The 57,671-nt window shown below is 64.2% G+C and carries 47 protein-coding genes and 3 pseudogenes (2 of these 50 only partly in view); 25 read left to right on the top strand and 25 right to left on the bottom strand.

Annotation, left to right across the window (positions count from 1 at the left end):
* Together PVA39_RS03345 and PVA39_RS03340 are read left to right on the top strand one after the other, a co-directional pair.
* Positions 1-384, top strand: partial view of a two-component system sensor histidine kinase NtrB gene (locus PVA39_RS03345; RefSeq protein ID WP_274122830.1) — the final stretch only. Its footprint begins 861 nt before the window's first position; the window shows 384 of its 1,245 coding nt (coding positions 862-1,245); its start codon lies beyond the left edge, outside the window; the stop codon is at positions 382-384.
* Between the two features lie 56 nt (positions 385-440).
* On the top strand, positions 441-677 hold the full coding sequence (locus PVA39_RS03340) for a DUF1654 domain-containing protein (protein ID WP_147175640.1): 237 nt from the start codon (positions 441-443) through the stop codon (positions 675-677).
* Between the two features lie 41 nt (positions 678-718).
* Here the strand turns inward: PVA39_RS03340 and PVA39_RS23350 are convergent.
* Both PVA39_RS23350 and PVA39_RS23345 read right to left on the bottom strand, forming a co-directional pair.
* Positions 719-1,072: pseudogene (locus PVA39_RS23350) on the bottom strand (methyl-accepting chemotaxis protein); the annotation flags it as partial.
* 186 nt (positions 1,073-1,258) lie between these two features.
* Positions 1,259-1,945: pseudogene (locus PVA39_RS23345) on the bottom strand (PAS domain-containing protein); the annotation flags it as partial.
* A gap of 557 nt (positions 1,946-2,502) precedes the next feature.
* On the opposite strand from PVA39_RS23345, the gene PVA39_RS03330 reads away from it, so the two are divergent.
* From PVA39_RS03330 to PVA39_RS03315, 4 genes are all read left to right on the top strand, one after another.
* On the top strand, positions 2,503-3,240 hold the full coding sequence (locus PVA39_RS03330; RefSeq protein WP_274122828.1) for a gluconate 2-dehydrogenase subunit 3 family protein: 738 nt from the start codon (positions 2,503-2,505) through the stop codon (positions 3,238-3,240).
* A 5-nt stretch (positions 3,241-3,245) separates the two neighbouring features.
* Positions 3,246-5,009 (top strand): GMC family oxidoreductase, encoded by a 1,764-nt coding sequence (locus PVA39_RS03325; protein WP_274122827.1) that lies wholly within the window; start codon positions 3,246-3,248, stop codon positions 5,007-5,009.
* The gene (locus PVA39_RS03320) at positions 5,006-6,232 is read left to right on the top strand and encodes a c-type cytochrome (RefSeq protein WP_274122826.1); all 1,227 of its coding nucleotides are present in this window, start codon (positions 5,006-5,008) and stop codon (positions 6,230-6,232) included. Before PVA39_RS03325 ends, PVA39_RS03320 begins: the two co-directional genes overlap by 4 nt.
* A gap of 125 nt (positions 6,233-6,357) precedes the next feature.
* The gene (locus PVA39_RS03315; RefSeq protein ID WP_274122825.1) at positions 6,358-6,843 is read left to right on the top strand and encodes a hypothetical protein; all 486 of its coding nucleotides are present in this window, start codon (positions 6,358-6,360) and stop codon (positions 6,841-6,843) included.
* 9 nt (positions 6,844-6,852) lie between these two features.
* Here PVA39_RS03315 and PVA39_RS03310 read toward each other — a convergent pair whose 3' ends face one another.
* The 4 genes from PVA39_RS03310 to PVA39_RS03295 form a co-directional block, all read right to left on the bottom strand.
* Positions 6,853-7,035 (bottom strand): hypothetical protein, encoded by a 183-nt coding sequence (locus PVA39_RS03310; RefSeq protein ID WP_147175636.1) that lies wholly within the window; start codon positions 7,033-7,035, stop codon positions 6,853-6,855.
* A gap of 101 nt (positions 7,036-7,136) precedes the next feature.
* Complete coding sequence (locus tag PVA39_RS03305) at positions 7,137-9,590, bottom strand: PAS domain-containing protein (RefSeq protein ID WP_274122824.1); 2,454 nt, start codon at positions 9,588-9,590, stop codon at positions 7,137-7,139.
* Between the two features lie 154 nt (positions 9,591-9,744).
* A complete protein-coding gene (locus tag PVA39_RS03300; RefSeq protein WP_274122823.1) occupies positions 9,745-10,503 on the bottom strand; it encodes a substrate-binding periplasmic protein in 759 nt (252 codons plus the stop codon).
* A 69-nt stretch (positions 10,504-10,572) separates the two neighbouring features.
* Entirely contained in the window at positions 10,573-11,475 is a 903-nt protein-coding gene (locus PVA39_RS03295; protein WP_274122822.1) for a LysR family transcriptional regulator, read from the bottom strand.
* A 111-nt stretch (positions 11,476-11,586) separates the two neighbouring features.
* Here PVA39_RS03295 and PVA39_RS03290 point away from each other — a divergent pair, with 111 nt between their 5' ends.
* Positions 11,587-12,465 (top strand): alpha/beta fold hydrolase, encoded by an 879-nt coding sequence (locus tag PVA39_RS03290; protein ID WP_274122821.1) that lies wholly within the window; start codon positions 11,587-11,589, stop codon positions 12,463-12,465.
* Between the two features lie 172 nt (positions 12,466-12,637).
* On the top strand, positions 12,638-14,899 hold the full coding sequence (locus PVA39_RS03285; protein ID WP_274122820.1) for a TonB-dependent receptor: 2,262 nt from the start codon (positions 12,638-12,640) through the stop codon (positions 14,897-14,899).
* Positions 14,900-15,027: 128 nt separating this feature from the next.
* Here the strand turns inward: PVA39_RS03285 and PVA39_RS03280 are convergent, their stop codons facing one another.
* Entirely contained in the window at positions 15,028-15,453 is a 426-nt protein-coding gene (locus PVA39_RS03280; protein ID WP_274122818.1) for a GNAT family N-acetyltransferase, read from the bottom strand.
* A gap of 241 nt (positions 15,454-15,694) precedes the next feature.
* Between PVA39_RS03280 and PVA39_RS03275 the strand changes: the two genes are divergently transcribed.
* Positions 15,695-16,747: a DUF1176 domain-containing protein gene (locus tag PVA39_RS03275; RefSeq protein ID WP_274122816.1), complete on the top strand. Its 1,053-nt coding sequence runs from the start codon at positions 15,695-15,697 to the stop codon at positions 16,745-16,747.
* Here the strand turns inward: PVA39_RS03275 and PVA39_RS03270 are convergent.
* From PVA39_RS03270 to PVA39_RS03260, 3 genes are all read right to left on the bottom strand, one after another.
* Positions 16,708-17,376 carry a hypothetical protein gene (locus PVA39_RS03270; protein WP_274122814.1) on the bottom strand — a complete coding sequence of 223 codons (669 nt, stop codon included), beginning with the start codon at positions 17,374-17,376 and terminating at the stop codon, positions 16,708-16,710. The two genes, PVA39_RS03275 and PVA39_RS03270, sit on opposite strands and share 40 nt — an antisense overlap.
* The gene (locus PVA39_RS03265; RefSeq protein ID WP_274122813.1) at positions 17,369-18,010 is read right to left on the bottom strand and encodes a hypothetical protein; all 642 of its coding nucleotides are present in this window, start codon (positions 18,008-18,010) and stop codon (positions 17,369-17,371) included. Before PVA39_RS03265 ends, PVA39_RS03270 begins: the two co-directional genes overlap by 8 nt.
* 126 nt (positions 18,011-18,136) lie before the next feature.
* A complete protein-coding gene (locus PVA39_RS03260; RefSeq protein WP_093500140.1) occupies positions 18,137-18,565 on the bottom strand; it encodes a hypothetical protein in 429 nt (142 codons plus the stop codon).
* Positions 18,566-18,738: 173 nt separating this feature from the next.
* On the opposite strand from PVA39_RS03260, the gene PVA39_RS03255 reads away from it, so the two are divergent.
* Positions 18,739-19,686, top strand: a complete 948-nt coding sequence (locus PVA39_RS03255) for a helix-turn-helix transcriptional regulator (protein ID WP_274122812.1) — start codon at positions 18,739-18,741, stop codon at positions 19,684-19,686.
* 93 nt (positions 19,687-19,779) lie between these two features.
* Here PVA39_RS03255 and PVA39_RS03250 read toward each other — a convergent pair whose 3' ends face one another.
* The 5 genes from PVA39_RS03250 to PVA39_RS03230 form a co-directional block, all read right to left on the bottom strand.
* Entirely contained in the window at positions 19,780-20,553 is a 774-nt protein-coding gene (locus PVA39_RS03250; RefSeq protein WP_093500144.1) for a type IV pili methyl-accepting chemotaxis transducer N-terminal domain-containing protein, read from the bottom strand.
* 362 nt (positions 20,554-20,915) lie between these two features.
* Complete coding sequence (locus PVA39_RS03245) at positions 20,916-21,674, bottom strand: TerC family protein (protein WP_274122811.1); 759 nt, start codon at positions 21,672-21,674, stop codon at positions 20,916-20,918.
* Positions 21,675-21,937: 263 nt separating this feature from the next.
* The gene (nirD, locus tag PVA39_RS03240; protein ID WP_147175627.1) at positions 21,938-22,318 is read right to left on the bottom strand and encodes a nitrite reductase small subunit NirD; all 381 of its coding nucleotides are present in this window, start codon (positions 22,316-22,318) and stop codon (positions 21,938-21,940) included.
* Positions 22,318-24,876 (bottom strand): nitrite reductase large subunit NirB, encoded by a 2,559-nt coding sequence (gene nirB / locus PVA39_RS03235; protein WP_274122810.1) that lies wholly within the window; start codon positions 24,874-24,876, stop codon positions 22,318-22,320. Before nirB ends, nirD begins: the two co-directional genes overlap by 1 nt.
* A 593-nt stretch (positions 24,877-25,469) precedes the next feature.
* On the bottom strand, positions 25,470-26,357 hold the full coding sequence (locus PVA39_RS03230) for a PA4780 family RIO1-like protein kinase (protein WP_093500150.1): 888 nt from the start codon (positions 26,355-26,357) through the stop codon (positions 25,470-25,472).
* Positions 26,358-26,529: 172 nt separating this feature from the next.
* Here PVA39_RS03230 and ada point away from each other — a divergent pair, with 172 nt between their 5' ends.
* Positions 26,530-27,570 (top strand): bifunctional DNA-binding transcriptional regulator/O6-methylguanine-DNA methyltransferase Ada, encoded by a 1,041-nt coding sequence (ada, locus tag PVA39_RS03225; protein WP_274122809.1) that lies wholly within the window; start codon positions 26,530-26,532, stop codon positions 27,568-27,570.
* Positions 27,571-27,591: 21 nt separating this feature from the next.
* On the opposite strand, the gene PVA39_RS03220 is transcribed toward ada, so the two are convergent.
* The gene (locus PVA39_RS03220) at positions 27,592-28,869 is read right to left on the bottom strand and encodes an acetyl-CoA C-acetyltransferase (protein ID WP_274122808.1); all 1,278 of its coding nucleotides are present in this window, start codon (positions 28,867-28,869) and stop codon (positions 27,592-27,594) included.
* A 148-nt stretch (positions 28,870-29,017) separates the two neighbouring features.
* Between PVA39_RS03220 and PVA39_RS03215 the strand changes: the two genes are divergently transcribed.
* Positions 29,018-30,373, top strand: a complete 1,356-nt coding sequence (locus tag PVA39_RS03215; RefSeq protein ID WP_274122807.1) for a 3-oxoacyl-ACP reductase — start codon at positions 29,018-29,020, stop codon at positions 30,371-30,373.
* Here PVA39_RS03215 and PVA39_RS03210 read toward each other — a convergent pair.
* Positions 30,374-30,703: pseudogene (locus tag PVA39_RS03210) on the bottom strand (helix-turn-helix transcriptional regulator); the annotation flags it as partial.
* A gap of 277 nt (positions 30,704-30,980) precedes the next feature.
* On the opposite strand from PVA39_RS03210, the gene PVA39_RS03205 reads away from it, so the two are divergent.
* From PVA39_RS03205 to PVA39_RS03185, 5 genes are all read left to right on the top strand, one after another.
* On the top strand, positions 30,981-31,832 hold the full coding sequence (locus PVA39_RS03205; protein WP_274122805.1) for a MaoC/PaaZ C-terminal domain-containing protein: 852 nt from the start codon (positions 30,981-30,983) through the stop codon (positions 31,830-31,832).
* A 229-nt stretch (positions 31,833-32,061) separates the two neighbouring features.
* A complete protein-coding gene (locus PVA39_RS03200) occupies positions 32,062-32,364 on the top strand; it encodes a MazG-like family protein (RefSeq protein ID WP_274122804.1) in 303 nt (100 codons plus the stop codon).
* Positions 32,364-33,113 carry a methyltransferase domain-containing protein gene (locus tag PVA39_RS03195; RefSeq protein ID WP_274122803.1) on the top strand — a complete coding sequence of 250 codons (750 nt, stop codon included), beginning with the start codon at positions 32,364-32,366 and terminating at the stop codon, positions 33,111-33,113. Before PVA39_RS03200 ends, PVA39_RS03195 begins: the two co-directional genes overlap by 1 nt.
* Before the next feature lie 25 nt (positions 33,114-33,138).
* The gene (locus PVA39_RS03190; RefSeq protein WP_274122802.1) at positions 33,139-33,747 is read left to right on the top strand and encodes a DUF4136 domain-containing protein; all 609 of its coding nucleotides are present in this window, start codon (positions 33,139-33,141) and stop codon (positions 33,745-33,747) included.
* Between the two features lie 32 nt (positions 33,748-33,779).
* The gene (locus PVA39_RS03185; RefSeq protein WP_274122801.1) at positions 33,780-34,343 is read left to right on the top strand and encodes a DUF4136 domain-containing protein; all 564 of its coding nucleotides are present in this window, start codon (positions 33,780-33,782) and stop codon (positions 34,341-34,343) included.
* Positions 34,344-34,355: 12 nt separating this feature from the next.
* Here PVA39_RS03185 and PVA39_RS03180 read toward each other — a convergent pair whose 3' ends face one another.
* Positions 34,356-35,291: an SdiA-regulated domain-containing protein gene (locus tag PVA39_RS03180; RefSeq protein WP_274122799.1), complete on the bottom strand. Its 936-nt coding sequence runs from the start codon at positions 35,289-35,291 to the stop codon at positions 34,356-34,358.
* A 269-nt stretch (positions 35,292-35,560) separates the two neighbouring features.
* Here PVA39_RS03180 and PVA39_RS03175 point away from each other — a divergent pair, with 269 nt between their 5' ends.
* The 6 genes from PVA39_RS03175 to PVA39_RS03150 all read left to right on the top strand — a co-directional run bounded on the left by PVA39_RS03175 (position 35,561) and on the right by PVA39_RS03150 (position 44,928).
* On the top strand, positions 35,561-37,819 hold the full coding sequence (locus PVA39_RS03175) for an ATP-binding protein (RefSeq protein WP_274122797.1): 2,259 nt from the start codon (positions 35,561-35,563) through the stop codon (positions 37,817-37,819).
* Positions 37,820-37,835: 16 nt separating this feature from the next.
* A complete protein-coding gene (locus tag PVA39_RS03170; protein WP_274122796.1) occupies positions 37,836-38,318 on the top strand; it encodes a response regulator in 483 nt (160 codons plus the stop codon).
* Positions 38,319-38,378: 60 nt separating this feature from the next.
* The gene (locus PVA39_RS03165) at positions 38,379-40,766 is read left to right on the top strand and encodes a hybrid sensor histidine kinase/response regulator (protein WP_274122795.1); all 2,388 of its coding nucleotides are present in this window, start codon (positions 38,379-38,381) and stop codon (positions 40,764-40,766) included.
* Between the two features lie 71 nt (positions 40,767-40,837).
* The gene (locus PVA39_RS03160) at positions 40,838-42,967 is read left to right on the top strand and encodes a response regulator (protein ID WP_274122794.1); all 2,130 of its coding nucleotides are present in this window, start codon (positions 40,838-40,840) and stop codon (positions 42,965-42,967) included.
* A 100-nt stretch (positions 42,968-43,067) separates the two neighbouring features.
* A complete protein-coding gene (locus tag PVA39_RS03155; protein ID WP_093500177.1) occupies positions 43,068-43,361 on the top strand; it encodes a hypothetical protein in 294 nt (97 codons plus the stop codon).
* 325 nt (positions 43,362-43,686) lie between these two features.
* Positions 43,687-44,928 (top strand): MFS transporter, encoded by a 1,242-nt coding sequence (locus PVA39_RS03150; RefSeq protein ID WP_274122793.1) that lies wholly within the window; start codon positions 43,687-43,689, stop codon positions 44,926-44,928.
* A 34-nt stretch (positions 44,929-44,962) separates the two neighbouring features.
* On the opposite strand, the gene PVA39_RS03145 is transcribed toward PVA39_RS03150, so the two are convergent.
* The 3 genes from PVA39_RS03145 to PVA39_RS03135 are packed head-to-tail and all read right to left on the bottom strand — an operon-like array spanning position 44,963 to position 49,899.
* Positions 44,963-46,684, bottom strand: coding sequence for a J domain-containing protein (locus PVA39_RS03145; RefSeq protein ID WP_274122792.1), 1,722 nt, complete (start codon positions 46,682-46,684; stop codon positions 44,963-44,965).
* Positions 46,678-48,201, bottom strand: coding sequence for a J domain-containing protein (locus tag PVA39_RS03140; RefSeq protein ID WP_274122790.1), 1,524 nt, complete (start codon positions 48,199-48,201; stop codon positions 46,678-46,680). Before PVA39_RS03140 ends, PVA39_RS03145 begins: the two co-directional genes overlap by 7 nt.
* 6 nt (positions 48,202-48,207) lie before the next feature.
* Positions 48,208-49,899 (bottom strand): molecular chaperone HscC, encoded by a 1,692-nt coding sequence (locus PVA39_RS03135; RefSeq protein WP_274122789.1) that lies wholly within the window; start codon positions 49,897-49,899, stop codon positions 48,208-48,210.
* Positions 49,900-50,157: 258 nt separating this feature from the next.
* On the opposite strand from PVA39_RS03135, the gene PVA39_RS03130 reads away from it, so the two are divergent.
* Positions 50,158-51,447, top strand: a complete 1,290-nt coding sequence (locus PVA39_RS03130) for an NCS2 family permease (protein WP_274122788.1) — start codon at positions 50,158-50,160, stop codon at positions 51,445-51,447.
* 224 nt (positions 51,448-51,671) lie between these two features.
* Positions 51,672-52,766, top strand: coding sequence for a tRNA (uridine(54)-C5)-methyltransferase TrmA (trmA, locus tag PVA39_RS03125; RefSeq protein ID WP_274122787.1), 1,095 nt, complete (start codon positions 51,672-51,674; stop codon positions 52,764-52,766).
* Between the two features lie 45 nt (positions 52,767-52,811).
* On the opposite strand, the gene PVA39_RS03120 is transcribed toward trmA, so the two are convergent.
* The 4 genes from PVA39_RS03120 to PVA39_RS03105 form a co-directional block, all read right to left on the bottom strand.
* Positions 52,812-54,047: a M20/M25/M40 family metallo-hydrolase gene (locus PVA39_RS03120; protein ID WP_274122786.1), complete on the bottom strand. Its 1,236-nt coding sequence runs from the start codon at positions 54,045-54,047 to the stop codon at positions 52,812-52,814.
* A 165-nt stretch (positions 54,048-54,212) separates the two neighbouring features.
* The gene (argA, locus tag PVA39_RS03115; RefSeq protein ID WP_274122784.1) at positions 54,213-55,511 is read right to left on the bottom strand and encodes an amino-acid N-acetyltransferase; all 1,299 of its coding nucleotides are present in this window, start codon (positions 55,509-55,511) and stop codon (positions 54,213-54,215) included.
* Positions 55,512-55,628: 117 nt separating this feature from the next.
* The gene (gene argE, locus PVA39_RS03110) at positions 55,629-56,777 is read right to left on the bottom strand and encodes an acetylornithine deacetylase (protein ID WP_274122783.1); all 1,149 of its coding nucleotides are present in this window, start codon (positions 56,775-56,777) and stop codon (positions 55,629-55,631) included.
* A 246-nt stretch (positions 56,778-57,023) separates the two neighbouring features.
* Positions 57,024-57,671: the 3' portion of an inorganic phosphate transporter gene (locus tag PVA39_RS03105; RefSeq protein WP_274122782.1), read on the bottom strand. The gene runs 618 nt beyond the window's last position; 648 of the gene's 1,266 nt are visible here — the last part of the coding sequence; the start codon falls outside the window, past its right edge; its stop codon occupies positions 57,024-57,026.

Genomic DNA, 57,671 nt, shown 5'->3' with positions numbered 1-57,671 from the left:
AATGCACGCGATGCCATGCCCAATGGCGGCCAGCTGACGCTGAGCACCTTTAATACCCATCTGGACCGCAGCAACTTCCCCGAGCACAACGCCAACTTCAAGGCCGGGCGATACGTGGCGATCCGTATCGCCGATACCGGAAGCGGCATCGCCCCGGAGGCGCTGGAGCATATCTTCGCGCCCTTCTATACCACCCGCTCGGCCGACAAGAGCACCGGACTGGGCCTGACCATGGTCAAGAGTTTCGTGACCGACATGAACGCCCAACTGACCGTGACCAGTCGGCTGGGCGAAGGCACCAGCGTGAGCCTGTATTTCCCTTGCTACGGCACCGAGCATTCATTGGCCATCATCGGCAGTGACAGAACCTCGAACGGGGAGTGACAGCTGGCCACTGGCCGGATTACTGTATGCACATACAGCAACCCGAGAGCCCATCCATGACTCAACAAGCTGCCTCCGCCACCTCCTATGAACAGCTCGGTGCCCGGGTTTCCCGGGCCATCAACGCGCCGGCCGCCCAGCGCTCGCGCTCGGCGGTGCTGCTGCGCGCCGAAGGCGACAGCCCCGAAGACTGGACGCGTTTGCTCGACGAGATCGCCGAGAATGACAACGTCACCATCGCCTGGCGCGACGATGGAGTGCAGCTGTTCTGGACGGTACCAGCGGAGGATTGAGGCTTGCCTGACGAGCCTAGCAAGGCTCGTCAGGCAGCCGGTCAGGTAGCCACCTGGCTGGAGAACTGGCTGACCGCTGCGACCACGCACTCGGCGTCATTCTGGATGTTCTGGATCACCGCGTCGGAGTCATTGGCCATGGTCAGCGCCTGAGTCGCCAGTTCGCGACTGCGGGTGATCACGTCAACCGCGCCGGAGGCCAGCGTCTGGTTATGCTGCACCACGGCGACGATCTCCTGAGTCGCCTTGGAGGTGCGCGAGGCGAGCTGACGAACCTCGTCGGCTACCACGGCAAAACCACGGCCCTGCTCGCCGGCGCGGGCCGCTTCGATGGCGGCATTGAGCGCCAGCAGGTTGGTCTGGTCGGCGATGCCGCTGATCGCTGCGACGATGGTCTCCACCGCCTTGCCCTGCTCGTCCAGTGCCTGGATGCTCTGGGTGGCACTCTCCATGGCGCTGGCCAGGCGATGCAGCACCTCGACGGTCTCGCGGATCACCTCACGCCCCTTGCTGGCGCTGGCGTCGGTTTGCAGCGAAGTGCTGTAGGCCAGGTTGGCGGCCTTGGCGACGGCCTGCTCCATGTTCACCTGCTCGGTGATCACGGTGGCGAGCTTGACCACCTTGTAGAGCTTGCCGTGCAGATCGATGATGGGGTTGTAGGAGGCCTCCAGCCACACGTCACGACCAGCGCTGTCGATGCGCCGGAAGCGGTCGACCACGAATTCGCCGCGGCGCAGGCGCTCCCAGAACTGTCGATAAGCCTCCGAGGCGCTCTCCTCGGGTGTGCAGAACATATGGTGATGCTTGCCGACCACTTGGGCCAGGTTGTAACCCATGCCGCGCAAGAACAGATCATTCGCGGTGATCACCGTGCCGTCGAGGTTGAACTCGATCACCGCCGTGGAGCGCATCAGTGCCTTGACCAGGCTTTCGTTTTCCAGCGAGGCCTCGATGGTTCGCGTCAGGTTGCTGGAGTGGATCACCAACTGCTGCTTGCCAGTCTGTACATCGTTCATGGGCACTACCACCGAACGCAGCCACACGTGGCGACCATCCTTGCCCAGCAGACGCAGCGCGCCGCTGAAATGTCGACGCTCCCTGATGGCCGACAGCGCCCGCGACTGGTGCGGGTCACGGGCCAGCTCCGGCGGCGACAGCTGAGCCAAGGCCTGGCCTTCGACATCGCCGGGGCGATAGCCCAACTCGCTTTGAAACAGCTCGTTGACCCGCTCGATACGCCCGCCAGCCTCGAGCTGGATGATGATCATTTCTTTGTCGAGGTTCTCCCTTACCTCCTCCTGCACGGCTAAGCGAGCTTCCAGCTGCTTGTTGATCTGTTTGAGGTGAGAGTTGAACACGATGTGAACTCCAGGATGGGTAACGCTGCATCGGCTTGTCTAAGGGAAACTTGAAGAGCCCAGCATGGCGCTGACAATAGCCTGAAGAGGCGCTCTGCGCCTGACAATCTGGCGAGCGAAACATCCCCATACAAGCTGAAGGCCCAGGATGCAGATGCGATGCCCTCAGCCAACTTCCTGACCAATCGAACAAAAAGCCTGAACACCGCGCGCCGCTTCGCTGTCGGACATTTGGAAGAAGTTCCGTGAGAGCCTCCAATAGTTTGTTGCAATGCGTTGCAGCGGCTGATCGCGCGATCCGGAACAACTCCCGACGCAGCGTCGTGGTGCCGAAAAACCACTATTCGTACCGGCCCAAGCAGTCGACGCGCGTCATGGATGCCCGTGCATCCGCCTGCCACCCTCGGGTGGCTCCGTATCAGACAGCCTGAGCCGGGCAGTGGATGCCCGGCGTTCGAGGAGATCACATGTCCAAAGAAGCCCCACGGGGGTTGAGCCGGCGCTCGCTGCTCAAGGCCTCGGCCAGCGTGGCAGCCGGCGTTGCCGCCACTGCCCAGGCCGCCACCATCAGCGGTGTGCCGCAGTGGCTGCCGTTCGATCACAACGGCCCGCTGCATTACGACGCCAAGGGCTGGCAGTTTCTGACCGCCGATGAAGCCCACGAACTGGAAGCCATCGCCGAGCAGCTGATTCCGGCCGATGACTTGTCCCCGAGCGGCAAGGAGGCAGGCTGTGCGGTGTTCATCGACCGCCAGTTGGCTGGCCAGTACGGTACCTACGAGCGCCTTTACCAGCAGGGCCCCTTCGTGCCGGACATCGAGCCGGGCTCTGAACAGTTGCCCCGCGAACGCTATCGCCTGGGCCTGGAGCAGCTCGGCAAGCATTGCCAACAGGCTTTCGGCAAACGCTTCAGCGAGCTTAACAGCGAGCAACGCGACGAGGTGCTCAAGGGCCTGGAGTCGGGCGAGGTCACCTTCGAGGCCATCGAGTCCAAGGTGTTCTTCACCCAGGTGCTGCAGAACACCATGGAAGGCTTCTTCGCCGACCCGATCTACGGCGGCAACCGCGACATGGTGAGCTGGAAGATGCTCGGCTTCCCTGGCGCGCGTTACGACTACCGCCCCTACATCGACCGGCACAACGAGAAGCTGGACCTGATCCCGCTGTCGATCGTCGGCAGCTCGGCATGGAATCGTAAAGGATGAGCGGCATGGCCAAGAAACTGCCTGCAACCGACGTCGTGGTAGTAGGGCTCGGCTGGGCCGGCTCGATCATCGCCAAGGAACTGGCCGACGAAGGCCTGCGCGTGATGGGCTTCGAGCGGGGCGCCTGGCGTGACACGGCGAGCGACTTCAACATTGCCTCGGTAGCTGATGAGCTGCGCTACGTGCAGCGCCAGGAGCTGATGCTGCGCACCCGCCAGAACACCTGCACGATGCGCAACAAGCCCAGCGAAACCGCGCTGCCGATGCGCACCTGGGGCTCGTTCCACCCGGGTAATGGCACCGGCGGAGCCGGCAACCACTGGGCCGGCATCACCTTTCGCTTCCAGCCCGAGGAATTCCGCCTCAAGAGCCACCTCACCGAGCGCTACGGTAGCCAGGCCATCGAAGGCCTGACCCTGCAGGATTGGGGTACCACCTGGGAAGAGATGGAGCCGCACTACGACGCTTTCGACCGCGTCGCGGGCATCTCCGGCAAGGCGGGCAACCTCGATGGCAAGATCATCGAAGGCGGCAATCCCTTCGAAGGTCCGCGCTCCAATGAATACCCCAACCCACCGACCAAGCAGACCTACGCGCCCACGCTGTTCGCCGAAGCGGCGCGCAACATGGGCTACAAGCCGTTCCCGGTACCCTCCGCGCTGGCCTCCCAGGGCTATACCAACCAGTACGGCGTGACCATGGGGCCGTGCACCTTCTGCGGCTTCTGCACCAACTACGGCTGCGCCAACTATTCCAAGGCCAGCGCCATCGTCAACGTGCTGCCGGCGCTGGTGCGCATGCCCAACTTCACCGCCAACACCCATTGCGAGGTGCTAGAAGTGACCAAGGACAGCACCGGCAAGCGCGCCACCGGCATCATCTATGTCGATGCCAACGGCGAGAAGTGGGAGCAGCCGGCGGACATCGTGGTGGTCGCCGCCTTCACCTTCGAGAACGTGCGCCTGATGCTGCTCTCCGGCATCGGCGAGCCGTACGACCCGATCAGCAACACCGGCACCACCGGCCGCAACTACGCCTACCAGACGGCCAACAACGTGCAGCTGTTCTTCGATGACAAGAACTTCAACCCCTTCATCGGTGGCGGCGCCATCGGCATGGGCATCGACGAATTCAACAACGACAACTTCGACCATTCCGGCCTGGGCTTCGTCGGCGGTGGCAGCACCCGGGTAACGCCCATCGGCGCTGCGCCGATCAACTCTCGCCCGGTACCGCCCGGCACGCCCAAGTGGGGCAAGGAGTGGAAGAAGACCACGGCGCAGTACTACGCCGCGAGCATGTCCATCGGCTGCGAGGCGAGCAACTACAGCGCGCGTACCAACTACCTGTCGCTTGACCCGACCTACAAGGACCCCCACGGCCGAGCGCTGTTGCGCATCACCTTCGACTTCACCGAAAACGACCTGCGCATGGCCCAGTACGTGACCGACAAGACCGCCGAGATCGCCAAGGCACTGAATCCCAAGATGATGTTTGCCAGCCCGCGCAAGGGGCCCTGGTCGAACACTTCCTACCAGTCGTCCCATGTGGTCGGCGGTTTCGTGATGGGCGCCGACCCGGCGACCAGCTCGGTGAACAAGCACCTGCAGGTGTGGGGCGTGCCCAACCTGTTCGTGGTCGGCGCCTCGGCCTTCCCGCAGAACCCCGGCTACAACCCCACCGGCACCGTCGGCGCTCTGGCCTTCAAAGCCGCCCATGCGATCCGCACCCAGTACCTCAAGCGCCCCGGGGAGATGATCAACATATGAAGACTCTTCTCAGCGTCAGCTTCGCCCTGCTGGCCACCGCCAGCGCCGGGGCCCATGCGCTCGGTGGCCAGGACGCCTACGAGCTGGTAGAGAAAGGCCGCTACATCTCCACACTCGGCGACTGCACGGCCTGCCACACCATCCCCGGCAAACCGCTGTTCTCCGGCGGCGTGGCCATCGACACGCCGTTCGGCAAACTGCTGGGCGCCAACATCACCCCGGACCAGGAAACCGGTATCGGCCGCTGGAGCTTCGAGGAGTTCGAAGCCAGCATGGCCCGCGGCCACCGCCGCGACGGCAAGCAGCTCTATCCAGCCATGCCCTATTCGGCGTACACGAAGGTCACCCGCGCCGATAACCAGGCGCTATGGGCCTACCTGCGCACCATCGAGCCGGTGCACAACAAGGTGGAGACCAACCAGCTGCCATTCCCCTTCAGCCTGCGCATGAACATGAAGGTGTGGAACTGGATGAACTTCGAACAAGGCGAGTTCAAGGCCAAAGCCGACAAGAGCGCCGAATGGAACCGCGGCGCCTATCTGGTGCAGGGCCTGGGCCACTGCGGCAGCTGCCACACGCCGAAGAACCTGCTCGGCGGCGACAAGAACGACGAGTTCCTCCAGGGCGGCGTGCTGCAAGGCTGGATGGCGCCCAATATCACCGGCGCCGCCCATGTCGGTCTTGGCGACTGGAGCGAAGCGGACATCGTTCAGTACCTGAAGACCGGCGCCAACCGTTTCGACATCACCTCCGGGCCGATGGCCGAGGCGGTCGAGCACTCGACCCAGCACTGGCGTGACGAGGACCTGATGGCTGTGGCCGTCTACCTCAAGGACCTCGATCACGAGCACGACAAGCCCAAAGCGCTGGACGCGGATGATCCGGTAATGAAGGCCGGCAGCGCCATCTACGCCGACCGCTGCTCGGGCTGCCACACGCCCAATGGCGACGGCATTGCCACACTGTTTCCCAAGCTGGCCAACGCGCCGCTGGTAAACGCTCAGGATGCCGCCTCCATGATCCGCGTCGTGCTGGCCGGCAACCGTGCCGTGAGCACCGATTCAGCGCCCACCGGCCCGGCGATGCCGGCCTTCGCCTGGAACCTGTCGGACGAAAACGTCGCCGACGTGCTGACCTACATCCGCAACAGCTGGGGCAACGCCGCCGCACCGATCAGTGCCGATGAAGTGCGCAAACAGCGAGAGGCCCTGCAGAGCGAGTAAGACAACCTGCAGCGTTGCCGCCGGCCTGCGCCATCAGGCCGGCAGCGACGCCCACTGCAGGCCGGCAAAACTGGTGCGATAATCTGCGCCTTTCAAGTCCGGCGCCGTAACGCAGGAAAAACACGATGAAGAATTCGCAGCGAGGCTCGGGCCACTTGTTCAGCCTGATGGTGATCGGGCTTATCGTCTGGGGCGCTTACGTCACCGTTTACGTGCCCTACGAGCACCGCAAGTCGATGGACGAATTTCGCAGCAACCCGCCTGCGGTGAGCCCGGCAAAAATGGCGGTGATCGATAGCTACAAGACTCGGCCGGCCCCTGCTCAACTACCCCATGGCATGTACAGCGGCAGCGTCGAGCAGGATGGCTACCCGATGACCATCAGCTTCACCTTCGGTGACGACGGGCAGATCACCAAGAAAGCGCATATCAAGACCTACGATTTCTCGGCCTCGGCGCGTTATCGCCTCGACGGCGCGGTGATGCTGTTCAGTGACGTGAAAGGCGACGCGGTGCTGTTTCCGCAGCCGGGCGAGCCGTTGGACGTGATCGGCGACAGCGAGATTCGTATCCCTGGGCCGGACAAGCCGCTGGTGCTGACTCGCCAGTAAACATGGGCGCTACGCGTTCTGGTCGCGCTCGTTGTCGATCAGCTGCGCCACCTTGGCGGCTGCCTCCACTTCGCTGGCGAAGAAGTGCTGCTGATCATCGGCGGTGACCACCTGAAAGATTTCTTCCTCGCCCAAGTGCCGCTGCTCTTCGGGTATCTCGCTGCCCTGCAATTTTTTCAATCTCACGGCCATCGCGGCGCACTCCTGATGGGTAACCCTGCAGCTATGACTGGCCAGGCTCCGGCGAAGTGCTGGGTAAATTTTGTGCCGGATGATGGCAGCCGTGCGGATGCTCAGCCGCCGGACATGGCACTCTGGAGCACCTTGGTAAGGATGCGCGACAGCTGGTCCACTGAATAAGGCTTTTGCAGCAACTCGAAGCCGTGGCTGCCCTCTTCGGCCAGCACCTCGCTGTAGCCGGAGGTCAGCACCACCGGCAGCAATGGATGACGGTGCTGGATGGTCTTGCCCAGGTCGATGCCATTCATGCCGGGCATCATCACGTCGGAAAACACCACATCGAAGGTCTGGGCGGCGTCTCCCAGAAGAGCCAGCGCCTGCTCGGCATTCCTTGCCAGGGTGGGCAGGTAGCCGAGCTCCTGCAGCGCGCTGATGCAGAAGTTGCCGACATCGATGTTGTCTTCGACGACCAGCACGCGGGTGCCGTGGGCGCCCTTCAGCAGCTGCGGTTCGGCCATGGTGGCGCGAGGCGACGGCGCCTGCGCGACACGCGGCAGGTACAGGGTGAACGCAGTGCCCTCACCCACCACGCTGTCGACCACGATTTCGCCGCCTGACTGCTTGGCGAAACCGAACACCTGGGATAGGCCCAGACCGGTGCCCTTACCCACTTCCTTGGTGGTGAAAAATGGATCGAAGATCGTCTCCAGATGCGCCGGTTCGATGCCGGTGCCGTTGTCGGCGATGGACACGGCGACGAACTCGCCATCGACCGCAGCGCCCATGCGACTGGCCGGAATCTGCATGCAGGGCGCAACGCGAATGCGAATGCGGCCCGCGCCGTTGAGTGCGTCGCGGGCATTGAGCGCCAGGTTGACCACGGCCGTATCGAACTGATTGGTATCGGCGTACACGTGGCACGGCTGCTCAGGCAAATCGAGGAGCAGTTCGATGCAGGTGCCGTTGAGGGTCGCCAGCATGTCGGTCAGGGCCTGCAGGCTTTTCCCCACTGCAAACACTTCAGGGTTCAGGGTCTGACGCCGGGCGAAGGACAGCAGCTGGCCGGTCAGCCGCGCGGCACGGTCGACCGTATCGGAAATCGCCTCTAGATAACGCAGCCGCCTCTCGTCCGGCAGACCGGGTCGTTTGAGCAGATTGCTGGAGGAGCGGATGACGGTCAGCAGGTTGTTGAAGTCATGGGCCACGCCGCCGGTAAGTTGGCCGACCGCTTCGAGCTTCTGCGCCTGACGCAGCGCCGACTGAGTACGCTCCAGCTCCTGCTGCGCGCGCAACTGCTCGGTGATGTCGTGGGCGAAATGGAAGGCGCCGATGACCTGCCCGTCAGCATCACGCAGTGGCGTGTAGGCCAGGTCGTAATGGCGCAGCTCATCTGTGGGCAGGCCGTACTGGGCGGCGACGCGGAAGGTTTCGCCGCTCAGGGCGCGCTGCATGTAGCCACGCAGGCCGCGGCCCTGCTGCTCGGGAATCAGCTCGGGCAGCACTTCGCCGCCAGCCAGCGTCACGCCGTAGAGTTCACGCATGGCGCGGGCGTGGGCCTGGTTGAAGGCGACCTGCCGGCACTCGGTATCGAAGATGCAGATCGGCACAGCATTGGCTTCGATCACATCGTGGAACAGGCGCAGCTTGGCGGTGCGCTCAGCCACCTGCTGCTCGAGGGTGGCGTTGAGTTCGCGCAGTTGCGCCTCGCTGGCCTTGAGCGCGGCCTCGGCCTCCTTGCGGGCGCTGATATCGGAGGCCGCGCCCAGCCAGCTAGTGATGCTGCCATCGGCGGCAAATAGCGGCACTGCACGTACGTGAGCCCAGCCGATGGTGCCATCGACCCGGTTGACCGGATGCTCGATGTGGTAGATGCCGGTGGCGATGGCCCGCTCGATTTCCGCACGCACCATATCGCGGGCCTCGGCAGGAATGTATTCGTCCAGCCAGTTGCTGTTGGTGGTTTGCGTATCGGGGATGAAGTTGCCGCCATTGAGCTCGTGCAACTGGCTCCAGTCGGCGCTGATATAGAAGCGCACCTCGGAGGACGAGCGCACCAGGGCGTCCAGGTGCTGCTCGCTGTCACGCAATGCCTGGGCGGCCTTGACGTGTTCGGTGGTCTCGCGGGTATAGCACAGCACGCCGGCGATCAGTCCGGCATCGTCACGCAGCGGCGAGAACGAATAGCTCCACCAGGTCTGCTCTGGTTCGCCGTGCCGCGCCATTTTGATGGGCACATCGACGTAGCGCACAGCTTCGCCCTGCATGGCCTGCATAAGCGGCGTACGTACCGCTTCCCAGGCATCCGCCCACAATACCGGCAGCGGCTGTCCAAGGGCACCCGACAGGCGCGGCCCGAAAATCGGCCGGTAGGCATCGTTATAGAAGAAGGTCAGCTCCGGGCCCCAGACCAGATACATGCTTTCCGGGGAATTGAGCATCAGTTCGAGCGCGCTGCACAGCGCCAGCGGCCAGGTGTCGGGCGTACCCAGTGGGCTGCTTGTCCAGTCGTGATCACGGATTAGGGCGCCGGTTTCGCCGCCGCCAATCAGAAACGCTCGTTGTTCCATGGGACCCGCATTCATATCCATTGCAGTTGAACGACAGCCCTCGGGGCGGATGTGCCAGCCAGTCCAATGCCAGGACAGGCAGCGCCGGATACAGAGTGCGATGTGACGCGGGCAGTTCAGACGCTATCGATAGGGTTGATCAGCCGAGCCTGGCTCAAGGTAGCCGATCATACGCCATCGGCTGAGCGTAACGCTGCTGAATACGCGCCAGCTCGCCACTGGCGCGCAACTGATCGAGGGCCTCAGCCCAGGCGGCGACCGTGGCGTCGTCACTGTCCTTGCTGAAGACGATGTACAGCGCCGAGCGATACAGCGTGACCGGCACCCGCCGCAGCGTGCCCGGGGCGATGCCAAGCTGGGCGCTGTAATAGGCCACACCGGCATCGGTATCGCCGACGATGATCCCAGTGCGCCCGGCGAGCAGCATGCGATAGAGCTGCTGGCTGCTGGTCGCGCTCTTGTCCAGATTGCCGAAACCCTGGGCCTCGAGCACGTCAGGAATAAGCCCGGCATGCCGGGTGGTGATCTGTGGCGCCTGGCGCAACTGCTCGAGGGAATCCACCGGCGGCGTTCCGACCAGTTGGTAGGGATGGATCGCCTCCTCGGCGATGGGCCCCACCCACTTGTAAAGCGGCTCGCGCTCGGGCGTGCGGAACATCGAATACATGATGGTTCTGGGGTGATTCGTCAGCACCAGGGAGCTGCGCATGCTCGGCATCATCACGATGTCGAAACTGTCGCCGGTCAGCATCATGATCGCCTGCACGATATCCGTGGCCATGCCGGTGAGTTGATCACCCTGCTGATAGTTGTAGGGCGCCCATTCCTCGGTGACGATCTGATAGGGCTCGGCCCGGGCGAAGGTGCCAAGCAGCAGGCAGAGCAGCGCAAGGGGCAGACGCGAAAGCTTCAAAGGGATGACCTGGGGTCGGGCGGCGCCGGAGTGACAGGGGATAGTGTCTTGAGCATAGCCGCTACGATCTCAGCCGCGCTCGCTGGCCAGCGCCTCGATCATGAAGTCAACAAAGGCGCGAACCCGCGGCGACAGGTGCCGGGACTGCGGATAGATGATGGATATCACATCCGCTGCCGGCTCCCAGGTATCTAAAACCGGTACCAGCCGGCCAGCGTCGATTTCGCCTTTCACGTGATAGTCGTGAATCTGCCCAAGGCCGAAGCCGGCCAACGCTGCGGTATGCAGAGCCAGGCCATCGTTGAAGGTCAACGAACCTCTGGGCTGGAAAGCGCGCGGCTCATCCGCCGCCTGGAAAGCCCAGGCACGTGAGCGCCCGGTTTCGTGATAGGTCAGCGCCAGGCAATTGTGCTGCGCCAGATCGTCCGGTGATTCGGGCACACCATACCTGGCGAAGTAGCCGGGCGTGCCCACCACGCGACGGCGCACCTGAAGCAGCGGCCGGGCGATCAGGCTGGAATCTTCCAGAGGGCCGAAGCGAATGGCCACGTCCATACCCTCATCCACCAGATTGACGTAGCGGTCGGTGATCGAGACCGCCAGATCGACCTGCGGATAGCGCGCCTGAAATTCGCCCAGAAGCGGCACTACCCGGTTGCGACCGAAGGATACCGGCAGGCTGAGCCGGAGGGTGCCCGTCGGCTGTCGCCCCGCCCGGCATAGCACCAGTCTGGCGTCGTTGAGATCGGCCAGCACCTGCCGGCAACGATGGAAGAACGCCTCGCCATCGACCGTCAGATTGACGCTGCGCGTGGTACGCACCAGCAGTGCCGTGTCCACCTGGGCCTCCAGACGCTTGATGGCATTGCTCACACCGGCCTGGGTAATCCCCAACGCCTCGGCCGCCCGTACAAAGCTCTTACGCTCGGCCACCTCGACGAAGATGCCCAGCGTCTTGAGATCCAGATCCATAGGTTTTTCACCCACTCATCACCCACCGTTATGAGTGATGTTACGCCACTGCCAATTTTCTGCTGAGCACTGCGCCCTAGGATAGGCATACAACACCACGAGAAATTGCCCATGAACCACACGACCTACGATGAAACGACTTTCGCTGCGACCTTCGAGCACCGCATGCAAGGCGCGCCAGGCGAGCGTCTGCACTACGTGATCGGCGGCCGGGGTACCCCCATGCTGCTGGTACCCGGCTGGCCGCAGACCTGGTATGCCTGGCGCAAGACCATGGTTGCGCTTGCCGAACACTACACGGTCGTCGCCGTGGACCCACCAGGCCTCGGCGACTCGGACAAGCCCCATGGCGGCTATGACACCAACAGCGTGGCCAGGCGCCTGCATGAACTGACCCAGGCCCTGGGTTGGGAGCGCTTCGACTTCGTGGGCCACGACGTGGGCGTGTGGATCGGCTATGCCTACGCCAGCCTGTTCCCGCAGCAGGTTCGCCGGCTCGCTCTGTTGGACGCCACCGTGCCCGGCTTCGCGCCAGCGCAGATGTACGCTTTCGAGCCGACACGCATCAGCAAGAACTGGCACTTCTATTTCCTCGCCCAACCAGACCTGCCCGAAGCGCTGATCAGCGGCCGCGAACACACCTTTCTCAGCTGGCTCTTCCATGCCAAGGGAGCGGGCAGCGGCTGGCTCGAACCCCAGGCGCTGGCCGAATACGTGCGCTGCTATAGCGCGCCGGGTGGCTGGCGTGCCGCAGCCGCCTACTACCGGGCGCTGTTCGAAAGCATGGCGCAAAACCACGAGCATGCGCGCACGCGCCTGAAGATGCCGGTGCTGGCCATGGGCGGCGAGGCGGCACTGGGCAGCATGATGGCGAGCATGACCCGCGAGGTGGCCGACAACGTGACAGGCGTGATCGCCCCGTGCGGGCACTACATCCCAGAAGAAGCGCCTGACTTCGTGGTCGAGCACCTGCTCGGTTTTCTGGGGTGAAGTGAGCGGTCGTGAAAGGAGGCTGCGTGGCTGCAGGGTGCACAGCGGAGGTAACCAAGCACTCTAGAGAATCTGTATCCATAAAGCCCAAAAATGATATAGATTATTATTCGCCATACCTCTATCTTTACCGACCCCATTCCCTTCGATCATGCGATCAGCAGGATTGCTCATGCCTATCCATCGTGCGCCAACCAAAACCGTACTGACCTCCCTATGGCTGCCTGTGTGCTTCGCGGCCAGCTTTTCTTCGGCAGCGGTCTACGCGCAAACCACGCTAGAAATTTCCCCGCAGGAAGCACAGTCAGCTGAAGCCGATGACGTGCCGGAAAACGTCCTGGAGCTTGAGGAAACGGCCATTTCTGCCAGCGCCGATGCATCGCGTGAAGGTCTGGTGCCTGAATTCGAGGGTGGCCAGGTCGCCCGCGGCGGTCGAGTAGGGATTCTTGGCAACAAGGACTACATGGAGACCCCTTTCACCTCCACCTCCTATACCAATCAGCTGATTCAAGATCAGCAGGCGCACAGCGTGGCGGATATCCTGCAGAACGATCCATCCGTGCGAATCGCTCGCGGCTTCGGCAACTTCCAGGAGCTTTACGTCGTACGGGGCTTCCCGCTCTACTCCGATGACATTGCCTACAACGGCTTGTACGGTCTGCTGCCGCGCCAGTACGTGGCCTCCGAGTTCATCGAGCGCGTCGAGGTCTTCCGAGGCGCCAATGCCTTTCTCAACGGCGCTGCACCTGGCGGAACGGGCATCGGTGGCGCAATCAACATCCTGCCCAAGCGCGCGCCAAACGATCCGCTGACTCGACTGACCGTAGGCGCTGAGACAAACGGCTTCGGCACCGTCAGCGCAGATGTTGCTCGCCGCTTCGGCGAGGAAGACCGCTTTGGCGTGCGTTTGAACATGGCCAAACGCGATGGCGAGACGTCGGTGAAAGACCAGGATCGCACCCTGGACATGTTTGCTCTGGGGCTCGATTACCAGGGCGATCGCCTGCGCCTGTCTGCCGACATTGGCCATCAATACCACTTCATCGATAGACCACTGCCGAGCGTCACACCCACCGGTGACGTTCCCAGCGCCCCGGACGCCAAGGAAAACTACGGACAACCTTGGACTTACTCGAAAGAGAAACAGACGTTCGGCACCTTCCGTGCGGAATATGACCTGTCTGACGCCGTCACCACCTGGGCAGCCGCGGGCATGCGCAAAGGTGAGGAGAAGAACGTACTGGCCAACCCATCGTCGAATGCCGCCGGCGTCACAACGGCCTCTCGCTTCGACAATTACCGTGAGGAAACCGTAACCACCGGCGAGGTGGGTATGCGTTTCAATCTGCAGACTGGGCCGGTATCCCACGAATGGGTCGTTTCAGGTGCCATGTACGACACCAAGGACAAGAACGCCTGGCAAGGCAACTTCAGTAGCCCTATTGCTGGCGATATCTACAACCCATTTGACGGCGCGAAACCAGACAACAATTCATTCAGCGGTTCGATGTCCGATCCCCACATCACTGGCCGAACGCACACGCAAAGCCTGGCGATCGCCGACACACTCGGCTTCTTCGATAACCAGTTGCTGGTCACCCTCGGGGCTCGTCGCCAGGGATTGGACGTAACTGCGTACGACTACAACAGCGGCAATCAAACCTCGAAGTACAAAGAGTACGAAACCACGCCTGTCGCGGGAGTCGTATACCAGCTCAACGAGCAGGTATCGGTTTACGGTAACTACATCGAAGGTTTGACCGCAGGCGATACCGCCGGCTCAACCACTACCTTACCCGATGGAACATCTGCACCGATCCTCAACGCAGGCGAAGCTCTGGCCCCTTACGTCGCAAAACAAACCGAGCTCGGCGTGAAATACGACGGCGGCTTCGTGGGCGGCAGCATCGCGGTATTCCAGACCAAGAAACCGGTCGGTATCGTCGAAAACCAGATCTTCAAGAACGGTGGCGAGCAGCGTAACCGCGGCATCGAGCTCTCGGTTTTCGGCGAGCCCGCTCAAGGCGTCCGCCTGCTGGGCGGTCTCACGCTGTTGGATGCGGAGCTGACCAAGACCCAGGATGGAGCAAACGACGGCAACGAACCCATCGGCGTTCCCAAAGTCCAGGCCAATATCGGCGGTGAGTGGGACGTACCGGGCTTCAACGGTCTGTCGCTCAACAGCCGCGTGACCTACACCGATAGCCAATACACCAACAACGCCAACAGCTTGGAAATTCCATCGTGGACCCGGCTGGATATCGGTGCACGTTATGGCTTCAAGCTCGACGAGCGCGACGTAACCTTGCGCGCCCGCCTGGATAACGTCACGGGCCGCGACTACTGGGCGTCCACCGGCGGCTATCCAGGATCCAACTACCTGACGCTTGGTGAGCCACGCACGCTTTCGGTCAGCGCGACGGTCGATTTCTAATTCAGGAAAAACGCTGATTACAGAAAATGGCGGCACTAAAAGTCCCGCCATTTTTGCTTTTGACCAGTTCCTTCATCAGGCTGTACCGGGATGCTCCGCTGACGCGAATAACATTTCCCGGCAGAGCTTCACTGCAAACGCTTCTGAAAAAACAGACGTTTGTGCTCTGCCGGATAAACATCCAGTTCGCCGAATTGGCTGTACCCGTGCTTCCTGTAAAAGTCGGGCGCCTGAAAGCTGAAGGTGTCGAGCCAGATTCCCGTGCAACCTTTCTCGCGCGCCACTTCTTCAGCCATGTTCATCAGCTGTGATCCAATGCCCTGGCCTCGCGCTTGATCCGGTATGGCGAGCAACTCGATGAATAACCATCGATAGAATATCTCGCCATAAAGTCCGCCAATCACCTCGTCACTGTCCCCGCCGCGCACTAGTAAGGCGATGGCCTCAGGCTTCGGATCACCAGCCTGTGCCATGTTGTAAGCCCGCAACGGGCGGAGAACGGCAGAACGATCTTCCTCTCCGGGATTAGCCTTCCTCTCGATGCGCGTACTCATTTGCTATCTCCTTTCGACTCGTGACGTGGATACGCCTGACTTCGGATCAGTGTTGTAGCAAACACCAGATGATTGAAAGCAGAACAGTCGCCGAGCACCTACCAAGTCAGAGCGCGCAAAGGGCGGCCACGCCTCTCTGCTTCGTGTGGTAAGCCAGCAATCTTTTGTGCGCCGCGACCGCCCCATAGGCGTAGCCCAACAAACCTGCCCTAATGGCACTTTTCCTTGCGCAGGTTCGCCCATGGTTCGTCGCTCTCTCGCCCTGCTCGTCGCCCTGGCCGCCGGCAGCGCCGGCGCCGCCGAGCAGGTGCCGCTGTACAGCAATCTCAAGGACTGGCTGGTGGCCTGTGACAACACGCGCCAGTGCACAGCACTGTCCAACGCCACCGAGCAAGATGTGCAGACTTTGCCCACCTGGAGCCTGAGCGTGAGCCGTGAAGCCGGCCCCGAAGGTGCCCTGCATGTCGGCCTGTTCAGTTACAACAAGGCCAGCGGCCAGCCGCTGCTCGATGGCAAACCGCTGAAGGTGAAGCTGCAGCCAGGCAAGCTGACCGAAGGTTCGGTGCCGGAGGTGTACAGCGTAGAGGGCGCCGATGCTCAGGCGCTGATCGCCGAGCTGCGCAATGGCCAGCGCCTGGTGTTGCCCACCGAGGAAGGCGAGGCGGTGACTTCGCTCAGCGGCATGAGCGCCGCTCTGCTGCTGATGGATTCGGTGCAGGGCCGCCTGGGCACCACCACGGCCCTGCTGCGCAAGGGCAGCAACCCGGCGAGCAGCGTGCCGCCCGCCCCCGCCGTGCCGCCGGCGCCAGCCTGGCAAGCACCCAAGCCGCTGAGCGCGGTCGACAGCAAGCGCGTGCTGTACGCGGTGCGCGAGGCGACGCGCAGCGACTGGCAGCCCGAGATGTATGAGGATGAGCTGCCCGAGGGCCAGGCCTTCGCGCTCAGTGACCGCGAGGCACTGGTCATCCTCAAGACCGGCTGCGGCGCTTACAACTGCAACTACAGCCTGTACCAGGCGCCGCTCGATAAGCCCCAGCAGGCGCGCAGGGCAAGCATTCCTGAGATTCCCGTCTTCGAGGAATTGCCACCCAGCGGCAGTGTCGAATTCGACCCGGCAAGCGGTGAACTGAGCAGCTTCACTCTGGCCATGGGCATGGGCGGCTGCGGCTTTACCCAGCGCTGGCGCTACGACGGCAAGGGCTTCGTGCCGGTCCACGCCACCATGCTGGGCACCTGCCTCGGCCTGGACTCGACCTACTGGCCGGTGCTGTGGCGCACCGCCGAGAAGCGCTGAACCTCCGGAAACAGCTTGCCAAGGGTACGCCGCGCCTGGGCAGCCTGCAGGTACGCATAGAGCAGTTCGGTCAGTTCCTCGATATCCAGACGGCGACCGTCGAACATCGGGTTGAACAGCCATAGCCGCAGGCGCATGCAGGCGGCGACCGGGCGCGCATCCGGCGCAGCCAGGGATTTGAAGCATGGCGGTGTCAGCCCCTGCACGCGCTGCCCGGCCATCACCGAAAACACCAGCGACAGGCGCAGGTGATGCTGCTGGATCTCGAAGGCATCGAAGCATTGCCACGGTGTCGCCTCGCGGGCGTTGGCAAATTGCACGCCGTCGGCGGTCAGCAACATGATTAGGCGGCCATTACGGCGGCTGAACGCCTCGGCACCGGCGAGCATTGCCAGTCCCGCCGCAAGCAGCAAGGCGCCAGGCACCCAGCACAGCCACTGCGCCGAGCGCATGTGGATGATGCTCGGCAGGCTGACCAGCCAGCCGCCGACGAACAGCAGTATCGCGGCCCCCAGGGCGCTGCACAGCGCCTGCCCGGAAGCACGCTCGTGGATTTCGTGACACTGTTGCGGGCCGTCGGCCTGGTCCTGCAGCTCGCTCAGCAGCACCGCGCGGCTGGCATCATCCATGTTGCTTGAGCGTGTCGAGCTGTTGCTGGGCCAGGGCTGCCTGCACGTAAGCGGTCAGCAGGGTGTGCAGGTCATCGATATCGAGCTTGCTGCCGCCAGTGGCCACGCCGGCGGAGTTGATGCGCACATGGGGCTGAGGTTTTTTCAGCGCCATGGCCTGATTGCCGAACAGCACCGACACCGCGCGATGGGTCGGCAGCGAGGCGGTGTCGCTCAGAGTCAGTTTCTGCAGGGTGAGCAGGCCTTCGTCCTTGACGAATACGTCGACCACCTTGGTCAGGTCGACAGGCCCACTGAGCGCGGTGTGATGCAGCTCGCGGCGGGTCAGGCGCATGAACACCTCGCGGCCGGCGTTGCGGTGCTGCCAGGTGAGCAACATGAAAAACAGCGTCATGAAGCCACCGCAAATGATCAGGCCGGTCTTGCCGAAACTGACGCCGCTCCACAGAATGCCCAGCGCGCCCAGGGTGAGCACAGGGCCGAGCACCCAGTAGCGTTTGGTATTGGTGAACTCCATCTGCTCGGGCACCCGCTCAATGAGCTGGGTGAGTTCGGCGACCATGGCGTCGCGCTGGGCACCACGCGGATACACGACACCGTCATCGGAGAAGCGCGGTGATTGGGGTTGGTTCATCGGAAAAATCCTCGCATCGACATGATGCGCGAATTATCCGACCCGGCAGACGGGCTTGGCAGCGCGGCGGCTGGCGCTCACAACAAACAGCCGCCTGCTCAACACTCTGCCGCCTGCGCCAGCGCCTTACTTGGCCTGCAGGTAGTCGGTGAGAAACGCCTGAGCATTACCCTGCTCCGACAGCCCGTTGTCGTAGCCGACCATCATCGGCTTGGCTTCACCGGGCAGGTACAACTCGCCCCAGCCGTTGCGCACCAGCAGCACCACGAACTTCTTGCCATCGACCTGGGTGCTGTAGCGCGTGTCATCGGCATTCTTTTCCACGTCCATACGCTGGATGCGCATGTCCCAGTCGTGGTCCACGCCTTCGACCTGCACCAACGCCTGGTTTTCGCTGCGTGCACCGATGCGCAGCGTCCACACCTTCACGCCCTGCTCGCCGGCAAATGCCACCACCTTGGGCGCCACTTCCGGGCGCTCCTCGGCCTGTACAAGACCGCTGGCGAGCGCCAGCAGCATGGCCAGCAATGCGGTACTTCTTGCGAAAATCTTCATGCATCTACTCCCGTTGAAATCGGCCATTCAACTCAACGTGGTGCAGCGTGCCTAGCAGCGCAGCCGCGGCGCACAACAATAAATCGCTCGATCACAACGACTGACGGTCGAAGATCGATCGCAGTAAGATGTCAAAGTGTGTCAACCGCCACCCCAAGGATGCACCCTCTCCGATGCGACGCTGGACCCCCTACCTGGATACGCAATTCTGCTTCGAACAGCCGGCCGCCCTTGCCAAGGCGGGTGTGTTCGACGCCAGCACGCCTCGCGTGATGGGCAGTGCCATCGGGCATTACCGTGCCCGCACCGTGCGCCCGCACCTGCAGTATTTCGATTGCGACCTGCAGTTTCCCGAGCCGCTGCGCATCGACAAGGTGCTGCCGGGCAGCCTGTGCATCGTCCAGGTGCTCGACGGCGGATGGGAGCATCGTGTCGACGGTCACTTACACCGCTACACGCCCGGTATGCCGCACATGCTCGGCGTCAGCGAAACCATGGAGGCCATCGACCAGTTGCCGGCCGGCAGCCACGCGCGCATGGCCGGCTTGCGCATCGCCGGCGACTATCTGCATGAGCTGGCTGAAGAAGACCCCGAACTGCAACCGCTGCTCGGCCTGCTCGACGACGGCATCCGCTTCAGCGAGCTGCAGCACTGCAAGGCCCTGGGCGGTTTGCTGCAGCGCCTGTATCAGTCGCCGTATCACGGCACCCTGGAGCGCCTGCATCAGGAGAGCCTGAGCCTGGCGGTGCTGGTGGAACTGGCCGCGCACTTCAAGGGCCGTGCGAGCAGCGCGCCGCAACCGGTGCGTGGCCAGCGCGACCTGGCCTTCGAGGCACGCCGCCTGCTCGACGCCAGCCTGGAACAACCGCCGGGCAGCCAGGCGCTGGCTCAGCAACTGGGGGTGGGCGAAACCACCCTGCGCCGCGCGTTCGGCCAGGTGTTCGGGCAATCGATGCTGCAGTATGTGCGCCAGCAGCGCATGGAGCTGGCCCGCACGCTGCTGCGCCAGCGCAAATGGCAGGTGGCGCAGATCGCCTATCGCCTGGGCTACAACAGCCCCGCGAACTTCAGCCATGCCTATCGGGCGCACTTTGGCCATCCGCCGGGGGCGGAGCACTAGAAGAAATAAGATGGCTGCTTTCAGAGACCGGCGTACAGCGACTTAAAGACTAAGAAGGTGGCTCGCCCCGCAGTGGCGGGGCGAGCCAGGCGATCAGAGCTGGTCGCCCTTGAGGCCGGCATACAGGCGGGTCATTTCGTTGAGCTGGCGGAACATCGACTCGGCGTTGACGGCCACGATGGTCGGCACGAACTCCTTGGATGCAAAGGCCTTGGTCGCGAACTGCCAGCGCGCGTCGGTCTTGCGCAGGGCGGCGGCGATTTCATCGTTGGGCGCGCCAGCGGCCTGCAGCTCCTTCATGATGGCGTCGAACTCCTTCACCGAAGCGTCGAAGTTGGCATCCAGATTCGGTGCCTGCACGCCCCAGGCGCGGGCCATGTAGAACATCGCAGTGCGCTGGGTCAGCACACGGTTCCAGCCACTGCGGTTGATCGAGTGGGAAGCGGCGTCGCCATTGTGCTTCTCGAACAGATCGGTGACGTGCTGGGTCTGCTTGACCAGCTCCTCGGCCTTGGCCAGTACGGCTGGCGCCTGGGCCTTGTCCGGCTTGGCGGTGACCATGGCGCGGTAGGCCGTCCAGATCACCTCGACCTGGGCCAGGCCGGCCTGCACTTCGCTGTTGGTCGGATGGGCCTTGAGCTTGGCGTGGTGATCCTCGAACAGCGCGACGCTGGTGTTGAGCTGCTTGGTGGCGTCGTCGACCTTCACGTCGGAGCCGATCATCATGTAGTCCTTGGCCATGATCTGCCCAAGGCTGCGCTGCAGGCCGGCCATGTTCATGGCCTCCAGTGGTGCCATTTCCGCCCAGCTGGCGAGACTGACAAGGCCAAGGCTCAGTACCAGGGCCTGCATACAACGTTTGATCAACTCTCGCTCCTCACGCGCAACGGCGCTATCGGCTAATAGGGGCGCGGCGGGCGGCCTGGGCTGCCAGCTTTTCGACGCCAACAATAGGACGGATTCTAATTCATAGACCCGCGCCTGACCTGCCGCGACAGGCCAAACGACGACCAGGCCGCTTAGCAGAGTGGAGATTGGTGACGGCGGTCACACTCCACCGCACCGGCCCCTGCAACCGCAGAGCCACACCGATGCAATAGCCAAGCCTGACGAAAAAGATAGCACAGCGCCACCACCTGAAAACCGAACGGTCATGGCAGTGAACTGAGTGGAAGGGAAATAGCGGATGTCGCCTCGTGCGCCTGTAAAACAGGCGCACGAGGTTCGCATCAGGAAGGCGTTTTACTTTGCGCGGCGGCCTTGCGCTTGGCACGGCGCGACAGCATGTTCAGACCTTCGATGACCGCCGAGAAGGCCATCGCCGCATACAGGTAGCCTTTCGGCACATGGGCGCCAAAACCTTCGGCGATCAGGGTCATGCCGATCATGATCAGGAAACCCAGCGCCAGCATCACCACGGTCGGGTTGTTGTTGATGAAGCGCGCCAGCGGATCGGCGGCCAGCAGCATCACGGTGACGGCGGCGATCACGGCGACCACCATGATCGGCACGTGGGGCGTCATGCCCACGGCAGTGATGATGCTATCTACCGAGAACACCAGGTCGAGCAGCAGGATCTGCACGATCACCGCGCCAAAGCCAACCGTGGCGGCGCGACCGACGAACATGTCGCCTTCCGGCTCCGGGTCCATGGTGTGGTGGATTTCCTTGGTAGCCTTCCAGAGCAGGAACAGGCCACCGGCGATCAGGATGATGTCCTTCCAGGAGAACGCCTGGCCAAACAACTCGATCACCGGGTCGACCAGTTTGACGATCCACGCCACGGTGCCCAGCAGGGCAAGGCGCAGGATCAGCGCGGCGCCTATGCCGAGGCGGCGCGCCTTGGCACGCTGATGCTCGGGCAGCTTGTTGGTGAGGATGGAGATGAAAATCAGGTTGTCGATGCCCAGTACCACTTCCATGACCACCAGAGTGGCCAAAGCGACCCAGGCAGCGGGGTCGCTCGTCAATTGCAGGATATAGTCCACGATCACGCACTTTATGGCTGAACAGAAGGCGCATTCTGTGCTTTTGTCAGACCGACCAATATGACAATTTGCGACAAGTTATTTCGCACACGCTACCAGGCTCAATCCCGCTGATAACGGGCGCTGGAGACAAACAGGCCAGTCGCTAGAGCGCGGCGAAAACGGCTCTATGACAGCGAACTAGAGAACGGTCATCGACTCGCATCGCTCCTTCTGCAGGCTCGTGTATCGCCATCACTTAGGCCAACGAGCCGCGTGCCGCACTAGCCTGCGTGACCAATTTCCACGGTGTCGCCATTGAGGCGCACCGGCCACACGCGCAGGCGCTGTTCCGGGTACTCCAGGCAGGTGCCGTCACGCAGGCGGAAGTGCTGCTTGTAGAGCGGCGAGGCGATCACCAGATCGCCCTTGATCTGGCCGATCAGGCCGCGGCCGATCACGTTGGCGCCGGATTTCGGGTCGCGGTTCTCCACGGCGAACAGCTGCTCGCCGGCTTCGCTGTGGGGTAGATGGAACAGCGCGATCTGCGCACCATCGAGCCAGGCCACCACGCCGGAGTTGGCGACCAGGTCGGCGCTGCGGCACAGCGGTTGCCATTGGGTGGCGGGAAGCGATTGGGCACGCACGGCGTTGGGCTGGCTCATCAGAGCACCTCATCGGTAACGGGAATCAGGTGGAGTTCGCTGGCGGTAATCGGTCGACGCTGACCGCGCTCTTTGACGAAATGGATGTCCGGATCGGCGCGCCGGTCGTTGACGAAGGTGCGGAAGCGCTTGAGCTTCTCCGGGTCCTTGAGGGCGCCCGCCCATTCGCATTCGTAGCGGTCGACCACCAGTTGCATCTGCGCCTCCAGCTCGGTGCCAAGGCCCAGGCTGTCGTCGAGGATCACCGCCTTGAGGTAATCCAGGCCGCCCTCCAGCGACTCGCGCCATACCGAGGTGCGCTGCAGCTTGTCGGCAGTGCGGATGTAGAACATCAGCACGCGGTCGATGGTGCGGATCAGCGCCTCGTCGTCCAAGTCGGTGGCGAACAGCTCGGCATGCCGCGGGCGCATGCCGCCGTTGCCGCACACGTAGAGGTTCCAGCCCTTGTCGGTGGCGATCACGCCGATGTCCTTGCTCTGCGCTTCGGCGCACTCGCGGGTGCAGCCGCTGACCGCGAACTTGATCTTGTGCGGCGCGCGCAGGCCCTTGTAGCGGTCCTCCAGGCGCAGCGCCATGCCGACGCTGTCCTGTACGCCGTAGCGGCACCAGGTGCTGCCCACGCAGGACTTCACGGTGCGCAGCGACTTGCCGTAGGCGTGGCCGGTCTCGAAGCCGGCGGCGATCAATTCGCCCCAGATGTCCGGCAGCTCATGCAATTGTGCGCCGAACAGGTCGATGCGCTGGCCGCCGGTGATCTTGGTGTAGAGGTCGTATTTCTTCGCCACGGCGCCGATGGCCAGCAGGCCGTCCGGGGTGATCTCGCCGCCGGGAATACGCGGCACCACCGAATAGGTACCGTTCTTCTGCATGTTGGCCATGAAGGTGTCATTGGTGTCCTGCAGCGGAATCAGCGCCGGGTCGGTGATCGGCTGGTTCCAGCACGAGGCGAGGATCGAGCCCACCGCCGGCTTGCAGATGTCGCAGCCGGTGTGGCCGCGGCCATGCTTGGCCAGCAGTTCATCGAAACTGAGCACGCCCTCCACGCGGACGATGGCGTACAGCTCCTGGCGGGTGTGGGCGAAGTGCTCGCAGAGGCTCTTGTCGACCGCCACGCCGCGGGCGCTCAGCTCGTGCTCGAAGACCTGCTTGAGCAGCGCGCTGCAGCCGCCGCAGCCGCTGCCGGCCTTGGTGATGGCCTTGAGCTCGCCGAGGTCGGTGATGCCCGCGTCGACCTGGCAGCACACCGCACCCTTGCTGACGTTGTGGCAGGAGCAGAGGGTCGCGGTATCCGGCAACGCATCGGCGCCCAGGGTCGGCGCACCGTCGGACAGCGGCAAGATCAGGCTCGACGGATCGGCCGGCAGCTTGATGCCATTCTGGGCGTACTGCAGCAGGGTGTCGTAATAGCTGTTGTCGCCGACCAGCACGGCGCCGATGACCCGCTGGCCATCCGCCGAGACCACCAGGCGGCGGTAGCTGGCGTTGGCTTCGTCGATGTAGCGGTAGCTCTTGGCGCCCGGCGTGTCCCCGTGGGCATCGCCGATGGAGCCGACATCGACGCCAAGCAGCTTGAGCTTGGTCGACATATCGGCGCCGGTGAACAGTTCATGGGGCTCACCGGCCAGTTGCGCGGCCACGGCGCGAGCCATGCTGTAGCCGGGCGCCACCAGGCCGAATACCGTGCCGTTCCAGGACGCGCATTCGCCGATGGCATGGATCGCCGGGTCGCTGGTGCGGCAGTCGTTGTCGACCACCACGCCGCCGCGCGGGGCGATGTCCAGGCCGGCGGCTCGGCCCAGGGCGTCCTGGGGGCGAATGCCGGCGGAGAACACGATCAGGTCGGTCTCCAGATACTCACCGTCATTGAAATTCATACGGTAGGCGTATTCCTCACCGATGACGATTTCCTGGGTGGCGCGTGACAGATGCACGCCCACGCCCAACGCCTCGATACGCGCCCGCAGTGCGTCGCCACCGTCAACATCCAGCTGAACCGGCATCAGGCGTGGCGCGAACTCCACCACATGAGCTTCCAGGCCAAGGGATTTCAGCGCATTGGCCGCCTCCAGGCCGAGCAAGCCGCCGCCGACCACCACGCCGCGGCGCGCGCCCGCAGCGGCGGTGCGGATGCCGTCGAGATCGTCCAGGGTGCGGTAGACCAGGCGCGAGTTACCTTCGGCACCAGGGATCGGCGGCACGAACGGATAGGACCCGGTAGCCAGCACCAGACGGTCGTAGCCACGACGCCCCTGGCTGGTGACGACTTCGCGCGCCTCACGGTCGATCTCCAGCACCTGCTCACCGAGGTGCAGGTGCACGCCGTTGCGGGCATAGAGATCGGCCTCGCCGAGGGCAAGGGCTTCGGCGTCCTTGCCGGAGAAGTATTCGGACAGGTGCACGCGGTCATAGGCGCGCTGCGGCTCTTCGCCGTAGACGTGCACCTGATAACGGTGCAGCGCGCCACTGGCGATCAACTGCTCGATACAGTGGTGGCCGACCATGCCGTTGCCGATGACGATCAGGGTCTCGCGCTTGATCGATGTGACGATGGAATTCATAGCCTGCCCTCTGTCTGCTGCGCTAACACGGTTTTCTGCAACGCAAAAAAAACGCCTGGAGCTGTTGTCAGCTTCAGGCGTCTTTGCCTTGGATTCGGTGATGTGGGGGTGAGCGTCAGGTCACGGCCTGCTCACCGGGCCCATCGTAGATGGGTGCACAAGGTCGATAGCAGGTTGCATGCCAGGATTTCTCGAATGTCCGAAGGGACTGTAGGGACGGGGCTTTCAGCACTTTGATGAGGGGAAATGCCGGCGACCGTCACGAACCAATATGAGGCGACCGACGCCGAAACTCACCATTTCAGAGCAGGCAGAGCGCGCCTAACTACGCTCGGCCATTGCCCATGAACTCGGGAGCAAGTCCGGATCGGCGCTGGAGGCGTCTCGCCAGGCCTATGGTCACTTCAAGGCAATAGCGGCCGTTCGCGTAACGCGTAGGAGGGGCTTTAGCCCCGAGCTTTTTATCAAGGCAAACAAAGAGCTCGCGGCTAAAGCCGCTCCTACAAAATTGCTCCGCTCACCGGCAGCTTCCTCCACCTAGCAGCCAAAGCCGCAGAATGCCGGCTAGGCGCCAGGTAACAGCATGTCGCGTGTCAACGCTCCCACGGTGGTGGCGGCTCGCGATCCTTGGGCTCGTCTTCGGCATTCAGCGCAGCCTGGCGGCGTGCTTCATCGGCCAGGGCGGCCTTGATCTCGCGCATCACCGCGTCGACGTCGGCTTCGTCTTCCGAGTCCTTGAATTCACCGGTCAGCACGCTTTGTGGCGTCAGCTTGCCTTCTTCATAGAGCGCCCACATTTCCTTGGCGTACTTGCTGTACTTGAGCTCCGGGGCGAACTGGCCGAAGTAGGCCGCCATGTTGCCGACGTCACGTTCGAGCATCTTGAAGGCGTGGTTGTTGCCCGCCGCATCCACCGCCTGGGGCAGGTCGATGATCACCGGGCCCTCCGGGCCGAGCAGCACGTTGAATTCCGACAGGTCGCCGTGCACCAGGCCGGCACACAGCATCTTGACGATTTCCTCGATCATGAAGGCGTGGAATTCGCGGGCGTCCTCCGGGTGCAGGTCGACGTCATTGAGGCGCGGCGCAACGTCGCCCTCGCCATCGGTGACCAGCTCCATCAGCAGCACGCCATCGAGGAAGTCGTAGGGCTTGGGCACCCGCACGCCAGCGTTGGCCAGACGAAACAGGGCCGCCACCTCCGCGTTCTGCCAGTTCTCCTCCTGGTTCTTGCGCCCGTGCTTGGAGCCCTTGGCCATGGCCCGGGCATCGCGGCTGTTGCGTACCTTGCGGCCCTCCTGATACTCGGCGGCCTGGCGGAACCCGCGCTTGTTGGCCTCCTTGTAGACCTTGGCGCAACGCAACTCGGAACCGCAACGCACCACGTAGACCGCTGCTTCCTTGCCGCTCATCAAAGGGCGAATCACCTCGTCCACCAGGCCGTCCTCGACCAGGGGCTCAATGCGTTTTGGCGTCTTCATCAGCTTTTATTGGGGTCCTCGGTGGGCTATGCGGCCCTTTTATACGGCAATCCTGGGGCAGCGCCCAGCCCATGGGGAAAATGCGCCGGACGATCGGCTTTGAAAGCGCGATTGGCACTGGCGCCCACGCCGGCGGATACCGACAATCCAGATACCGTTACAGGAGATCGACATGTCCGAAGAACGCCGTTGGCAGGCCGTGTGCGAGCGCGACGCCGCCCAGGATGGTCAATTCGTCTTCGCCGTGCGCTCGACCGGTATCTATTGCCGGCCCAGCTGCCCGGCGCGTCGACCACGCCGTGACAACGTCAGTTTCCATGACGGCGCGGCGCAGGCCGAAGCGGCGAGATACCGACCCTGCAAGCGCTGCACGCCTCAGGGGGCAAGCCCCGCCGAGCAGCTCGATGCACTGGTAACGGCGGCCTGCCGCCTGCTCGACAAGGCTGACAAGCCGCTCACACTGGAGATGCTGGCGGCGCGCGTCGGTTTGTCCGCCTCGCACCTGGCCCGCGCCTTCAAGGCGCGCACCGGCCTGACGCCCAAGGCCTGGGCCAGCGCCCGCCAGCGCGAACGCCTGGCCGCCAACCTGCCGGGCGCCAGATCGGTACTCGAAGCGGCGCTGGACACCGGCTACAGCAACACCCGCAGCCTTTATGAGCAAACCGACGGCGTAGCCCTTGCAAGGCGGCGCCAGGGCTCGAAGGGCGAGATGCTTCGCGTGGCCGTGGTGCCCTGTCCGCTTGGCTACCTGCTATTGGCCGACAGCGCCAAAGGGCTGTGCGCCCTGCTGTTCGGCGATGCGACGGATACGCTGGAAACCGAGCTGCGCCAGCGTTTCCCGGCGGCCAGCCTGCAGCCCGATGACGGGGAATTGGAAGGCTGGCTAAACGAGGTATTGCAGCAACTGCACGAGCCAGAGCGCGCCGCCAAGCTACCGCTGGATCTGCGCGGCACGGCCTTCCAACAGCGCGTCTGGCAGGCCCTGCGCGCCATTCCCGTCGGGCAGACGCGCACCTATGGGCAACTGGCTGCCGAACTCGCCAGCCACCCGCGAGCCGTCGCCCGCGCCTGTGCCAGCAACCCGCTGGGCCTGCTGGTGCCCTGCCACCGGGTGACCGCCGCCGATGGCAGCCTGGGCGGCTACCGCTGGGGCGTGGCACGCAAGGCGGCGCTACTGCAGGCCGAAGCCGAAACGCTCAGCCGCGAAGAATGACCAGGCTACGATCGGACTGATTCAACGCTCCAGAATCGCCGTCACGCCCTGCCCGCCCGCAGCGCAGATGGAAATCAGGCCACGGCCCTCACCCGCCACCGACAGCAACTTGGCCAGGTTGGCGACGATGCGCCCACCGGTTGCGGCGAACGGGTGGCCGGCCGCCAGGGAGCTGCCTTTGACGTTGAGTTTGGCGCGGTCGATGCTGCCCAGCGGCTGCGCCAGCTTGAGACGTTCGCGGCAATAGTCGGCATCTTCCCAGGCCTTGAGCGTGCACAGCACCTGGGCGGCGAAGGCCTCGTGGATTTCGTAGTAGTCGAAGTCCTGCAGGGTCAGTCCGTTGCGCGCCAGCAACCGGGGCACGGCGTACACCGGCGCCATCAGCAGCCCTTCGTGACCTTTGACGAAATCCACCGCTGCCGCCTCGCCGTCCCGCCAGTAGGCAAGAATCGGCAGGCCGCGGGCCTTGGCCCACTCCTCGCTGGCGAGCAGCACCAGTGAAGCCCCGTCGGTCAGGGGCGTGGAATTGGCGGCGGTCAGGGTACCGCGCTGGCCTTTCTCGAACACCGGTTTTAGGGTCGCCAGTTTGGCCAGGTCGATATCGGGGCGCAGGTTCTGGTCGCGGGTCAGGCCCAGGAACGGCGTTATCAGGTCGTCCTGCCAACCCTCGGCGTAGGCGGCGGCCAGCTTGCGATGGCTTTCCACGGCCAGCTGGTCCTGCTCGTCACGGGGGATGGCCCAGTGCTGCGCCATCAGCTCACAGTGCTGGCCCATGGAGAGCCCCGTGCGCGGCTCACCGTTGCGCGGCAGCGACGGCGCGAGATGCCGTGGGCGGATCTGCAACAGGGTCTTGAGCTTGTCGCCAGTGTTCTTGGCACGATTGGCCTGTAACAGGATCTTGCGCAGGCCTTCGTTGACGCCGATCGGCGCATCCGAGGTGGTATCCACGCCCCCGGCGATACCGCACTCGATCTGCCCGAGGGCGATCTTGTTGGCCACCAGCAGGGCGGCCTCCAGGCCGGTGCCGCAGGCCTGCTGCAGATCGTAGGCGGGGGTTTCCGGCGCCAGGCGCGAGCCGAGTACGCATTCACGGGTCAGGTTGAAATCCCGCGAGTGCTTGAGCACGGCACCGGCCACCACCTCGCCGAGGCGCTCGCCGTGCAGGTTGTAGCGCTCGACCAGGCCTTCCAGAGCACTGGTGAGCATGGCCTGGTTGCTGGCAGTGGCGTAGGCGCTGTTGGAGCGGGCGAAGGGAATACGGTTGCCACCAACGATGGCGACCCGGCGCGGCAGGCTCATGTGCGGCTCCTTGCAGTAATATTTTGCGGCATTTTAGGGTGCCGTTTTACCGACACGGTCGCCGGTCATTGGGCTGCTGTCGATGCATGAAACGAGTGATCGCGTACAGTGGTCAACCACTTTGAGTTTCAGCCCTGGAGTCTGTTCCATGTCCGATCGCTACCTCAACTTCGCCAATACGCCGGCCGGCCGCCGCCTGGTCGGTGCGTTCGGGCTGCCGGCGCCACTGCCACTGGAGCGCTGGGTGGCGGGTCGCAATCGGCCATTGGATGGTGCGCTGCTGATCGGTGGCGAAGGCGACCTGGGGGCGGCGGTGGCGGGCTTCGCCAAGCGCCTGACCGACGAGCTGTTCGCCCCCCGTGACGAGCAGTTCGGCCTGCCCCGCTGGACCGCCGAACACGGCCCCGAACTCAAGGGGCTGGTGTTCGATGCCAGCAGCCTGCAGCGCTTCGAGGAACTCGACGCCCTGCGCCAGTTCTTCCAACCCGCCCTGAAGAATCTCGATCGCTGCCCTCACGTGGTGGTGCTCGGTCGCGCGCCAGAGACGCTGACCGACCCGCAGGCCTCGAGCGTGCAACGCGCACTGGAAGGTTTCACCCGCTCACTGGCCAAGGAGATCCGCCGCGGCGGCACCGTGCAACTGCTGCACGTCGACTCCGGCGCGGAAGGCCAACTCGAAGGCGCGCTGCGTTTTCTGCTGTCGCCCAAGAGCGCCTACATATCGGCCCAGGTGCTGCGCCTGCGGCCCTGCGCCGGGCAGGTCAGTGACTGGACGCGCCCGCTGGCCGGCAAGACCGCCCTGGTCACCGGCGCCAGCCGCGGCATCGGCGCTGCCATCGCCGAAACCCTGGCCCGCGACGGCGCCACGGTGCTGCTGCTGGACGTGCCACCCGCCAAGGACGCCCTCGATGCCCTCGCCGCGCGCCTAGGTGGTCGCAGCCTCGCTCTGGACATCTGCGCCGAAGACGCACCGGCCCGGCTGGTCGAGGCGCTGCCCGATGGCGTCGATATCGTCGTGCACAACGCCGGCATCACCCGCGACAAGACCCTGGCGAAGATGAGCGAAGGCCTGTGGGAGTCGGTGATCGACGTAAACCTACGTGCCCCGCAACAACTCACCGCCGCCCTGCTGGAAGCCTGCACCCTGCGCGATGACGGCCGCGTGGTGCTGATCGCCTCGCTCAGCGGCATCGCCGGCAACGTCGGGCAGACCAACTACGCGACCAGCAAGGCCGGGCTGATCGGCCTGGCCCAGAGCTGGGCGCCGACCCTGGCGCAGCGCGGCATCAGCATCAATGCGGTGGCGCCGGGCTTTATCGAAACGAGCATGACCGCCGCCATTCCCTTCACCATCCGTGAGGCTGGGCGGCGCATGAATTCGATGAACCAGGGCGGCCTGCCTCAGGATGTCGCCGAAGCGGTGGCCTGGTTCGCGCAACCCGGTTCGGGCGCAGTCAGCGGCCAGGTGCTGCGGGTGTGCGGGCAGAGCCTGCTGGGCGCCTGATCACGAGCTTGCCGCACGCCCGCGACGCCGGAATTCCACCGGCGTCGCGCCGACCCAGCGCTTGAAGGCGCGGCAAAAGGTGCTGGGCTCGGAGAAGCCGGTGCGCTCGGCGATCCACTCGATGCGCTCCTCGGTGTCCACCAGCAGGCGCTTGGCCAGGTTGCAGCGGCAATCGTTGAGCAGTTCATTGAAGCGCACATCGGCCTGAGCCAGGCGTTCACGCAGCCGGCGCACCGGCATGCCCAGGCGAGCGGCGACCTGTTCGAGGGTTGCGCCCTCGCTCAGCAACTCGTCGATCAGCCGGCTGACCTCGCCGACCAGCTCGGGGCGCGCCTGATCAGCGCCCGCGGGAAGCGAAGTGCGCAGGCACAGGAAACTCGGCATCAGGGCTGGCAGAGGCGTAACGGCCCTGTGCTTGTCCAGGTTGGGCATGCTGCATTCCTTGCATGGAGGGTGGCTGGGCCAATTTACCCACCAGCGTAGGCAGCTTTCGCCACTGATGCCTGGGTAACCGGCAATCGTTTGCGCACTTGGCACCAATAGGCGCTGGCTAATGTCCTAAATCTCGACGAGAGTACGCACAAACCACCTTGCAGCGGAGCGCACGATGGCAACCGAATGGCTCGATTTGCACACCCCGCCGGCATTGCCCGGCATGCTCCTGCGCGCCGCGACCCGGCGTGGAATCACCGGCAAGGCTCTGCCGCACCGCGGGCTGCGCTGCCCGGTGAGCGTGGATGCCGGGCACCTGGCCCGCTACCGTCAGCTATGTGGCTTCACCGACGATGCTCGCCTGCCCGCCACCTATCCGCACATACTGGCCTTCACCCTGCAGATGAAACTGCTTACCGAGGCGGATTTTCCCTTCCCGCCCCTCGGGCTGGTGCACCTGGAAAACCGCATCCGCTTGGTGCGCCAGCTGGCCGGCCTGGGCCCCTTTACCCTGAGCGTGGAAGCCAGCAACCTGGCGCCCCACGACAAGGGCGCGGTGTTCAGCGTGATCACCCGCCTCGAGGATCAATTGGGCCTGCTCTGGGAGGGCGATAGCCGCATCCTGTGCCGCGGCGTCAAGCTCGACGGGCCGACCATCGGCCGCAGCGAACCACCGAGCCTGCCGATGGATGCGCTGGACAGCTGGCAGGCGCCGTCGGACATCGGCCGCCGCTATGCGCGAGTCTCGGGGGACTACAACCCTATTCATCTATCGACCCTGAGCGCCAAGCCGTTCGGCTTCCCCCACGCCATCGCCCACGGCCTCTGGAACAAGGCCCGCGCCCTGGCCGCGCTGCATGCCCACCTGCCAGCCTCGGGTTACAGCGTCGAAGTGCGCTTCCAGAAGCCGGTTTTACTGCCAAGCACGCTGCGTATGCGTGCCAGCCTGCCAGCGGCGGAAGGCCAGTTCGACCTGCAGGGTAAGGACGATGCGCCACATTTGGCCGGCTACTGGCAGGTCATCTAGGCTCTGTACGAAAAGTACCTGCGCTCGGTGATGCTTCGTTAAAAATCGCCTGGAGTGCCAGCCCAGTCGGCCTGCTCATTTACAGCTCGTAAACTCCGCGTCCTCACCGATCTTTGCCTCGCCTGACCTTCGCTCGGAGACTTTTCGCACAGACCCAGGCTCTTGCGAGCCTTTGGACGGCGCTCGGCGCCCGTGAAAGAATGTGCGGCCTCTGCCTCCGAGACGCCGCATGAACATCGCCGAACTCACCGCCCGCCTGCATGCCATTCGTGATCGCAACGACTGGCGCCAATTCCATGCCCCGAAGAACCTGGCCATGGCCGCCAGCGTGGAGATGGCCGAACTGGTGGAAATCTTCCAGTGGCTCAGCGAAGACCAGTCGCGCACGCTGCCGGCAGACAAGCTCGAGCATGCCGGCCAGGAAATCGGTGACGTGGTGCTCTACCTGCTGCTCCTGTGCAGCGAGCTGAGCCTGGACATGGATCAGGTGGTCCGCGCCAAGCTGGCCGACAGCGAACGGCGGTTCGCCTGATGAGCGACCGACACTTCGATGAACTGGCAACCCGCTTCGCTGAGAAGATCTACGGCGGTGCCAAAGGTGCGATCCGCCTCGCGGTATTGCAGGCCGACCTCGCCGAAGCCTTGCCCGAACGCCCGCTGCGGGTACTCGATGTCGGTGCAGGCCTGGGCCATATGGCGCTGTGGCTGGCCGAACGCGGTCATCACGTCACCCTGGCCGAACCCGCCGAACCCATGCTCGCCGGCGCCCGAGAGCGCTTCGCCCAGGCTGGCGTGGCCGCCACGTTCATCCACGCGCCCTGGCAGGATTTGCCCGGCCGTTTCGAGACGCCCTTCGACCTGGTCATCTGCCACGCGGTGCTCGAATGGCTGGCCGAGCCGGCCGCCATCCTCCCGGCCCTGCAGGGCCTGACCGACGCCGATGGCTGGCTGTCCCTGGCGTTCTACAACAAGGACGCGCTGATCTACCGCAACCTGCTCAAGGGCCACCTGCGCAAACTGCGCAAGGACGAATTCGCCGGTGAAAAGCAAAGCCTGACGCCCCAGCGCCCTCTCGACCCGCGGGAGCTGGAATCGCAACTTGCCACCCATTGGCAGGTCGAACACAGGAGCGGCGTACGGGTTTTCCACGACTACATGCCGCGGGATTTCCAGGCCAAGGCGCAGCTTGCCGACCTGCTGGAAATGGAGCTGGCGCACCGCCGCCACCCGGCCTTCGCCGGTCTCGGACGCTACCTGCACTGGATCTGCCGGCCACGCTGAACCCTGCTCTGCCAGGAGAGACGCCATGAAACGCTTTGCGCTGCTGCTGTTCACCACTGCCCTGGCCGCCTGCCAGAGCCACAACCCGTACACCACCGACTCGGTGCCCCTGCCCCCCGCGCCACCGGGCGCAGCCAACCATTTCGATCGCAGTGCCTACCCCACCGCACCGCGCGACTACGCAGCCTACCGCAGCTGGGCCTGGCAACAGCGCCCGGCCGGCAGCGCCTGGGCCAGCGCCGACCTGGTGCAGGACGCCCTCAACAATGCCCTCGACCAGCGCGGCCTGCGTCCGGCCCAGGGCAGCGCTGCCGCCGACCTCAAGGTACGCACCGACACCCGCCTGGAGCGCCGCGTTCGCCAGGTGGCCGACAGCTACGATCCTTACTACGGCGGCGACTTCGGCAACCGTGGTTATTACGGCAACGGCGTCGGCGTGGGGGCCCGCGTACCGCTGACCCGCACCTATGAAGAGGAGGTCGTGGTGGTGCGCATCGATTTCTTCGACGGCCGCAGCGGCGAGCAGATATGGAGCGGCCAGGCCGAGATGCGCAGCAGCGGCAGCCAGGCCGAACGTGCCGACGCCCTGCGCAAAGCTGTCAGTGACGCCCTCGGCGAGTACCCGCCGGCATGAACCTATTTATCGATGGATTCAGGAGAAAACCGATGCGCCGCCTGCCTCTGCTACTGATTCCCATACTGCTGTTGCTCGGCGCCTGCCAGAGCCAGCAGATCAACCGCGACTTCGACGCCAGCCGCGATTTCGCTGCGTACCGCAGCTGGATCTGGCAGGAGCCAGCGGTGCAGTACAAGCCCGACGACCCGCGCATCCGCAGCGACCTCACCGAACAGCGCCTGCGCAGCGCCGTGGCCGATCAGCTCGACCAGCGCGGTCTGCGCCCGGCGGCAGTGGGTGCCAAGGGCGATCTGAAGGTTCAGGTGTGGCTGGTCGTCGATGACCGCCAGCAGCAGGTGAGCAGCGGCTTCGGCGGCGGTTTCGGTGGTTACTGGGGCCCATATTGGGGCGGCCCGGCCTACAACGAAACCCGCACCATCGACTACAAGGTGGCGACCGTGCAGGTCGACCTGTTCGATGGCAAGGATGGCAAGCTGGTATGGCGAGGCAGCGATGAGCGCATCGTGCGTGACAGCTCGGGCAACCCCGCGCAGCGCGAGGCCGAGGTGCGCGAAACCGTCGCCCGCGTGCTCAGCCAGTACCCGCCGCGCTGATGCAAAAAAGCTTCAAATGCGGTTGAAGCGATAGAACAGATTGGGCTCGCTGACGATATACAGGTTGCCGCGTTCATCGAAGGTCATGCCCTCACCATGGGGCACGGCCTTGCCGAGACCTGCGAAGTCGCTGTCCAGGGTGCGGTAGCCAATCAGTTTGCCGCTATTGCCATCGAGTTCCATGACCCGCTTCGACTCGTCGCTGAGCAGCACCAGATGCCCGGTGCGCTCGTCGAAGTGCGCGGCGGAGAGATCGGTGGCGAACACCGAATCACGAATCCACTCGTCTTGGTCGATGATCTCCAGGCCGAAGTCGCCCTGCATGCTGTGCTTGAGGCCACGTACTTCGTAGAGCTTCATCGGCGAATGCTCCTTGGCCACGAACAGCCGATCACCGGCCCGGTCATAAGCAATCCCTTCGAAGCCCTGATTGCCGTCGCGCCCAATGCCCAAGGTCAGCGAACGGTGTTCTTCGCGAAACAGCGCGCCAGCCTGCGTGGGCACCGGCACCACCACCAGCCGCTGCTCGCGCTCCTCGACGAACAACAACTGGCCGTCACCCAGATAGGTCACATCCTCGACATCGCTGAAGCCACTCAGCGGGTAACGCGCCGTCACCTCACCGTCCCGGCTCATTGCCAACAGCTCCGACGGGTTATTGACCACTGCCCATAGCTGATCGCGCTGATCGTCGTAGGTGATGCCGGAGAGGTTGTCGTCGACGCCGGCAACCGGCCGGGCGTTGACCTGCACCTTATATTCGCGACCAGTCAGGCTGCCAGGCGCGGCCTGGGAGGCCGCTGGCGTGGTCAGCCAGTAATACAGCCGGTCATCCAGGTGCAGCGCATGCATCTGATAGCCCGCCAGCAGCAGGATCGACAACAGCGCCCAGACTCTAGGGCGCACAAGAGGCAGACGGGAGAAGGCCTGCTTGATGGCAGCTATCATGAAAATTCTCGGGTTTGGGGGAGCGAACTGAGCATGCCTGGATAATGTTGCAATCGCAGGGTGAGCCAGGCGGCATTCAGAGGCAAGCATCTAGGCAAAGTTCCTCGCGGCCTGCCGCCCGGCGGTTGGCATGGATGACGGTTTACCCGGCGCTAAAGTCCGTGCAGACTGCCGCAAGAATGTGCACAGACGAAAGCGCCCGCCATTGCAGACATGGCACCCACAAGACCAGACCGCCGTCGATCGGTCTGGAACCGGAGGAGATCATCTTGGCGTCCAGTGATACCAGCATCGACTTGAGCACCGCGATCGCCAACTGCGCGAAGGAACCTATCCACATCCCGGGCAGCATCCAGCCGCAGGGCTTTCTGATGGTGTTCGACGAGCAGGCGCTCAAGGTGCTGCAAGTGAGCGAGAACGTCGCCGATTGGCTGGGTCTCGAGTCCGACCAGTTGCTGGGCATGCACCTGGACGAGCTGCTCGAAGACGGCGCCGTTCTGGCCGAGCGCCTCGCCCAACTGTCAGACGACGACACCACGCCTTTCCATATAGGCGACGTGCGTTTTCGCGAGGGCAAGCGCCGCAGTGAGCTGACCGCCATGGTCGCTCACCGCTTCGATCAGGTGCTGATCGCCGAGTTCGAGCCCACCAGCAACGTGGTGACTGCCTACAACACCCTGTACCCAATGGTGCGCACCTTTATCGGCCACCTGCAGGGTGCCGATGACATCGACGAGTTGTGCCGCCTGTCGGTGGCTGAGGTCAAGCGCCTTACAGGCTTCGGCCGGGTGAAAATCTACAACTTCGACTCCGAAGGCAATGGTCTGGTGCTCGCCGAATGCCTTGACGAGGGTTACCCCAGCTACAAGGGTCTGAGCTTCCCAGCCTCGGACATCCCGCACCAGGCCCGTCAGCTGTACGTGGCCAACCGCATCCGGGTAATCGAGGATGCCAATTACCAGCCCTCGCCGTTGCGCCCGGCTTGCAATCCGCTGACCGGCAAGCCGCTGGACCTGAGCTACGCGACCCTACGCAGTGTCTCGCCCGTACATCTGCAATACATGCGCAACATGCAAACCATCGCCTCGATGTCGATTTCCATCGTGGTCGAAGGCCAGTTGTGGGGGCTGATTTCCTGCCACCACGCCAGCGCCCGCCCGGTCGGCTTCCAGACCCGTACTGCCTGCGAGCTGCTGGGGCGCATGCTGTCGCTGCAAATCGAGGCGAAGACCGCCCACGCCCGCACCCAGCATCTGCTGCAGCTGCGCCGCCATATCGTGCAGATGCTCTCGTCGATGGCCGACCGCGACAGCGTCAGCGAAGGCCTACTGGCATTGCCCGAGACCTTGCTGGAGTTCGCCCAGGCCAGCGGCGCGGCGATCATCTCCGCCTCGCACTGCGATCTGATCGGCCAGACACCGCCGCGCGATCAGGTCAATGCGCTGGTGCACTGGCTGGAAGAACGTACGGGTGAAGACCTGTTTCAGACCGACAACGTCGGCCGCGACATTCCCGAGCTGCCTCGGCTGAGCGAACACATTGGTGGCCTGCTGGCAGTGGCCATCTCGGAAATCCACTCGCACTACCTGATCTGGTTCAAGCCGGAGCAGAAACGCGTCGTGAAGTGGGCTGGCAAGCCCGAGAAAGAGATCAGCCCCAGCGGCATGCTCAGCCCGCGTAACAGCTTCGCGAGCTGGCAGGAGGTAATCAGCGGCTTCTCCACGCCCTGGCATCCCCAAGAGCCGGAAAGCGCTCTGGAGCTGCGCAACGCGGTACTCGGTATCGTGCTGCGCAAGGCCGAGGAAATGGCCCAACTGGCCAATGATCTGAAGAAGAGCAACAAGGAGCTGGAAGCATTCTCCTACAGCGTATCCCACGACCTGCGCGCGCCTTTGCGGCATATCGCCGGCTACGCCGAGCTGCTGGCGGATTTCGAAGGCACCAAGCTGTCCGAACGCGGTGTACGCTTTCTTGAGCACATCACCGAGTCGGCGCGCTTTGCCGGCACCCTGGTGGACAATCTGCTGAGCTTCTCGCAGATGGGCCGCTCGGCGCTGCGTTTCACGGACGTGAACCTGCACGCGCTGGTCGAAGCAATCCGCGAGGAAATGAAACCCGATTACCAGAGTCGAAATCTGGAATGGCATATCCAGCCGCTGCCGCGAGTAGTGGCCGATGCCGCCTTCCTACACCTGGCCCTGCGTAACCTCCTGGCCAACGCCATCAAGTACAGCCGTGAACGCGACCCGGCAGTCATCGTGGTCGGCGCCGAGCAGAAGGACGATGAAGTGATCGTCTTTGTGCGTGACAACGGTGTGGGCTTCAATATGGAATACGTGGACAAGCTGTTCGGTGTGTTCCAGCGCCTGCACCGCATGGAGGAGTTCGAGGGTACCGGCATCGGCCTGGCCAGCGTACGACGTATAATCGAGCGCCATGACGGACGCGTCTGGGCCGAGGGCAAGATCAATCAGGGCGCCACTTTCTATTTCGCGTTACCCAAACGCCACCACCCCGCCATTTCATGACGGGCCGAGGACTTTAATGCTCAAACCCATTCTGCTGGTCGAAGACAATCCACACGATCTGGAGTTGACCCTGATCGCACTGGAACGCAGCCAGCTGGCCAACGACGTGATCGTCATGCGTGACGGTGCCGAGGCGCTGGACTACCTGTTCCGCCGTGGCGACCATGCCGATCGCCTGCCCGGCAACCCGGCGATCATGATGCTCGATCTCAAGTTGCCCAAGGTCGACGGCCTGGAAGTACTCAAGGTGGTGCGCGACTCGCCCGAGCTACGCAGCATGCCGATCGTCATGCTCACCTCGTCCCGGGAGGGCCCGGACCTGCAGCGTGCCTACGAATTGAACGTGAACGCCTACGTGGTCAAACCTGTCGAATTCAAGGCTTTCGTGTCGGCCATTTCCGACCTTGGGGTGTTCTGGGCGGTGCTCAATGAGCCGCCACCCGGCTCCATGCGCCTGCAGCGCCGCTCCAAGGACGACGAGCCTGCCGATGACAACTGATCGCCCGCATCACCTGCGTGCCCCCCAGGCCTACCACAGACCGTAATCGACGACCTTTCCATGCCGCTTGTGCCTCTCAAACTGCTGTTCATCGAAGACAGCCCGCATGACGCGGAGCTGGCCCTGCTTGCACTCGAACGCAATGGCCTGGTGGTCGACAGCACTCTGGTCTATGACCACGAAGCGGCGGAGCGCGCGCTGCAGAACGAGCGCTTCGACCTGATCATTTCCGACTACCTGCTCCCCGGCTCGTCCGGCGCCCAGGCGCTGGAAGTGGCGCGCCGCCTGGCGCCGCAGACTCCGTTCATCTTCCTGTCCGGCATGTTCGGCGAAGAACATGCGGTGGAGATGATGCGCCTGGGCGCCGTCGACTACGTGCTCAAGCAGAACCTGCCCTTTCTGCCCAAGGCCATCGACCGCGCCATGGCCGAGGTCAACGAACGCGAAGAGCGCCGCCGGGTGGAAGACACCCTGCAGGCCGTCGAAGCCCGTGCCCGCCTGGCCATAGGTGCCGCGCGCATGGGTATGTGGGATTACGTGCCGGCCACCGATACGCTGATCTGGGACGAACGCTGCCGCACCCTCTATGAGCTGGAGCCGGATGCCAACGTCAGCATGGAGCTGTTCCTCGGCCGTTGCCACGAGGACGACCGCGCCCAGTTGCGCCAGCGGGTCAACGAGGCGCTGGCCACCGACAGCGGCAACGAGTTCCAGGCCGAATTCCGCCTGCCCCTGAGCAATGGCAGCAAACGCTGGATTTCCGCGCGCGGCCAGGCGTTCTTCGACGATGGCCAGTGCACCCGTTTTCTTGGCGTGCTGCACGACATCACCGAACAGAAGCAGGCCAACGAAGCTCTGCTGCGCCTCAACGACGTGCTCGGCGAGCGCGTCGAGAAGCGTACCCGCGAGCGCGACCGTAACTGGGAGCTGTCCCGTGACCTGCTCGCCGTGTTGCGTTTCGACATGCGCTCCAGCGCCCTGAACCCCGCCTGGGAACAAACTCTGGGCTGGACACGCCAGCAACTCACCCAAGGCCCGCTGTGGGAACTGGTACATACCGACGACCAGCAGGACACACAAGCGCACATCGAACGGGTGACCTCGGATAACGTCTCGGTGCGTTTCGTCAACCGCATGCGCCACGCCAACGGCGACTACCACTGGCTGTCGTGGATCGTGGTACGCGATGACGACCTGCTGTACGCCACCGTGCGCGACATCACTCATGAGCGAGCGGTGGTCGAGGAACTGGCCGCAACCAACCAGCAACTCCGCGAGCAGATCGCCGAACGCGAGCGCGTTGAAGCGACCCTGCAGCAGATGCAGCGTCTTGAAGCAGTCGGCCAGCTCACCGCAGGCGTAGCCCACGACTTCAACAATCTGCTGACGGTGGTGCTGACCAGTACCAGCTTCCTGATCCGCGACCTGGAAAAGGGCAACCTGGACAAAGCCCGCGGCCGTCTGCAGAACATCACCGATGCCGGCGAGCGCGGCGCCAAGTTGACCGCTCAGCTACTGGCCTTCTCGCGGCGCCAGCGCCTGGTGCCGGAGGCCGTCAATCTCGGTGAAACTGTGCAGGGCATGCTCGAACTGCTGAAGAGCACCCTGGGTGGCAGCGTGCTGATCGAGACCGCCACCGAGCCAGACCTGTGGCACGCCCGGGTCGACCCGACGCAGATCGAGCTGATCATCCTCAACCTGGCGATCAACGCCCGCGACGCCATGGGTGTCGGCGGCACCCTGCGCCTGAGCACCAGTAACGAGGTGATCAGCGAAATGCCCAGGCGCCCGGAAGATCCGGAGCCCGGCGACTACGTGGTGCTGTCGGTGCAGGATTCCGGTAGCGGTATGAGCGAAGCGGTGCTGGCCAAGGCTTTCGAGCCGTTCTTCACCACCAAGGAGATCGGCAAGGGCTCGGGCCTCGGCCTGGCCCAGGTGTTCGGTTTCGCCAAGCAGTCCGGCGGCGGCGCACGCATTCTTACCAAAATGGGCATGGGCACTACGGTCAAGGTCTACCTGCCGGGTTTGCGCAACGTGGTACAACCCGAGGAGCAGGTGTCCAGCCAACCGCGGCCGGTCGCCGAGCCGGGAGACCAGCGCACCATCCTGCTGGTCGACGATGACCCGCGGGTTCGCGAAGTTACCGCCCTAACCCTTGATGCACTGGGCTATCAGGTGCGCGAGGCGCACAGCGGCATGGATGCCTTGGCCAAGCTCGATGACGACATCGACCTGCTGCTTGCCGACTTTGCCATGCCGGGCATGAACGGCGCCGAACTGGCCCAGGCGGTGCGACGCCGCTACCCAGAGCTGCCGGTGGTGTTCGTCACCGGTTATGCCGAGATTGGCGGGCTGGATGCCGATGAAGCCTTTATCGTGCAGAAGCCTTATCGCAGTGACGAACTGGCGGAAAAACTGCAGCACGCCTTCGCCAACGACAAACCCTGAACCCAGCTACGCCACGGCCTGCAAGCGGGTCGCCGCAGCGGCCCTCTCGCCAGGATAGGCTCCCCAGACCAATGTCCGCGACGCCCCCCACACTCTCCCCATCCAGCCTGTTCGCCGGCCAGACCGGCGGCACGGTCGAGCTCATCCGCCGCTTCGACTGGGCCGCCACCGTCCTCGGCCCCATCGCGCAGTGGCCGGATGTGCTGGTCAGCACCACGCAGCTGATCCTTTCCTCGCCGACACCTATCGTGCTGCTGTGTGGCGAGCGCGGTGTGCTGATCTACAACGACGCCTACGCGGCATTCGCTGGCCAGCGCCACCCGGGAATCTTTGGCCTGCCGGCCGAAGAGGCCTGGCCGGAGATCGCCGAATGGAACCGCCATGTAATTGCCATGGGCCTGAGCGGTCGCTCCATGTGCCAGGAAAACCTCTACCTGCCGCTGCGCCGCCCCGGCCTGCAGGAAGATGCCTGGATGAACCTCTACTACAACCCGCTGCTCGATAGCACCGGCCACTCCCACGGCATGATGTGCATCGTGGTGGAGACCACCCGCCAGGTGGTCGCCATCGAGCAGCGCACCCAGGCCGAGGCAGAGCTGCGCAGCGCCAAGGAGCGTATCGAACTGGCGCTCGACGCCGGCGCGGTCCTCGGCACCTGGGTGTGGGACATTCCGGATGACCGGGTCACGGGTGACGAACGCTTCGCCCGCGCCTTCGCCGCCGACCCGCAGCAGGCCGCCAGAGGCATAGCCCTGGACCAGGTGATGGCTGCCATTCACCCAAAGGACCGCCCCGCGGTGCGTGCAGAGATCGAACGCACGATCGCTACCGGTGGCACCTACCGCTCCGAATACCGCGTGCGCCAGGCGGACGGCAGTTATCAATGGATCGAGGCCAACGGCCGCTGTGAACTGGGCGCCGATGGCAAGCCGCTGCGTTTTCCTGGCGTGCTGACGAATATCGATGAGCGCAAGCGCACTGAACTGGTGCTGCGCCAGTTGACCCAAACCCTGGAAGAGCGGGTCAGCGAGGCCGTATTGCAGCGCATCCAGGCCGAGGAACAGTTGCGCCAGGCGCAGAAGATGGAAGCCATCGGCCAACTCACCGGCGGCATCGCCCATGACTTCAACAACCTGCTGGCCGGCATCCTCGGCAGCCTGGAGCTGATCCAGCGCAAGCTGCCGTCAGATGAGCACCCGCAGTTGGCCCGATTCGTCGACGCGGCCATCGCCTCCGCCAACCGCGGCGCCTCGCTGACCCACCGCTTGCTGGCCTTCGCCCGCCGCCAGTCACTGGACATGCGCCCGGTGGAGGTCAACGCTCTGGTATGTGCCCTCGAAGAACTGCTGGTGCGCACCTTGGGCGAGCAGATCGCCCTCGAAATCGACCTGGCCGACGATCTATGGCCGACCCGCAGCGACGGCCACCAGTTGGAAAATGCGCTGATCAACCTGGCCATCAATGCCCGCGACGCCATGCCCGACGGTGGCAAACTGCACATCGGAACCCGCAACACCCAGCTTGGCGAAAGTGAGGCGCACAACCATCAGGTACCGCCTGGCGACTACCTGTTGCTGTCGGTCAGCGACACCGGCTGCGGCATGCCGGAGGAAATCATCCGCCACGCCTTCGAGCCGTTCTTCACCACCAAGCCCATTGGCCAGGGCACCGGCCTGGGCCTGTCGATGGTCTATGGCTTCGTCAAGCAGACTGGCGGCTACCTGCACCTGGAAAGCCAGGTCGGCCACGGCACCACCCTGGATCTCTATCTGCCGCGTCTGCCCGAGGCACCTACCGCGCAGCAGGCCGATGCCCGACGTGACGCACCGCGCGGCACCGGCGAGCGCATCCTGGTGGTGGAAGACGATCAGGTGGTGCGCATGCTGATGATCGAAGTGCTCGAAGAACTCGGCTACCAGCTGATCCAGGCCAGTGACGCACAGAGTGCCCTGGGCCTCCTGGAGCAGCACGCACCACTCGACCTGCTGCTCACCGATGTCGGCCTGCCGGGCATGAACGGCCGCCAGCTCGCCGACGCCGCTCGGCAGCGCCAGCCGGGCCTCAAGGTGCTGTTCGCCACTGGCTACGCCGAGGGCGCCGAGCTGCGAGACGGCTACCTGGGTGACGGCATGGACATGATCGCCAAGCCATTCTCTTTCGACTCTCTGGCCGCCAAGCTCAAGGCCATGCTAGGCACGTGAATGGCGCCAGCCGCAGAATCCGGGAACTCCGCCTCACCGCAACGGCTCAATAGTCAGCACCCTGGCGCTTGACGCCTTGTCGTTACTCAGGAATCCCTGCATGCGCGTAGAAGGCTTTTTCGAATCACTGGGCGAGGCATTCGGCTCGTTCATCCGCTTTATCGTCGACGCTCTGAGCGGCGTATTCGGCGCGCTCGCCGGCGCGGTATCCAGCTTTATCGACGGCCTGTCCGGCGCCCTCGGCGTTACCCCGTCGCTGCTCAGTATTGCCGTGCTGCTTCTGGGGCTGATCCTGCTGTACAGCGCGGTACGCTCGTTCATGCGCGGCTCGGTGATCGGTGGGCTGATCTGGCTGCTGCTGGGTCTGTGGCTGCTCAGCGGGTTGATTCACTAAGAGCCGGTTCAAAGTCTTGCATGTGCATGAAACGGCAACTACAAGGCAGAAGCAGCCAGCCGGCGATTCGTAGGAGGGGCTTCAGCCCCGAGCTTTTTATCAAGGCAAACAAAGAGCTCGCGGCTAAAGCCGCTCCCACAAAAGAGCAGTGCTCGCTTCCGCCACTCAGCCGCCAAAGTCGACCTGGGCATAAAGATAATGGACAGCTTCTAGGTGCCACGTCGTGGGCAGCGCTGATGAGTTGAAGTCATCAGACAACCTGCATCCAAATGTTACAGCGGACGTGCTAGGCTGAGCGGCCTTCGTTAGTCGCCTAAGTACTCCAATGTCTGCCCACGGCCAGTTGCTGCTGCGTCACCACATGCCCTTCATCCGCTTCTGGCTGGCCAGAGTATTCACCGCCAGCGGCTTCCAGATGCTCACCGTGGCCATTGGCTGGCAGATGTACAGCCTCACCGGCAACGTGCTCGACCTGGGCCTTGTCGGCCTCGTCGAATTCCTGCCCAAGATTCTCTTCATCCTGCTGACCGGCCACGTCGCCGACCGCTTCGACCGCCGCAAGGTCGCCGCGCTGTGCCAGTGCGGCCAGGCCATCGTCGCCATCACCCTGCTGGTCGGCAGCAGCACAGGCAGCCTGACCCGCGAGATGATCTTCGTCATCGCCTTCATGATGGGCACCGCGCGGGCTTTCGAAATGCCGACGACTCAGGCACTGCTGCCGAACATCGTGCCGCCGGGCCTGTTTCCGGCAGCCGTGGCCGCGTCCAGCTCGGCGATGCAGACCGCGACCATCGTCTCCCCCGCCCTGGGCGGCGTGCTCTACGCCGTGGCGCCGGCCTGGGTGTATGGCCCGGCGTTGGTGCTGTACCTGATCGCCGTGGGCATGATGCTCAGCCTGCCATCGCAACAGAAGCCGCTGAAGCAGAAGATTTCCGTGGAGTCGCTGCTGGCCGGTTTCCGCTTCATCCGCAGCCGCCCGGAAGTATTCGGCGCCATCTCCATGGACATGTTCGCCGTGCTGCTCGGCGGTGCCACCGCGCTGCTGCCGGTATTCGCCAAGGACATCCTGCTCACCGGCCCCTGGGGCCTGGGTCTGTTGCGTTCGGCACCGGCGGTAGGCGCGCTGCTGATGTCGATCTACCTGGCGCGCCACCCCATCGAGCGGCGGGTCGGCCCGGTGATTCTCGGCTCGGTGGCGATCTTCGGCGTGGCGACCATCGGCTTCGGCCTGTCCACCTCGCTGTGGTTCAGCCTGGCGAATCTGGTGCTGCTCGGCGCCGCCGATATGGTCAGCATGGTGATCCGCGGCGCCTTCGTGCAACTGCAGACGCCCGATGACATGCGCGGCCGGGTCGGCGCGGTGAACAGCCTGTTCATCGGCGCTTCCAACCAGCTCGGCGACTTCCGCGCCGGCGTCAGCGCCGCCTGGTTCGGCACCGTGCCGGCCGTGCTGATCGGCGGTTTCGGCGCCATCGGCATCAGCCTGCTGTGGATCAAGCTGTTCCCGGCACTATCGAACCGGGATCGGATTCGTGACCCGTTAGTGGGGGATGAAAAAGCGTCCTAGCCAGATAGCGGGAGTTTGATTCAGCAACGGCACCCTAGTCCTGCGTTTGCGAAGGCGTTTCACCTGAGCTGCGCCGAGCCTTGCTCGCCCTGCCGGGATGCATACACTCTTCGCGGCTCGTGTAGCCAAGAATCTTACAAGCAGCCAAAAGCGATGAAGGCTGCAGGGCCTGTGCCTCCCGCTCCTTATGCTTCGACGCGATGATCATTTTCGACAAAACGAAGGCCATCACGAGGATCACTATCCAAATCAAAATCTGCTTGCCCAGCGGGGCCAACAGACGCCAGGCAAGGATTAACCACGCAGCCGGAGCTCGGCCGCGCGATGCCACATCAAGGAACTGCACGCACAGGATGAACGTCGTCAACGCCAGCACTGTGGACGCGATGGGACTAGCCGGCCAGTTAGCCGTCAGTGCGGCAAACGCGGCACTGGGCACGATATGCCTCAGCAACAGCAGACCACTGCCGCCACGTATCCAACGCTCCGGTATCAGCCGCCGGCTGATACCGACATCAATAACCACACACCAGCTGGCTAGCCTGTTCCAGGCCTTGGCAAGCAACCGGAACACGAAGACGAAAGCGGCACTGGCGGTTGCCACAACGCCTACTGATATGGCGAGATCCTTTGGGCTTTCGGACGCACCGCTGCTCAACACAAGCAGCACCAGGCACAGGCCAAGCCAGAGCAGCAGATATAGCTGATTCCAACCACTACCAGGATGCCAATCCCGCCACTGCTGCAGATAGACCAAGCCCTGATCATCCACCGCATCGCCATGTCGCTCAAGGCGCAAGGCCAGCGCTTCGCACGCCTGCCAGTCGGCATCCTTGAAACCATCCACCAGCTCGCGCCGTTTGCCTTCACGCATCGGTTTTAGCAGCAACCAGGCGGCACGTGACGACGGGGATACGGGTGGTTCTTGGCTCAACGAATAACTCAACTCGGCACGTAAGGCCATGGAGGCGCTACGTGAGCAGAGCAGTTCCCAACGCAAGTCGTCACAAGGCAGCTGGCCACGTGCTTCGTCCCAGTCGAACAGACGGCAAGTTTCATCGAAGAAGTTCAGCGACCAGCCAAGGTTACTTTCAAGCAAGCCCAGCACGCCTTGCTGCAGATAACTGCTGCGATCAAATGGCTGCACCCAGGGCTGCTGCTTCAACTGCCTGATTGACTCGAGCACCGCCTGCTCCTGCCCATCCTCCAGTTGCGAATGCCATTTCCACAGTTCGGCATTGAGCAGGCGCTCGGCCGGAGCGCTCATCGCCGCTATCGGCAGATAATCGGCCTGCCACGGCGTTAGCCAGTTCAGATGAGCCATGGCCCAGCGCACGGTTTCATCAGCCTGGTCGCCAGGCAGTTGAGCGCGGCGCAGCAGCTCCAGTTCGAATACCCGCTGCTGCCCGGCCTCGCGTGCCTGGAACAGTGCGTCATCAAGCGAAGTGCAGCTGTCCAACAGAGCGGCAACCCACGCCCGATCGTCGTTCTGCTGGATCTCAGCCAACGACGCAATCGGTTGTTGTGCATCGCTAAACGGCACTGGCGTAACAGACTCGTCGAGCGCAACAGGTGCGTCTACATCCGGAGAACGCTGCGCCCAATCCAACGCCCACTCATAGGCCTCACGCAGCCGCTGAAACGCCTCGGGGTCTTCATCCGGTCGGGTCTGTTTGAGCAGTTGCGCGTAGCGGCGCTTGATGCTGCGGGTGTCGGCCCCGGCTTCCAGGCCGAGCAGTTCCCAGGGGCTCACCATTCGGCCTTCTTGCTGTAGTCGACCTTGAAGGCGCCGGTGCGCCACAGCGACCAGCGCGGCCAGGGCATGCGGCGGCTACCGACCAGGCCGAGAAACAGCACTTCGAGCGCCAAGGCCGCGCCGAACACGACCCAGTCGGAAATCAGGCTCGGGGCGAAGCCAGCGACGATCAGCGCGAACAACGCCGCCGGCAGGCCATGGCGCAGCACCAGCATGCCGGCACCCGCATCACGCCAGGTGGCCGGCAGCAGCAGGCGACTCAGCGGCACGTCGAGGCGCGTCAGGTAACGCGCCAGTCGGCTCCAGCCACGCGACACAATCACCATCCAGGCGACTATCCCGACGCTGATCAGCAGGTCCTTGAAGCCCAGGCCGAGATAGCCGCCCGACCGCTCCAGGTACACCGACATTTGCGCATCCTGCAACGAGGTGGCGAACATGGCGGTGAACAGCAGGAGCCAGGCGTAGACCGTGGCCGGCACCGTCCATTGGCGCGGTTTCCAGCGCCGCCAGTCCTCGTCGAACTGCAGGCCGAGCTGCTCCGGCAGCTCGGGGTAGCGCTCGGTGAGCATATGCTCCAGCGCGTCGCAGGCCTGCCAGTCTTCGGCGTCGAAGCGGTCGACCAACTGCCGTGCATCACGCTCGCTCATGGGCTTGAGCAGCAACCAAGCGGCACGTTCCTCGGTGCGCAGCGGCCAGTCCAGCTTCAGCTGCTGCAACAGGCGCTGGCCCGCGGCGTGGCGCTCGCAGCGCCAGCACAGCCAGTTCCAGCGCTCCACGGAGCACGGCAGCTCACCGGTGTCCTCGTTCCAGCCGAACAGCCGGCACAGGCGTTCGAACAACCCACCCGACCAGTGATCGGTGACCTCGAGCATCCAGATCATGCCGTCCTGCAACTGCTGGCGGCGGTCGAACGATTGCAGCCAGTCGCTGGCCAGCAGCCTGGTGGCGGCGTCGAATACGGCGCGCTCCTCGCCGGCCTGCAAGCGATGCTGCAGGGTTTCCAGCTCCAGCGCCAACAGGCGCGCGGCCAGGGCCTCCGAGTGGCTGCGCGGCAGGTAGTCGGCCTGCCAGGGTGACAGCCACTGCAAGCGCTGCATGCCCCAGCGCAGGGTGTTCAGCCCCTCTTCGTCAAGCGTGGCGCAGCGCGCCAGCAGGTGACGCTGCAGATCGGTTTCCAGCCCCTGCTCGCGGGCCTGCTGCAGGGCAGCGTCCAGCGACTCGCTGGCCTGCAGCAGCTGCTCGATGCGCGCGTGTGCCGGCTGTTCGGCGGCGACCGCCACAACCGGCTCGTCCGGTACCACTAACGTAGGCGCTGGCCCTTGCTCGGCACCGTCGCCCCAGGGCTGATCCTGGGCCGCAGCATGGGCCAGCGCCTGCTCGTAGGCTTCGCGCAGGCGCTGGAAGGCTTCGGGGTCCTCGTCGGGGCGGTGCTGTTTGAGCAACTGCGCGTAGCGGCGCTTGATGCTGCGGGTATCGGCGTCGGCGTCCAGGCCAAGCAGCGTCCAGGGATTCATAAACGATCAGTACCCCTGCTCGATGGCGTCCAGGCGAGCGGTGAGCTCGCCTCGGGTTTCGCGGATCTGCCGTTCGTCCTGGCCTTCGAGGATCGCGGCGAAATGCGCGGCCAGCTGGCCGACGTGTTCACGCAAATCGCCCAGGCATTCCTGATACAGGCGCTCCAGGCGCGCCATCAGAGCGCTGTTGACCTGCTGGTCGCGCGGGTGAACCTTGAGCGCCTCCAGGGCGGCGAAGCGCTCGGCGATTTCCGCGGGGGTGAGTACGCCGGGGTTGTTCTCGATCACCAGGCGGTGGCTTTCGCCGGTCAGCGGCGTGTCCACCTGGGCTTCGAGCAGGCCGTTGATGTCATAGGTGAAACGAATATCCAGCGACACTTCACCAGCCGGGCGCGGCGGTACGGCCACCTCCAGCTCGCCGAGAAAGATATTGTTGGCCACCAGGCGGCTCTCGCCCTGGTAGATGCGTACGCTGACCTGCTTCTGGTTGTCATGCAGGGTGTACACGCTCTGCACGCGGCTGACCGGCACCACGCAGTTGCGCTCGATGATCGGCATGTAATGGCCGCTCTGCTGCTGGGTACCCACCTGCTTGCTGATCTCCACGCCCAGGCTGTACGGGCAGACATCGGTAAGCACCACCTCTTCGAGCGTAGCATCGCGGGCCTTGAGCGCCGCCTGGATGGCGGCGCCCTGGGCGATCACTTCGTCGGGGTTCAGGTGCATGGCCGGGAAGCGCCCGAAGAGGCTGGCCACCAGCTTGCGCACCAGCGGCATGCGCGTGGTGCCACCGACCAGCAGCACTTCGTCGAGGTCGGCGACCTTGATGCGCGCATCACGTAGGGCCCGCTCGATGGGCGCGCGCAGACGTTCGAGCAAGGGTTCGCAGATGCTCAGCAGCTTGTCCTGGCTCACTGGCAGCGTCCATTCGCGGCCATCGTCACGCAGCTGGAAGCTCGCCTCCGGCTGTTGCCCGAGGGCGTGACGCACGCGCTGAGCCTCGCGACGCAGGCGCTGATGGATTGCCGGCTGCTGGTGGTCGGGCAGACCCTGGCCGTTCATGGCAGCGAGGAAGTGGGCGACCAGAACATCGTCGAAGTCCTCGCCACCGAGGAAGTTGTCGCCGGCACTGGCGCGCACTTCCATGACGCCCTCGAACAGTTCCAGCACCGACACGTCGAAAGTACCGCCGCCCAGGTCGAAGACCAGAAAGGTCGCCTCGCCCTTCTGGTGCAGGCCGTAAGCCAGGGCCGCGGCGGTGGGTTCGTTGATCAGCTTCTCGACCTTCAGGCCCGCCAGCTCGCCGGCGATGCGCGTGGCCTTGCGCTGGGCGTCACTGAAATAGGCGGGCACGCTGATCACCGCCTCGGTGACCGGCTGGCCGTAGGCACGCTCGACATCTTCCTTGAGGCTGCGCAGCACCATGGCCGACAACTCTTCCGGACGGAACGAACGCGAACCCAGGCGGGTGCTCTGGGCGCTGCCCATGTGCCGCTTGAACAGCGCGGCGGTGAGGTGCGGATGGGTCTGCAGACGCTCGCGGGCGATGTCGCCGACCACCAGCTGGTCGTGGTCGTCCAGGCCGACCACGCTGGGCGTCAGCAGGCGGCCCAGGGCATTGGGCACCAGATGCGCCGCTTCGCCGTCCCAGACGGCGACCAGACTGTTGGTAGTGCCGAGGTCGATTCCGATGATCATGTGCGTTGCAGCCTCCCTGTGCGTGCCAGCTCACGGCGCATCAGGCGCCGGGCGGGGCGATATTAGAGCGCTCTGACAAGGCCGGGTAAAGGAGGTTTCCCGCGCTTTGCCAACTTGCCGACAGAGACGGCTGCCGCGGCCTGGGGTGGGCTGCTATGATGCCGCGCTTTCGCGGATCGGCAAGGCGAAATGGCACGTGAAGTGCTTTGCTTGCGCTCTGCACACTTCAACGCGCGTTCGCTGCCATCGGAGCTCCGCATGCTGGAAAGACTGTTCCAACTCAACGCACACAACACCAACGTGCGCACCGAAATACTCGCGGGCGTCACGACCTTCCTGACCATGGCCTACATCCTGTTCGTCAACCCGAGCATCCTCGGCGAAACCGGCATGGACAAAGGCGCGGTGTTCGTCGCCTCCTGCCTGGCCGCGGCCTTCGGCTCGGTGGTCATGGGCCTGATCGCCAACTACCCGATCGCCCTGGCACCGGGCATGGGCCTCAACGCCTTCTTCACCTACACCGTGGTGCTCGGCATGGGCCACACCTGGCAGGTCGCCCTCGGTGCGGTATTCCTGTCGGCATGCCTGTTCTTCCTGCTGTCGATCTTCAAGATCCGCGAGTGGATCATCAACAGCATCCCGCTGGAGCTGCGCTCGGCCATCGCCGCCGGCATCGGCCTGTTCCTGGCGCTGATCGCCCTGCAGAACGCCGGTATCGTCGCGGCCAACCCGGCGACCATGGTCGGCCTCGGCAACCTCGGCTCGCCCGCCGCGCTGCTGGCGATCCTCGGTTTCTTCCTGATCATCGGCCTGGAAGCGCTACGTGTGACCGGCGCGGTGCTGATCAGCATCCTGGTGGTCACTACCCTGAGCATCCTGCTCGGCGTCAGCCAGTTCGGCGGCGTGGTGTCGATGCCGCCGTCGCTGGCACCGACCTTCCTGCAGCTGGATATCGCCGGCGCGCTGGATGTGAGCCTGATCAGCGTGATCTTCGCCTTCCTGTTCGTCGACCTGTTCGACAACTCCGGCACCCTGATCGCCGTGGCCAAGAAGGCCGGCCTGATGCGCAAGGACGGCCACTTGCCGAAGATGGGCCGTGCGCTGATCGCCGACAGCACCGCCGCTCTGGGCGGTTCGCTGCTGGGTACCAGCACCACCACCAGCTATATCGAATCCGCAGCGGGCGTCAGCGCTGGCGGGCGCACCGGCCTGACCTCCATCGTGGTTGCCGTGCTGTTCCTGTTCGCCCTGTTCTTCGCCCCGCTGGCCGGCAGCGTGCCGGCCTTCGCCACCGCCCCGGCGCTGCTGTTCGTGGCCGTGCTGATGGCTTCGGGCATGGCCGAGATCGAGTGGAGCGACATCACCGTCGCCGCGCCCGTGGTGGTCACCGCCCTGGCCATGCCGCTGACCTACTCCATCGCCACTGGCATCGCCTTCGGCTTCATCACCTGGGTCGCTGCCAAGACCCTGGCCGGGCGGTTCCGCGAGCTCAATGGCATGCTCGTCGCGCTGGCCATTTTCTGCGTGATCAAGCTGGCATTGTTCTAAACGTTCGCTAGTGGGCTGAATCGGATCGCCGCCCGGCCCACCCATACGCGACGGCGTTTTAGACCTGTCATTGTGGGAGCGCGCCATGCGTGCGATTCGCGGGCATGGCCCGCTCCCACAGGTCGTTCATGATCCTCCCCGCCCCACCAATAATCGACGACACCGGCACGCCGGCAGCGGAATCGCTACAATGGCGCCCCGTTTTCCTGCCGCACGAGTGACCGATGAGCCGTCCCGCATTCGACCCCGCCGCCTACGACGCCCAACTCGCCGAGAAGAAGGCCCGCCTGGTCGAACTGCTCGCGCCGTTCGCCGCGCCTGAGCCCGAGGTGTTCGAGTCGCCGCGCGAGTACTACCGCCTGCGCACCGAATTCCGCCTGTGGCGCGAGGCCGGTAGCGAGAACCGTCACTACGCGATGTTCGAGGCCGGCGACAAGCACAGCCCGATCTTCTTCGAAGACTTCCCCATCGCCAGCCTGCGCATCAACGAGCTGATGCCGCGCCTCAAGGCCGCCTGGCAGGCCAGCCCGGCGCTGGGCTTCAAGCTGTTCCAGGTCGAGTTCCTGACCACCCTGACCGGCGATGCGCTGATTACCCTGTGCTACCACCGCCCACTCGATGACGCCTGGGAAGCCGCCGCCACTCAGCTCGCCGAAGAACTGCAGGTCAGCCTGGTCGGCCGCTCGAAGGGCAAACGCATCGTGGTCGGTCGTCCGTATGTGGAAGAGGAGCTGCAGGTCGCCGGCCGTACCTTCCGCTATCGCCAGCCGGAGGGCGCCTTCACCCAACCCAACGGCGAGGTGTGCCAGAAGATGCTGGGCTGGGCCTACGACGTACTGGGCCAGCGCGACGACGACCTGCTGGAGCTGTATTGCGGTAACGGCAACTTCACCCTGCCGCTGGCCACCCGCGTGCGCAAGGTGCTGGCCACCGAGATCAGCAAGACCTCGGTCAACGCCGCCCTGGCCAACCTGGCCGACAACGAGATCGACAACGTCACCCTGGTACGACTGTCCGCCGAGGAGCTGACCGAGGCGCTGAATGACGTGCGCCCGTTCCGCCGCCTGGCCGATGTCGACCTGAAGAGCTACGACTTCGGCAGCGTATTCGTCGACCCGCCGCGCGCCGGCATGGACCCGGACACCTGCGAGCTGACCCGCCGCTTCGAGCGCATCCTGTACATCTCCTGCAACCCGGAAACCCTGGCGCAGAACATCGCCCAGTTGCACGACACCCACCGCATCGAGCGCTGCGCGCTGTTCGACCAGTTCCCCTATACGCATCACATGGAGTCGGGTGTGCTGCTGGTACGCCGCTAGAAAACCGAGATGCAGCGCGAGCACATGGCTCGCGCTGCCGTCACGCTACTGCGCCGATAGCTGGCGAATCAGCGCCACCGTGAGGTAGAGCCGCGGCGCGATGCTCGACAGCTCGATGTACTCGTCATCGGCATGCAGGCCGGCGCCCACCACGCCCATGGTTTCCAACACCGCCGGCTTGTCGCTGCCCGGCACATAGGCGTAGCCGGCATCAGTGCCGAAGCGCATGGCGATCGGCTCGATCTTGCGATCGATCCTGGCGTAGAGCGCCTGGGCGTCCTTGGCCAGTCGCTCGGATGCGGCATTCTTCGCCAGCGGCGGGCGCCCCTTCTCGAGCCGTACCGTGACTTGGGTATCGTCGATCAGCTTTTTCTCCACCAGGCGCTGCGCATCGGCCAGCACGCGGTCGCTTTCGCTCAGGTCCGAGTAGCGCATGTCGGCCTCGGCCAAAGCGCTCGAGGGGATGATGTTGCGCTTGTCGCCGGCCTTGACCATCGTCCAGTTGACCGTGGTGCCCTTGGCCGGATCGCCCAGGTCCTTGAGCTGCAACATCTGGTGCGCCAGCTCCATCGCCGCATTGCGCCCGGCCTCCGGCGCCGAACCCGCGTGGGAGGACTTGCCTTTGACCTCAAGCATCACGCCGTTGATGCCGTTGGTGGCGACGGTCACGGCATCCTTGTCTGGCGGCTCGTACGAGAACACGTAGTCATGCTGACGGGCCAATTCGGCGATGATGGTCTTCGAGCCGGCGGAGCCGGTTTCCTCGTCCGGGTTGAACAGCACGGTCAGCGTACCGAAACCGTCGAACTTGTCGTCCTGCAGCAGCTTCAGCGCATGCAGGATCATCGCCACGCCACCCTTGGCATCCGCCACGCCGGGGCCATAGGCGCGCTCGCCCTCTACCTTGAACGGCCGTTTGGCGGCCGTGCCCGGCAGGAACACGGTGTCGTAGTGAACCATCAGCAGGAAGGATTTACTGCCGGTGCCCTTGAAGGTGCCGACGATGTTGTCGCCCGCCGACGGGCTGGCCGGGCTGGTCTCGACCTTGGCGCCGAGCGCCTTGAGCCGCTCGACCAGCAGGGCGCTGACAGTCTTCAGCCCCGGCTCCTGACCGGTGCCGGTATCGACGTTGACCAGTTGCTCGACGGTCGCGAGGTAGGGCTTCTGTTCAGCTTGGGCTTTCTTGAGCAGCGCCTCGGGTGCGAGGTCGGCGGCGACTGCGGAAAGAGACAGCAATGAGAGCGCGAGGGCGGCAGTGATCGGTGAGCGTCGAATGGGCATGCGCAGTCCTTTATCGAGAGGGTGTTCTTGCAGCCTTGACCAAGATGGGCCGCCGCGCCACCCGATGGCGTCGATCAAGGTCACTGCGCCACTGAATTATCCCACGCGCCGCTAAACAAGATGAAACTCACCCTGGGTGGCGACACGCTCGAAGCTGGCTACGGATCAGAGGCTCTTTTCGAAGATCTTCGAATTGCGCTGGAAGTTGTACAGCGAGGCACGGGCGGCGGGCAGGCGGTCGACGCTGCTGGGCTCGAAGCCGCGCTCGCGGAACCAGTGGGCAGTGCGCGTGGTGAGCACGAACAGGGTGTTGATGCCCTTGGCCCGGGCGCGCTCTTCGATGCGTTCGAGCAGTTCGTCACCACGGCCGCCATGGCGATATTCCGGATTGACCGCCAGGCACGCCAACTCGCCGCAGGTGGAGTCGGCAATCGGGTAGAGCGCCGCACAGGCGATGATCATGCCGTCGCGCTCGACGATGCTGAACTGGCCGATCTCGCGCTCCAGCACTTCCCGCGAACGGCGCACCAGGATGCCCTGCTCCTCCAGCGGGGTGATCAGGTCGATCAGCCCACCGACATCGTTGATGTCGGCCTCGCGCAGCGACTCGAACTGCTCGGGGTCGACCATGGTGCCGCCACCGTCGCGGGTGAACAGTTCGGTGAGCAGCGAGCCGTCGCCGGTGTAGCTGACGATATGGCTGCGCTTGACGCCGCCGCGACACGCCTGGGCGGCGGCATCCAGCAGCTCGCCCTGGTAATCGCTGCCCAGGCGCTGCACGTGGGCCGGCACCTGCTGCGGACGCAGCTCGCGAATCAGCTTGCCGTCCTCGTCGAGCAGGCCCTGCTGGCTGCTGAACAGGATCAGCTTGTCGGCCGCCAGGTCGGTGGCCGCGCGCATGGCCACGTCTTCGCAGGCCAGGTTAAATATCTCGCCGGTGGGCGAATAGCCGAGTGGCGACAGCAGCACGATATTACGCTCGTCGAGCTGGCGGTTGATGCCCTTGCGATCGATGCGCCGCACTTCGCCGGTGTGGTGGTAGTCGACGCCATCGACCACGCCGATGGGCCGCGCGGTGACGTAGTTGCCGCTGCTGACCCGCAGCCGCGAGCCCTGCATCGGCGAGGCGGCGATATCCATCGACAGCCGCGCCTCGATGGCGATGCGCAGCTGGCCGACGGCGTCGATCACGCACTCCAGGGTGGTGCCGTCGGTCACCCGCAGGCCGCGGTGATAGACCGGCTGTTGCCCGCGACTCGCCAAGCGCGCCTCGATTTGCGGGCGCGAGCCGTGCACCAGCACCAGGCGTACGCCGAGGCTGTGCAGCAGCACCAGGTCGTGGACGATATTGCCGAAGTTCGGATGGGCCACGCCCTCGCCCGGCAGCATGACCACGAAGGTGCAGTCACGGTGGGCGTTGATGTAGGGCGAAGCGTGGCGGAGCCAGTTGACGTAGTCGTACATGTGCGGCGAAACCCTTGGAAAACGAAAGAAGCATCGAGGGGCGCGAGGCAGCTGGCCTCGCAGGCAGGCGCGGTGCGTTATCGTCGTCGCAATGGCATCAGCGAAATGCTCCTCATGTCAGCGCGGGCTCAGGCAATAATGCTGAATCAGTTGGCGCAGCAGTTGCACCGTGGGGATCAGGCGGTCGGTATCCAGGTACTCGCCCGGCTGGTGGGCGCAGTCGATATCGCCAGGGCCGAGCACCAGGGTTTCACAACCCAGCTGCTGGAAATACGGCGCCTCGGTGCCGAAGGCCACCGCCTGGGCGGTATGCCCGGTCAGCCGTTCGGCCAGGCGCACCAGTTCGGCGTCGGCGGGCTGTTCGTAGGGCGGCACGGCGGGAAACAGCGGCGCGAAGTCGATGCTCACTTCATGGCGCTCGGCCAAAGGCTGCAGCTTCTGGCGAATCGCCGCACGCAGCGCTTCAGGCTGCATGCCCGGCAACGGGCGCAGGTCGAATTCCAGGGAGCATTGGCCACAGATGCGGTTGGGGTTATCGCCGCCATGGATGCAACCGAAGTTAAGGGTCGGCTGCGGCACGCTGAACTGCGGGTTGCGGTACTCCTGCTGCCACTGGCGGCGCAGTTGCATCAGCTCGCCCATCACCTCGTGCATGGCATCCAGGGCACTGCGGCCCAGGGCCGGATTGGAGGAGTGGCCGCTCTGCCCGAGGATGTCGATGCGCTCCATCATCACGCCTTTGTGCAGGCGGATCGGCTTGAGCCCGGTGGGCTCGCCGATCACCGCGGCGCGGCCCAGCGGCCGCCCGGCTTCGGCCAGCGCCCGGGCGCCGGCCATCGAACTCTCTTCATCGCAGGTAGCAAGGATGATCAGCGGCTGCCTGAACGGCTGGTCGAGCAGCGTCTGCACCGCCTCGATGATCAGCGCGAAGAACCCCTTCATGTCGCAAACGCCCAGGCCAACCCAGCGATCACCGGTGTCGGTGAGTTTCAGCGGGTCGCTCTGCCACAAGGCCTCGTCGAACGGCACGGTATCGCTGTGCCCGGCCAACACCAGGCCGCCCGGGCCGCTGCCGTAGGTGGCGATCAGGTTGAACTTGCCCGGCTCGATCTGCTGTTTCTCGCAGGCGAAACCCAACTCGCTCAGCCAATTGGCCAACAGGTCGATGACCGGCTGGTTGGACTGATCCAGGGCAGGCTGGGTGCAACTGACCGATGGCACGGCAATCAGCGCCGCGAAGCGATCCTTGAGGGGGAGAAATGACATGGCGGCTCTCTCGGGTCGGTCGCCTCATCATAGAGCGAAGCGTTGCCCGCGAGAACCGCCAATAGAGAATTGCCAGCAGCCGGAGTGATTCGAGGTCTAGCGAGCTAGAGCAATGCAAGGCCTAGGCGGCCCCGCAAAAACAGGCGAGGAAGCGGCCGGGGTCGCGGGCGACTGTACTTTTGTACATGAGCATTCCGAGCCTGTTTTTAACGCCGCAGTGCCGACGCGCAGCAGACCGTCAGACGGTCACAAAAAGATCAGCATGAAGATTTCGAGATAAATGATCGCCAGCGCCGCACCAATCGGCAGGGTCACCACCCAGGAAGTGAAGATGCGCCCGACCACGGCCAGGTTGAGGGCACCGATGCCCCGCGCCATGCCGATGCCAAGTACCGCACCGACCAGCGTGTGGGTGGTGGAAACCGGTAGGCCGATGCCCGAAGCGGCGACCACGGTAGCGGCGGTAGCCAGCTCGGCGGCGAAACCGCGGCTTGGGGTCAGTTCGGTGATGCCCTTGCCGATGGTGGCGATCACCTTCCAGCCGTAGGTGGCCAGACCGATGACGATACCCACGGCGCCCATCAGTAGCACCCAGCCCGGTACGGCGGATTTGCCGCCAATCACCATGTCGCCACCGGCTTCGATCACACCAACCACCGCGGCCAGCGGGCCGACTGCGTTGGAGACGTCACTGGCGCCGTGGGCGAAGGCCATGGAGCAGGCGGTGAAGATCATCAGCACGGCGAATACCCGCTCCACGCTGGCGAAGTGGAAATCCTTGTCCGCCTCCGGGTCGAGTTTGATGCGGCGCAGCAACAGCACGCCGAGGCCGGCGACCAGCAGGCCGACGCCAGCGGAGAGCATGATGCTCTGGCTCGTGGTGAAGTTCAGGCC

The organism is Pseudomonas sp. CNPSo 3701 (genome assembly GCF_028674975.1).
Lineage (GTDB): Bacteria > Pseudomonadota > Gammaproteobacteria > Pseudomonadales > Pseudomonadaceae > Aquipseudomonas > Aquipseudomonas straminea.
Note: the sequence above shows the minus strand (reverse complement) of the source record. Positions and strands in the feature narration are given on the sequence as shown.

Coding starts and splice junctions, on each gene's coding strand:
- PVA39_RS03340 (WP_147175640.1), top strand. CDS start 441: ATGACTCAACAAGCTGCCTCCGCCACCTCCTATGAACAGCTCGGTGCC.
- PVA39_RS03330 (WP_274122828.1), top strand. CDS start 2,503: ATGTCCAAAGAAGCCCCACGGGGGTTGAGCCGGCGCTCGCTGCTCAAG.
- PVA39_RS03325 (WP_274122827.1), top strand. CDS start 3,246: ATGGCCAAGAAACTGCCTGCAACCGACGTCGTGGTAGTAGGGCTCGGC.
- PVA39_RS03320 (WP_274122826.1), top strand. CDS start 5,006: ATGAAGACTCTTCTCAGCGTCAGCTTCGCCCTGCTGGCCACCGCCAGC.
- PVA39_RS03315 (WP_274122825.1), top strand. CDS start 6,358: ATGAAGAATTCGCAGCGAGGCTCGGGCCACTTGTTCAGCCTGATGGTG.
- PVA39_RS03310 (WP_147175636.1), bottom strand. CDS start 7,035: ATGGCCGTGAGATTGAAAAAATTGCAGGGCAGCGAGATACCCGAAGAG.
- PVA39_RS03305 (WP_274122824.1), bottom strand. CDS start 9,590: ATGGAACAACGAGCGTTTCTGATTGGCGGCGGCGAAACCGGCGCCCTA.
- PVA39_RS03295 (WP_274122822.1), bottom strand. CDS start 11,475: ATGGATCTGGATCTCAAGACGCTGGGCATCTTCGTCGAGGTGGCCGAG.
- PVA39_RS03290 (WP_274122821.1), top strand. CDS start 11,587: ATGAACCACACGACCTACGATGAAACGACTTTCGCTGCGACCTTCGAG.
- PVA39_RS03285 (WP_274122820.1), top strand. CDS start 12,638: ATGCCTATCCATCGTGCGCCAACCAAAACCGTACTGACCTCCCTATGG.
- PVA39_RS03280 (WP_274122818.1), bottom strand. CDS start 15,453: ATGAGTACGCGCATCGAGAGGAAGGCTAATCCCGGAGAGGAAGATCGT.
- PVA39_RS03275 (WP_274122816.1), top strand. CDS start 15,695: ATGGTTCGTCGCTCTCTCGCCCTGCTCGTCGCCCTGGCCGCCGGCAGC.
- PVA39_RS03270 (WP_274122814.1), bottom strand. CDS start 17,376: ATGGATGATGCCAGCCGCGCGGTGCTGCTGAGCGAGCTGCAGGACCAG.
- PVA39_RS03265 (WP_274122813.1), bottom strand. CDS start 18,010: ATGAACCAACCCCAATCACCGCGCTTCTCCGATGACGGTGTCGTGTAT.
- PVA39_RS03260 (WP_093500140.1), bottom strand. CDS start 18,565: ATGAAGATTTTCGCAAGAAGTACCGCATTGCTGGCCATGCTGCTGGCG.
- PVA39_RS03255 (WP_274122812.1), top strand. CDS start 18,739: ATGCGACGCTGGACCCCCTACCTGGATACGCAATTCTGCTTCGAACAG.
- nirD (WP_147175627.1), bottom strand. CDS start 22,318: ATGAGCCAGCCCAACGCCGTGCGTGCCCAATCGCTTCCCGCCACCCAA.
- nirB (WP_274122810.1), bottom strand. CDS start 24,876: ATGAATTCCATCGTCACATCGATCAAGCGCGAGACCCTGATCGTCATC.
- PVA39_RS03230 (WP_093500150.1), bottom strand. CDS start 26,357: ATGAAGACGCCAAAACGCATTGAGCCCCTGGTCGAGGACGGCCTGGTG.
- ada (WP_274122809.1), top strand. CDS start 26,530: ATGTCCGAAGAACGCCGTTGGCAGGCCGTGTGCGAGCGCGACGCCGCC.
- PVA39_RS03220 (WP_274122808.1), bottom strand. CDS start 28,869: ATGAGCCTGCCGCGCCGGGTCGCCATCGTTGGTGGCAACCGTATTCCC.
- PVA39_RS03215 (WP_274122807.1), top strand. CDS start 29,018: ATGTCCGATCGCTACCTCAACTTCGCCAATACGCCGGCCGGCCGCCGC.
- PVA39_RS03205 (WP_274122805.1), top strand. CDS start 30,981: ATGGCAACCGAATGGCTCGATTTGCACACCCCGCCGGCATTGCCCGGC.
- PVA39_RS03200 (WP_274122804.1), top strand. CDS start 32,062: ATGAACATCGCCGAACTCACCGCCCGCCTGCATGCCATTCGTGATCGC.
- PVA39_RS03195 (WP_274122803.1), top strand. CDS start 32,364: ATGAGCGACCGACACTTCGATGAACTGGCAACCCGCTTCGCTGAGAAG.
- PVA39_RS03190 (WP_274122802.1), top strand. CDS start 33,139: ATGAAACGCTTTGCGCTGCTGCTGTTCACCACTGCCCTGGCCGCCTGC.
- PVA39_RS03185 (WP_274122801.1), top strand. CDS start 33,780: ATGCGCCGCCTGCCTCTGCTACTGATTCCCATACTGCTGTTGCTCGGC.
- PVA39_RS03180 (WP_274122799.1), bottom strand. CDS start 35,291: ATGATAGCTGCCATCAAGCAGGCCTTCTCCCGTCTGCCTCTTGTGCGC.
- PVA39_RS03170 (WP_274122796.1), top strand. CDS start 37,836: ATGCTCAAACCCATTCTGCTGGTCGAAGACAATCCACACGATCTGGAG.
- PVA39_RS03165 (WP_274122795.1), top strand. CDS start 38,379: ATGCCGCTTGTGCCTCTCAAACTGCTGTTCATCGAAGACAGCCCGCAT.
- PVA39_RS03160 (WP_274122794.1), top strand. CDS start 40,838: ATGTCCGCGACGCCCCCCACACTCTCCCCATCCAGCCTGTTCGCCGGC.
- PVA39_RS03155 (WP_093500177.1), top strand. CDS start 43,068: ATGCGCGTAGAAGGCTTTTTCGAATCACTGGGCGAGGCATTCGGCTCG.
- PVA39_RS03150 (WP_274122793.1), top strand. CDS start 43,687: ATGTCTGCCCACGGCCAGTTGCTGCTGCGTCACCACATGCCCTTCATC.
- PVA39_RS03145 (WP_274122792.1), bottom strand. CDS start 46,684: ATGGTGAGCCCCTGGGAACTGCTCGGCCTGGAAGCCGGGGCCGACACC.
- PVA39_RS03140 (WP_274122790.1), bottom strand. CDS start 48,201: ATGAATCCCTGGACGCTGCTTGGCCTGGACGCCGACGCCGATACCCGC.
- PVA39_RS03135 (WP_274122789.1), bottom strand. CDS start 49,899: ATGATCATCGGAATCGACCTCGGCACTACCAACAGTCTGGTCGCCGTC.
- PVA39_RS03130 (WP_274122788.1), top strand. CDS start 50,158: ATGCTGGAAAGACTGTTCCAACTCAACGCACACAACACCAACGTGCGC.
- trmA (WP_274122787.1), top strand. CDS start 51,672: ATGAGCCGTCCCGCATTCGACCCCGCCGCCTACGACGCCCAACTCGCC.
- PVA39_RS03120 (WP_274122786.1), bottom strand. CDS start 54,047: ATGCCCATTCGACGCTCACCGATCACTGCCGCCCTCGCGCTCTCATTG.
- argA (WP_274122784.1), bottom strand. CDS start 55,511: ATGTACGACTACGTCAACTGGCTCCGCCACGCTTCGCCCTACATCAAC.
- argE (WP_274122783.1), bottom strand. CDS start 56,777: ATGTCATTTCTCCCCCTCAAGGATCGCTTCGCGGCGCTGATTGCCGTG.